General features: G+C 35.8%; 36 protein-coding genes, 2 tRNA genes and 1 pseudogene. 27 read left to right on the top strand and 12 right to left on the bottom strand.

Going from position 1 to position 49,813, the window contains the following annotated elements; all coding sequences use genetic code 11:
* A partial coding sequence (locus I6U49_RS14410) for a T9SS type A sorting domain-containing protein (RefSeq protein ID WP_198629354.1) occupies positions 1 to 1,860 on the top strand: 1,860 nt, incomplete at its 5' end.
* Positions 1,861 to 1,906: 46 nt separating this feature from the next.
* Positions 1,907 to 2,785, top strand: coding sequence for a hypothetical protein (locus I6U49_RS14415; protein ID WP_198629355.1), 879 nt, complete (start codon positions 1,907 to 1,909; stop codon positions 2,783 to 2,785).
* Between the two features lie 45 nt (positions 2,786 to 2,830).
* On the opposite strand, the gene I6U49_RS14420 is transcribed toward I6U49_RS14415, so the two are convergent.
* Positions 2,831 to 4,345 carry a GH3 auxin-responsive promoter family protein gene (locus I6U49_RS14420; protein ID WP_198629356.1) on the bottom strand — a complete coding sequence of 505 codons (1,515 nt, stop codon included), beginning with the start codon at positions 4,343 to 4,345 and terminating at the stop codon, positions 2,831 to 2,833.
* Between the two features lie 110 nt (positions 4,346 to 4,455).
* On the opposite strand from I6U49_RS14420, the gene I6U49_RS14425 reads away from it, so the two are divergent.
* A complete protein-coding gene (locus tag I6U49_RS14425) occupies positions 4,456 to 5,250 on the top strand; it encodes a DUF2797 domain-containing protein (RefSeq protein ID WP_198629385.1) in 795 nt (264 codons plus the stop codon).
* Positions 5,251 to 5,446: 196 nt separating this feature from the next.
* Here the strand turns inward: I6U49_RS14425 and I6U49_RS14430 are convergent, their stop codons facing one another.
* Both I6U49_RS14430 and I6U49_RS14435 read right to left on the bottom strand, forming a co-directional pair.
* A complete protein-coding gene (locus I6U49_RS14430) occupies positions 5,447 to 8,119 on the bottom strand; it encodes an AsmA-like C-terminal region-containing protein (protein ID WP_198629357.1) in 2,673 nt (890 codons plus the stop codon).
* 90 nt (positions 8,120 to 8,209) lie between these two features.
* Positions 8,210 to 8,908: a queuosine precursor transporter gene (locus I6U49_RS14435; RefSeq protein WP_198629358.1), complete on the bottom strand. Its 699-nt coding sequence runs from the start codon at positions 8,906 to 8,908 to the stop codon at positions 8,210 to 8,212.
* A 106-nt stretch (positions 8,909 to 9,014) separates the two neighbouring features.
* On the opposite strand from I6U49_RS14435, the gene folK reads away from it, so the two are divergent.
* The gene (gene folK, locus I6U49_RS14440; RefSeq protein WP_198629359.1) at positions 9,015 to 10,142 is read left to right on the top strand and encodes a 2-amino-4-hydroxy-6-hydroxymethyldihydropteridine diphosphokinase; all 1,128 of its coding nucleotides are present in this window, start codon (positions 9,015 to 9,017) and stop codon (positions 10,140 to 10,142) included.
* A gap of 11 nt (positions 10,143 to 10,153) precedes the next feature.
* On the opposite strand, the gene I6U49_RS14445 is transcribed toward folK, so the two are convergent.
* Positions 10,154 to 10,720: an RNA methyltransferase gene (locus I6U49_RS14445; protein WP_198629360.1), complete on the bottom strand. Its 567-nt coding sequence runs from the start codon at positions 10,718 to 10,720 to the stop codon at positions 10,154 to 10,156.
* Between the two features lie 141 nt (positions 10,721 to 10,861).
* On the opposite strand from I6U49_RS14445, the gene I6U49_RS14450 reads away from it, so the two are divergent.
* The 6 genes from I6U49_RS14450 (at position 10,862) to I6U49_RS14475 (ending at position 17,862) form a co-directional block, all read left to right on the top strand.
* The gene (locus I6U49_RS14450) at positions 10,862 to 12,694 is read left to right on the top strand and encodes an ABC transporter ATP-binding protein (protein ID WP_198629361.1); all 1,833 of its coding nucleotides are present in this window, start codon (positions 10,862 to 10,864) and stop codon (positions 12,692 to 12,694) included.
* 86 nt (positions 12,695 to 12,780) lie between these two features.
* Entirely contained in the window at positions 12,781 to 13,230 is a 450-nt protein-coding gene (gene tnpA, locus I6U49_RS14455) for an IS200/IS605 family transposase (protein WP_193711699.1), read from the top strand.
* Positions 13,231 to 13,484: 254 nt separating this feature from the next.
* Positions 13,485 to 14,732 (top strand): ATP-binding cassette domain-containing protein, encoded by a 1,248-nt coding sequence (locus tag I6U49_RS14460; RefSeq protein ID WP_198629362.1) that lies wholly within the window; start codon positions 13,485 to 13,487, stop codon positions 14,730 to 14,732.
* A 125-nt stretch (positions 14,733 to 14,857) separates the two neighbouring features.
* Entirely contained in the window at positions 14,858 to 17,449 is a 2,592-nt protein-coding gene (gene mutS / locus I6U49_RS14465; RefSeq protein ID WP_198629386.1) for a DNA mismatch repair protein MutS, read from the top strand.
* Between the two features lie 238 nt (positions 17,450 to 17,687).
* A tRNA-Gly gene (locus I6U49_RS14470) sits at positions 17,688 to 17,760 on the top strand.
* Positions 17,761 to 17,777: 17 nt separating this feature from the next.
* Positions 17,778 to 17,862 (top strand) — tRNA-Leu (locus I6U49_RS14475).
* Between the two features lie 382 nt (positions 17,863 to 18,244).
* On the opposite strand, the gene I6U49_RS14480 is transcribed toward I6U49_RS14475, so the two are convergent.
* Entirely contained in the window at positions 18,245 to 19,381 is a 1,137-nt protein-coding gene (locus I6U49_RS14480) for a hypothetical protein (protein ID WP_198629363.1), read from the bottom strand.
* A gap of 175 nt (positions 19,382 to 19,556) precedes the next feature.
* Between I6U49_RS14480 and I6U49_RS14485 the strand changes: the two genes are divergently transcribed.
* From I6U49_RS14485 to I6U49_RS14550, 14 genes are all read left to right on the top strand, one after another.
* Entirely contained in the window at positions 19,557 to 21,038 is a 1,482-nt protein-coding gene (locus I6U49_RS14485) for a type I restriction-modification system subunit M (RefSeq protein WP_198629364.1), read from the top strand.
* The gene (locus tag I6U49_RS14490; protein WP_198629365.1) at positions 21,038 to 22,819 is read left to right on the top strand and encodes a DUF262 domain-containing protein; all 1,782 of its coding nucleotides are present in this window, start codon (positions 21,038 to 21,040) and stop codon (positions 22,817 to 22,819) included. The genes I6U49_RS14485 and I6U49_RS14490 overlap by 1 nt, the downstream gene beginning before the upstream one ends.
* Positions 22,820 to 24,286, top strand: coding sequence for a type I restriction-modification system subunit M (locus I6U49_RS14495; protein WP_198629366.1), 1,467 nt, complete (start codon positions 22,820 to 22,822; stop codon positions 24,284 to 24,286).
* Positions 24,286 to 25,455, top strand: a complete 1,170-nt coding sequence (locus tag I6U49_RS14500; RefSeq protein WP_198629367.1) for a restriction endonuclease subunit S — start codon at positions 24,286 to 24,288, stop codon at positions 25,453 to 25,455. Before I6U49_RS14495 ends, I6U49_RS14500 begins: the two co-directional genes overlap by 1 nt.
* Before the next feature lies 1 nt (position 25,456).
* Positions 25,457 to 25,822, top strand: coding sequence for a hypothetical protein (locus tag I6U49_RS14505; RefSeq protein ID WP_198629368.1), 366 nt, complete (start codon positions 25,457 to 25,459; stop codon positions 25,820 to 25,822).
* A gap of 6 nt (positions 25,823 to 25,828) precedes the next feature.
* Positions 25,829 to 26,341, top strand: coding sequence for a hypothetical protein (locus tag I6U49_RS14510; protein ID WP_198629369.1), 513 nt, complete (start codon positions 25,829 to 25,831; stop codon positions 26,339 to 26,341).
* Positions 26,338 to 27,024 carry a hypothetical protein gene (locus I6U49_RS14515; protein ID WP_198629370.1) on the top strand — a complete coding sequence of 229 codons (687 nt, stop codon included), beginning with the start codon at positions 26,338 to 26,340 and terminating at the stop codon, positions 27,022 to 27,024. Before I6U49_RS14510 ends, I6U49_RS14515 begins: the two co-directional genes overlap by 4 nt.
* Entirely contained in the window at positions 27,012 to 27,638 is a 627-nt protein-coding gene (locus tag I6U49_RS14520; RefSeq protein ID WP_198629371.1) for a hypothetical protein, read from the top strand. Before I6U49_RS14515 ends, I6U49_RS14520 begins: the two co-directional genes overlap by 13 nt.
* A gap of 16 nt (positions 27,639 to 27,654) precedes the next feature.
* A complete protein-coding gene (locus tag I6U49_RS14525; RefSeq protein WP_198629372.1) occupies positions 27,655 to 28,467 on the top strand; it encodes a GIY-YIG nuclease family protein in 813 nt (270 codons plus the stop codon).
* A gap of 14 nt (positions 28,468 to 28,481) precedes the next feature.
* Positions 28,482 to 32,696, top strand: a complete 4,215-nt coding sequence (locus tag I6U49_RS14530; RefSeq protein ID WP_198629373.1) for a DEAD/DEAH box helicase — start codon at positions 28,482 to 28,484, stop codon at positions 32,694 to 32,696.
* Positions 32,671 to 36,519, top strand: coding sequence for a UvrD-helicase domain-containing protein (locus tag I6U49_RS14535; RefSeq protein ID WP_198629374.1), 3,849 nt, complete (start codon positions 32,671 to 32,673; stop codon positions 36,517 to 36,519). The genes I6U49_RS14530 and I6U49_RS14535 overlap by 26 nt, the downstream gene beginning before the upstream one ends.
* Before the next feature lie 171 nt (positions 36,520 to 36,690).
* Positions 36,691 to 37,203, top strand: coding sequence for a hypothetical protein (locus I6U49_RS14540; RefSeq protein ID WP_232804738.1), 513 nt, complete (start codon positions 36,691 to 36,693; stop codon positions 37,201 to 37,203).
* Positions 37,204 to 37,890, top strand: a complete 687-nt coding sequence (locus I6U49_RS14545) for a nucleotidyl transferase AbiEii/AbiGii toxin family protein (RefSeq protein WP_198629375.1) — start codon at positions 37,204 to 37,206, stop codon at positions 37,888 to 37,890.
* 3 nt (positions 37,891 to 37,893) lie between these two features.
* On the top strand, positions 37,894 to 40,866 hold the full coding sequence (locus I6U49_RS14550; RefSeq protein ID WP_198629376.1) for a type I restriction endonuclease subunit R: 2,973 nt from the start codon (positions 37,894 to 37,896) through the stop codon (positions 40,864 to 40,866).
* A gap of 180 nt (positions 40,867 to 41,046) precedes the next feature.
* Here the strand turns inward: I6U49_RS14550 and I6U49_RS14555 are convergent, their stop codons facing one another.
* The 6 genes and pseudogenes from I6U49_RS14555 to I6U49_RS14580 all read right to left on the bottom strand — a co-directional run bounded on the left by I6U49_RS14555 (position 41,047) and on the right by I6U49_RS14580 (position 46,182).
* Complete coding sequence (locus I6U49_RS14555) at positions 41,047 to 41,526, bottom strand: hypothetical protein (protein WP_198629377.1); 480 nt, start codon at positions 41,524 to 41,526, stop codon at positions 41,047 to 41,049.
* A 183-nt stretch (positions 41,527 to 41,709) separates the two neighbouring features.
* Positions 41,710 to 42,339, bottom strand: coding sequence for a hypothetical protein (locus tag I6U49_RS14560; protein ID WP_198629378.1), 630 nt, complete (start codon positions 42,337 to 42,339; stop codon positions 41,710 to 41,712).
* 101 nt (positions 42,340 to 42,440) lie between these two features.
* Positions 42,441 to 43,486 (bottom strand): annotated as a pseudogene (locus I6U49_RS14565) (IS256 family transposase).
* A gap of 105 nt (positions 43,487 to 43,591) precedes the next feature.
* Positions 43,592 to 44,776, bottom strand: coding sequence for a Shedu immune nuclease family protein (locus I6U49_RS14570; RefSeq protein WP_198629379.1), 1,185 nt, complete (start codon positions 44,774 to 44,776; stop codon positions 43,592 to 43,594).
* 143 nt (positions 44,777 to 44,919) lie between these two features.
* A complete protein-coding gene (locus I6U49_RS14575; RefSeq protein ID WP_198629380.1) occupies positions 44,920 to 45,669 on the bottom strand; it encodes a hypothetical protein in 750 nt (249 codons plus the stop codon).
* 6 nt (positions 45,670 to 45,675) lie between these two features.
* Positions 45,676 to 46,182, bottom strand: coding sequence for a sigma-70 family RNA polymerase sigma factor (locus tag I6U49_RS14580; RefSeq protein WP_198629381.1), 507 nt, complete (start codon positions 46,180 to 46,182; stop codon positions 45,676 to 45,678).
* 337 nt (positions 46,183 to 46,519) lie between these two features.
* Here I6U49_RS14580 and I6U49_RS14585 point away from each other — a divergent pair, with 337 nt between their 5' ends.
* Genes I6U49_RS14585 through I6U49_RS14595 form a run of 3 tightly spaced genes read left to right on the top strand, consistent with a single transcriptional unit; the run spans position 46,520 to position 48,490 of the window.
* A complete protein-coding gene (locus tag I6U49_RS14585; protein ID WP_198629382.1) occupies positions 46,520 to 46,753 on the top strand; it encodes a hypothetical protein in 234 nt (77 codons plus the stop codon).
* Positions 46,753 to 47,130, top strand: coding sequence for an E2/UBC family protein (locus tag I6U49_RS14590; protein ID WP_198629383.1), 378 nt, complete (start codon positions 46,753 to 46,755; stop codon positions 47,128 to 47,130). Before I6U49_RS14585 ends, I6U49_RS14590 begins: the two co-directional genes overlap by 1 nt.
* Positions 47,108 to 48,490 carry a HesA/MoeB/ThiF family protein gene (locus tag I6U49_RS14595; RefSeq protein WP_198629384.1) on the top strand — a complete coding sequence of 461 codons (1,383 nt, stop codon included), beginning with the start codon at positions 47,108 to 47,110 and terminating at the stop codon, positions 48,488 to 48,490. The genes I6U49_RS14590 and I6U49_RS14595 overlap by 23 nt, the downstream gene beginning before the upstream one ends.
* Here the strand turns inward: I6U49_RS14595 and I6U49_RS14600 are convergent.
* The gene (locus tag I6U49_RS14600) at positions 48,487 to 49,752 is read right to left on the bottom strand and encodes an IS256 family transposase (RefSeq protein ID WP_262894938.1); all 1,266 of its coding nucleotides are present in this window, start codon (positions 49,750 to 49,752) and stop codon (positions 48,487 to 48,489) included. The genes I6U49_RS14595 and I6U49_RS14600 overlap by 4 nt on opposite strands.
* Positions 49,753 to 49,813 lie beyond the last annotated feature (61 nt).

Raw genomic sequence — 49,813 nt, forward strand, 5'->3', positions numbered from 1 at the left:
GCTCCAACAGCTAAAGATAATTGTTCAGAATTAACTGCGACAACGTCAGATCCGCTAACATACAACGAAATAGGATCTTATGTTATTACCTGGAGTTTTGATGACGGGAACGGAAATACAACTATACAAAAGCAAAAAGTAATTGTAGAACCTTCACCATTAAACGCGGTGACATTTCATGATGCAAGTTTTGAATATAATGGAGACGCCCATAGCCTGGAAGTTAAAAATCTTCCTGAAACTGCTTCTGTAGAATATTCTATTGTTCCGGAAACAGGAATTCAAAACGGAGCTATAAAAGCAGGGGTGTATACTGTAACGGCAAATCTTTTTTCAGGAATTGAAACTTGTCCTGATGCTCAGTTGACTGCTACACTCACGATTGATAAAGCTGAGGCAGAAATAAGCGCAGATGCTGTTCAGACTTTTGTTTATGATGGAACGGTTAAGAATATCGTAGCAAACCTAAATCATTCAGAAACTGAGTTGACCTATACTCCTCAAAAAGGATTTATAGAACCCGGAACTTATGAAATTACGGTGAATTCAGTTGAAACTGAAAATTACTTTGCGACCTCAAAAGAGGTGACTTTAGTGATTGAAAAAGCAGAATTTACCGGAGTGAGTTTTGCTGATAACACTGAGGCTTTTGTTTATAACGGCACAGAACACAGTATATTTGTATCTGGCCTTCCAGAGGGTGCTACGGTAGAATATACCAATAATGGGCAAACAAATGCCGGGACTTACCTTGTTACGGCAAAAGTTAGCAAACCAGGGTATAAAGACTTGGTGCTAACCGCTAATATGGTAATTAATAAAGCATCACAAAGCATCACTTTCGATGAACTTGAAGATAGAAATCAATTATCAGATGAACATTTTCAGCTAAATGCAGTTGCTACATCAGGTTTACCGGTAATGTATTCTTACACTTATGAATCAGAAAACCCGGCAGCTACAGTTGGCCCTAGAGGTTTTGTGAGAATTCTAGGTGGTGGGCAAATTACCATTACGGCCAGGCAGGAAGGAAACCAAAACTACGAGGCAGCCACTCCTGTGGTAAGAACCCTAACTATAAATGGTAGTGAAGCCCGATTGGTTAGCGCGAGTATTAATGGTACAACTTATAACGATCCTAATATTGATATTTACTACCTAATTGGTTGTGGAAGTTCAGAAAATGAGATTCAAATTGAACTTGAACCAAATCAAGGTTCATCCATAGATAGTCAAAATATCTTTACTGTAAACACGCCAACTCCCGGGATTTATAGAAGAACGCTTGTAGTTACTTCAGGGGATGGAAATGTGAGTACTACTTACAATATAATAATAGAAAAGAATTTCAATTTTGAGGATATTGTAATTCAGAAATTTAATAATGTACTACTGGTTAACAACAACCCTGAAACCAACGGCGGATACAAATTTGTGAGTTTCCGTTGGTACAAAAATGGTTCTGTAATTGGTAATGACCAATACTACTCTGTAGGGAATAATACCGGTGATCAGTTAGATGCTGATGCTTCCTACTACGTGGTTTTGGAAACGGAAGATGGCGAAGTTTTAAGAACTTGTATTTCTTCAGTTCAGTTAAAAAGCTCTTTAAATGTTTCATTAGCACCAAACCCGGTTAATTCTGGAGGAACTATGGAACTATTAACCGATTTCCCGGAAGAGGAGCTTGAGACCATGCACCTATCAATACATACCCTTAACGGGGGGCTTATCCAACAAATGAAATCAAATAGTAAAAGTACAAACATAACATTGCCTTATAATCTTGAAATAGGAGTATATATTCTTAAAATTGAAACTAAGAGCATTTATAAATCACTCAAATTCATAGTAAAATAAGATAGTTTTATGCTTATTGAAATTTACTTTAATGATTAAAACAAATATGAAAAATAGCAATATAAACAACGTAACTAGTAGAGTTACTTTAGGTCTTATATTAGCACTAAGTTTACTTAGTGCTAATATGGCGACATTTGCCCAGTCTAATAACGAAGTTTCCTTTTACCTACAGGGCTCTTTTTCTAAGCTTAATTATGAAGCTTTAGGAGCGAGTAGTGAATTGGAAAATGGTTTTGGTCTTGGGGCCAAATATTCCTATTACCTAACTGAAAATTGGAGCCTTGGGACAGGTGCCGAATTGCAGTATATGGAAGGGGCCATTTTTGTACCTACTGCCCAAGGGGCGTATATGACTCAGGATTCTGAGGCAGAATCTTTTGAATTTAGATATGCAGCTTCAAATTTTTCAGAGAACCAGGAGGTTTACTTTTTAAATATACCTCTTCAGGTTCAATACGAATCGCTTGGTACGACCAGGTTTTATGCAGCTGCCGGAGTTAAAGCAGGTTTAGTTTTAAATTCAGAATACCAAAGTTCGGCCGGTTCACTAGAAACCAGCGGATATTATTCACAGTATGACGTGGAACTTACCAGTCCTACATTTGCAGGTTTTGGCGAATTTAAAGCTGTAAATAATTCTAAATCTGAGCTCGACCTAAAAACAAATTTTGTAGCTCATTTGGAAAGCGGTGTGAAATTAATGTTGGAGAATAATAGGTCGCTTTATATGGGGCTTTTTCTAGATTACGGATTAAATGATATTAAGCCAGACACCTCAGGGGAGAGGTTTGTTCATTATAATGCCCAGGCCCCTACAGACTTTACTTTTAGCAGCTTATTGTCAGCCCGTGAAATACAGGATTTAGATGAAGTTAAAACCCTGGCATTTGGCTTGAAAATTCAGTATGCATTTCAGTTTTAAAATTAAAATATATTGAATGAAAAGGCCGCCATTTTAGGCGGTTTTTTATTGGTTCATTCCCAATAATTCTTCTACATAAGTTCTGGAATTAGAAAGCCTGGGAATTTTATGCTGTCCGCCAAGTTTGTCATTTTTCTTAAGCCAATCGTAGAATAATTTTTCTCGTGCCTGGTGTATTTTCGGCATATTTAGCGTCATATTATTATAGCGTTTTGCTTCATAATCGCTATTTACCTGTTGTAAGGCTAAATCCAACTCATGCCTAAATTTATCAAAGTCCTTCGGCGGATTTTTAAACTCTATAATCCATTCATGCGCACCTTTTTCTTTGCCTTTCATAAAAATTGGTGCAGCGGTATAATCTACTATTTCACAGTTGGTAACAAGGGAAGTCTTTTTTAAGGCTTCTTCGGCATTCTCGATAATTAACTCTTCTCCAAAAGCATTGATATGATGCTTGGTCCTGCCGGTTACTTTGATGCGATAAGGATTTGTAGAAGTAAATTTAACTGTATCACCAATCTTATATCTCCATAGGCCCGCGTTGGTAGTGATTACCACCGCATAATTTTTTCCTGTTTTTACTTCGGCTAGCGGAATAGCTTTTTCCTGTTCGCTTCCATAGCTATCCATAGGAATAAACTCATAATAAATTCCGTAGTCCAGCATTAATAAAAGCTCTTTGGAATCGTTCTGGTCCTGGCAGGCAAAAAATCCTTCCGAAGCATTATAGATTTCATAAAACCTAAAATCTTCTTTGGGTAAAATCTTTTGATATTGCGGTGCATAAGGATCAAAACTTACCCCACCGTGAAAATAAACTTCAAGGTTTGGCCAAACTTCAAACAGGTTTTCTTTACCGCTGGTCTCCAAAATATTGTTGAGTAGCACCAACATCCAACTGGGTACACCGGCCAGGCTGGTTACATTTTCTTTAATTGTTTCATTTACAATTGCCTGCATCTTTACTTCCCAATCGTTCATAAGGGAAACCTCGTTGCTTGGCGTGCTGCTAAATTCTGCCCAAAAAGGCATGTTTGCAATTAAAATAGCCGAAAGATCTCCGTATGCCGTACCGTTGTTTTTGTAAATTTCCTTACTGCCTCCCAATCGTAAGCTTTTCCCTGTAAAAAGTTGTGACTGCGGATTGTTGTTTAAGTACATACAAAGCAGGTCTTTTCCTGCATTGTAGTGGCAATCTTCCAGGGAGTCTTCACTTACCGGTATAAACTTACTTTTTGCACTGGTAGTTCCACTAGATTTGGCAAACCATTTTATAGGGGTAGGCCAAAAAATATTATTTTCTCCCCGCCTGCTGCGTTCAATACAGGCCTCATAATCTTCATATTTTTGAATTGGAACACGCTCTGCAAACTGAAGGGGATTTTTGATTTCCGCAAAGTTGTACTTCTTGCCAATTTCTGTGTTTCTCGCCTTAGAAAGTAAATCCTTTAGCAACTCGTGTTGCACTTCGTGAGGGTATTTTATAAACAACTCCATTTGGTGAATTCGCTTCTTTAGGAACCAGGAGGCCACGGAGTTTACTAGTGGAATTGGCATTATTCTTTATATCTTTATACGCTGAGAATGCTTCAGCTGGTTGGCTGGATAAAAATAATTTAAACTTCGAAGCTTGCAAATCAACTTCGGTTAAAAATAGGGAAAAAATGATGAGATACGAAGGCGTTTTAAAAAAAATGAGAACCGAAATTGTAGATAAAGTACAATATTACCTGGTTTTTGAGGACGATTTTATCAATATAAATCAAATACTCAATAAAAAAATAAGCCTTAATTTCCTTCGTTTTCAATGTTTAAACTGCGGATTGGAAAAGAAAATATTCCGGCAGGGGTATTGTTATGATTGTTTCTCGTCTATTCCCCAGGCAGGTGATTGGATTATGAAACCCGAACTGAGCAAGGCGCATTTAGATGAAGAGGATAGGGATTTAGATTATGAAAAACAAGCCCAATTACAGCCACATATAGTTTATTTGGCTAATTCCAGCAATGTAAAAGTTGGTGTAACCCGAAAAACGCAAATTCCTACCCGGTGGATAGACCAGGGAGCCCACGAAGCTATTGAAATAGTTGAGGTGCCCAATAGGTATCTTGCCGGAGTTACCGAAGTAGCTTTAAAAGATCACGTATCAGACAAAACGAACTGGCGAAAAATGCTAACCAACGAGGTTTTAGATCTTAACCTTGCTGAAGAAAGAGATAAATTAAAAGATTTTATCCCGGAGGAAGCTAAAGAATATTACCTGGGCGATAGAAAAGAACTTGAAATTGATTTTCCGGTGCTGGAATTTCCAAAAAAGGTAAAAAGCCTTAACCTGGGGAAAAGTCCGTTTTATGAAGGAGTATTAAAAGGAATTAAAGGCCAGTATTTAATTTTTGAAGACGGTACCGTGTTTAACGTTCGCGCCCACGAAGGCTTTGTAGTGGAGTTAGGAGTACTTTAATTGAATAAAGCTGAAAGGACGTCATGCTTATTTCAGCATCTAAGATAATGATAGTTAAAACATACTAGAAGTTGAAATAATTTCAGCTGGACAAAATTAGACTTTGTTGGCATCGCCAGGGAATATAATACCCAAGGTGGTTTTAAAAAAGCCTCATAAATTCCCAGGATAATAGGAAATTATGAGGCTTTATTTTTTAATTACTTGTGGTGTCCGTTTGCTTTTTCTTTTTTCCAAAAATGCCGCCTAAAATATCTTTGGCTGCATCCTTAACCTGTTCCTCCTGGCTTTTAGGTTTGTCTTCTGTTTTAGGAGTTTGGGTTTGGGTAGAGTCTTGAGAGGCAATGCTATCGGTTTGCTGTTGTTGATTTCCACCCATTTGTTTGTTAATTATATCTTTAATCGCATCCTTGCCACGGTCTTTAAGGTCTTCTTTTTGTTTTTCCACAATTCTTTGGGTAAGATTGCTTACTGCTTGTTGCATATTTATATTGATTTGTGGATTTTGAAAAGTTCCTTTTAGGCCAATGGGCAATGCTACCATCATATTTTGTAGTTCGTCCCCGCTTAACTTGCTTAGTGCATTTCCTACCTGGCTGCCCAATAATTTGGCCGGAACATCCAGGGCCAGGGTATAGTCCATATTCATATCAAATCCGTGGCTACCCGAAACCTTAACGTCTACCCCTTTTACATTAAAACTAAAGGGTTCAATTTGTACCATCCCATCATTAAAGGTTAGTTTTGTTTTTAGCTTATCCAGGTCCAGGTCACTTAAATTAATAAAATCTAATTGCTGGTCTAATCGGGAAAGCAAAGCTAATTTTTCGGGATTTACCTCTGCCGTAAGAATTTCGGCCAGGGCGTTCCCGGCAAGTGTTGAGAGCTGTGGGGTAAGGTCTTCATTTAAGTTTCCATTTAATTTTAAATTGGTTTGCAATTTTCCTTGCAAGGCCTGGGCTACCGGGGCCAATCCCTGTAGCATTTCCAATCCGTTAAACGATTCAGCTATATTTAATGCGTTTAGCGCCAGGTCCATGTTAAATGTAGGGGTTGTACCTTTTGTAGAAACATTTCCTGTTAGGGCTATATTTCCGCCAAAAATGTTTGTGGAAATATTTTGTAAAGTGGCGGTTTCGTCACGTAAAATAATACTTCCTTTAGCATCTTTAAGTTTAAGGTTGTCGTAAATTACCGTATTTACCGCAAAAACCAGTTCTGTATCCAGGAATGAAGGAATTTTAACCGCTTCTTTTGTAGCCTGTGCAGAAATTTGAGCTCCGGTTTCAGCTTTAGTCTCAGTTTCTGCAATCATAAAGTCGTTGATTGCAAAAACATCTGAATTCACTTTAAAGTTCCCTTTTAGATTTTGATCGGTAAATAGAAAACCCATAAGGTTTTCAATATTTCCGGTAGCCGAAATATCGGTTTGCCCGGTACTTAGTTTTAATTCAGGAACACGCACATTACCCTGGTTAAAATTCATAGTAGCGTTAGCGATCTTTAACTCATTGGGAATTTCGGGCGATTTATAACTGAAATTCCTAATACTGGCGGTTCCGTTACTTTTTACATTCTGATATTGTTCTTCTTCTATAGAATTCATATCAAATTGCGTGGTAACATCGGCTGTCAATATTCCATTTAGTTCCTGTTCCAGTTCTAAGGGGTAAGCTTTGTTAAGGTTCGCTAAGTTTAGGGTTCCCTGTAACGACATATCTATAAGCATATTTCCCATTAGGTTTTTTACGCTTCCGTTGGTCGCAAACTTATCCTGGTCTATTCTAAAAGTCACATCATTGAAAGTAAGATAGGTGTCTTCCAGGATTCCGGTTTCGTTTAGAACCTGTAGGTCTATGTTGATATCCTGTACACTCTTTGGTAACTCGGGATATTTAAAAGAGGCATTGTCTGAACTTACTTTTATATCCATTTTAGGGATATAGGTCTCGTCTACAATACCCTGTATTTTTCCATTCACAATGAAATTTCCGCTGGTTTCTACATTTTCAATGTTTTTTGCATAGGTTTCAGGAATTACCGCCAGGAAGTTTTTAAAGTCTGAAGAAGGCGTCTGGAAACTTAGGTCTATTTCATTATTGTTTTCATTTACCTGAACAAAACCTTCAAAAGTAAGTGGTAATTGGTTGATGGTAGCTTTGTTCTCCAGGAAGGTGTAACGCATATTCTCCAAATCCATTTGGATTACTGCATCAAGGGCGACTTTGTTTCGGTTTAAATAGTTTACGCCATCAAAATCTAAAGAAACCAGGGCATTAGATTTAGTATCGAGTTCACTTGTGGCAAGGGAGAAATCACCGGTTCCCTGGTGGTTTAATTCTTCTACATCCAATAATAGATTTTGGCCTTCATCTAAATATTTTACGCGCGAATTATTTATTTCATAATGCTTTAAATCAAGGCTAAATCCGGTTGAAGTAGAATCACCGGTAGTTGTGGTAGTATCTTCAATTGCAATATCGTAGTTGGCATTGCCAAGCGAATCTACCTTAATATTCAAGTAGGTATTGTTAATTTTTATATTGTCTAAAATTTTAGGTTCATCAGCTCCCTTAAATAATTCTTTAATAGACATTTCTAACTGCGCTTCTTCACCAATAGCAAGGGTGTCTCCTTTAAAAGGCTCATTATTAATCACGCTAAAATTTTCAATTACCACCGTAGCTTGAGGAAAATTTTTAAATAGGCTTAGACCAATATCGCTAAATTCAATTTGGGCATCTACACTGTTATTGGCGGTTTTACGCACATAGTCTTTTATTTGAGATTCGAATAAAAAAGGTGCTGCAACAAGTATAATAACAATTGCCAATAATGCAATACCAATTATTTTAAATGCTTTTTTCATTTTTTTATTATTTAATTCAATCTTGTCTATCAATATGAGCGTGAGTAAAACACAGCTCGTTTTAAAAACTTTTTAAACAGCTTTATTTTATTAATTATATTCTATTTCTTCTCCCTGTTTCAGATTAAAACGCTTTCTAAAAGCATAAACCGAGGCATAGAGGAGTGGGGTATCCAGGGCGGCCACAATTACTTTAAACAAAAATCCGCTAAGTAACAACCCACCAAATAGTTCCCATTCAATTTTATTAAAACTACAGAGCAAAAACAAGACCGAAAACGTATCTACAAACTGTGATAGGAAGGTAGAAAAGTTATTTCTAAGCCATAAATGTTTTCCTTTGGTTAGTCTTTTCCAAAAATGAAACAACTGGATATCTATATACTGTGCCAGTAAATAAGCAACCATAGAGGCAAAGACCGCTATAGTGGTAGCACCAAAAACCTGGGTAAACAAGGCATTGCTTATAGGTGACCATTCGGTTGCCGGTACGGCATCTGCAGTATAAACGATCAATAAGGAAAAGAGCGAGGCAAAAATACCCGTGGTCACAACCTGGTTTGCTTTTTTCTTACCGTAGATCTCACTAATTATATCGGTGATTAAAAAAGTAACCGGATAGGGGAGAATTCCTACAGAAATTTCAAAGGTATACAGTCCAAAAAAATCCCAGCTAAAAAACTTCTGAAAAATTAAGTTTGAAGCTACTAACGAAGCTATAAAAAGCCCGGCCAGGATTAAGTAGATGCGTTGCGCTGTAAGTTGGTCTTTTAGTAAAAGTTTATCCAATTTTATTTTTTAAGTCTTCCTGCAAAATTAGGGGTATGTGATTTTGTTTTACTTAATTTGCTGTGAAATTTACAGTCCAGCTTTAAAAAACTTTTCCTTACGTAGTTTGAATTCCCCAAAAATAGTACATATAGCCCTGGGAAGCAATGTGGGCAACCGCTTTGAGCTTCTGCAAAATGCACTGCATACAATATATTTAGAAATTGGCGAGATAAATAAGGTTTCTAAGGTTTATGAAACTCCTGCCTGGGGTTTTAGTGGAAATGCTTTTTTGAATGCCTGTATTACCGTTTCTACAAGATTTTCGGCTGAAGAGGTACTTCGCAAGTTGTTAAAGATAGAGGCCGATGCTGGCCGGGTACGTTCTGATGCTAAGACTTACCAAAACCGAAGCCTGGACCTGGATATTCTACTTTTTGAAAATGAAGTTTTAGAAACCAAAGATTTAGTGCTGCCGCACCCATCTATGCAAAACAGGAAGTTTGTTCTGCTGCCACTTGTCGATATCGCCGCTGATGAAATTCATCCTGTTTTTAAAGTTTCTATAGGAAAACTCTTGCAAGAAGTACAGGATAATTCGCAAATAAGTGCGATTTCTGAAAAACTTGAAATCCCCAAAAATAGTTTTCATTTAAATAAACTTAATTATATCGCCGTAGAAGGTAATATTGGAGCCGGGAAAACCAGTTTTTCGACTATGGTTTCTGAAGATTTTAATGCCAAACTTATATTAGAAAGATTTAAAGACAACCCGTTCCTTCCAAAATTTTATGAAAATAAAGAGCGGTATGCGTTTCCTTTAGAAATGTCTTTTTTAGCCGATAGATACCAGCAGCTCTCCGATGATTTGGCGCAGTACGATCTTTTTAAAGATTTTGTGATATCAGATTATGATGTTTTTAAGTCGCTTATTTTTGCTAAAATCACCTTGCATGAAGATGAATATGCCCTGTACTACAAGCTTTTTCATTTAATGTACAAAGAACTGGTAAAACCAGACTTGTATATTTACCTCTATCAAAACACCGATAGGTTACTCGAGAATATCAAGGTTCGAGGTCGCGATTATGAGCAAAATATCCAGCCCGATTATTTAGTGGAAATTAATAAAAGCTATCTGAATTTTATAAAAACCCAAACCAATATGAAGGTGCAGATTATAGATATTTCAGGGAAAGATTTTGTAAATAACCGTGCCGATTATCTTTCTATTTTAGAAGAGATAAAAGCTTAATTGAAATAATACTAGTGGGCCATATAGGCTTGCTCCCTGTTATCTTGTGAGATTTTAGAAAATAAATCCCAAAGCACAACACCTACACTTACCGAGATATTTAAAGAATGCTTGGTGCCAAGTTGTGGAATTTCAATAATTCCATCACTGGCCGAAACTACCTTTTGCTGTACACCTTTTACTTCGTTACCAAAAATAACTGCTAACTTTTCACCGGCCTGGGCTTTAAAATTGTTTAGCAATACCGAGCCTTCAGCTTGTTCAATAGCAAAAACTTTGGTCTGTTCTTTTTGTAGTTTTTCCACAACCTCTAGCGTATCTTCAATATATTCCCAGGCAACCGTATCGGTGGCACCCAAAGCGGTTTTTTGAATGTCTTTATGCGGTGGTTTTGCAGTAATTCCGCACAGGTAGATTTTCTCGATTAAAAAAGCATCGGCACTTCTAAAAACCGAACCAATATTGTTTAAACTTCTAATATTGTCTAGCACCACAATAATAGGGGTTTTCTTAGCCTCTTTAAATTCTGAGACAGATTTACGATCTAATTCGCTGTTTTTTAACTTTCGATTTTCCATAGCACAAAAATAGGTTTTCCATCTTTTCTTCGGAAGACTTTTTACGATGCTTTTAATTGGCACCGCCAAAGGGTGTAATCCCCCGAGGTAGATTACTTAAATTTTTAAAAATTACACTTAACTTGCAAAGAAAAATTCTCCTTGCCAAGACCCAAAAAATCATTAGAAGCCAATAAAGTTTCGTTTAAGGGAAGTTTCGACTCCCTAAAATTTGTTCCCCGGTTTTTTAAAGAAATCAGGAAGGTGAATCCGTGGCTTTTTTATGCTAATCTATTGTCGAGAACTGTAAATGCTGTACTTCCGGTAATTATCCTTATTGTGGGAAAATTGATTATCGATGAGGTGGTTTTACAAATTTCTGCTGAAACCAAAGACCTGGAAAGACTGTGGTGGTTGGTAGCCGCTGAATTTGGATTGGCTATTTTGTCTGATCTAATGAGTAGGGCCATTAGCTTAACCGATGCGCTTCTTGGCGATCAATATTCAATAGATACTTCGGTTCGTATCATTAAAAAAACTTCAGAATTAAATTTAGATCAATTAGAAGACGCTGAATTCTATGATAAATTAGAACGTGCCCGCCAACAAACTACGGGTAGGGTTGGGCTAATGTCTAATATTCTTACCCAGGCCGAAGATTTGGTGGTGATCTTTACCTTACTTGCCGGGGTAGTAGCTTTTGAGCCCTGGCTTATTATATTATTGGTAGTTTCGGTAGTTCCTACAATAATTAATGAAATTAAATTTAGCGGCACCAGTTATTCCCTGGCGCGAAGCTGGACACAGGAGCGTCGCGAACTCGATTATTTGCGTTATGCCGGTGCCAGCGATGTCACCGCGAAAGAGGTGAAGCTCTTTGGCCTTTCTAATTACCTGGCAGACCGATTTAAAAATCTTTCTGATACTTATTATTTAATGAGTAAGAAACTTGCGAAACAGCGTGCCGGCTGGGGCTCGCTATTTAATGTGATAGGTACGGGAGCTTATTACGGTGCTTATCTCTTGATTGTTTTTAGAACCGTAGCAGGAATCTTTAGCCTGGGCGATCTTACGTTTCTTTCCGGGTCTTTTAACAGGTTGAGGTCTAAATTACAGGGGTTTTTCACCCGTTTTACGGCTATTACTGAAAGCGCACTTTATCTTCAGGATTATTTTGAATTCCTGGATCTGAAATATTCCGAAGAATTGGAAAAAGAAAAATTATCCCTTCCGAAGAAAATAAAAAAAGGCTTCGAGTTTAAAAACGTAGGCTTTAAATATCCGAAATCTGAAGCCTGGGTGGTGCGCAATATAAACTTTGAATTAAAAGCTGGCGAAAAGCTGGCCTTTGTAGGCGAAAATGGTGCTGGAAAAACCACGCTTATCAAATTATTACTTCGGTTTTATGAACCTACAGAAGGGGAAATTCTACTAGATGGCATCCCTGTAACACAATATAATCAAACCCAATATCAGCAATACTTCGGAGTGATTTTTCAGGATTTTGTAAAGTTTGAGCTTACGCTTCGGGAAAATATTGCCATGGGTGAAATTGAAGAAATTCAAAACCAGGAAAGAATAGACAGTGCCGCCGAGAAGAGTTTGGCCAATGAGGTGATCTCCGATTTGCCTAGAGGCTACGACCAGCAGTTGGGTAAACGCTTTAAGCAGGGAAAGGATCTTTCGGGAGGGCAGTGGCAAAAAATAGCAATTGCACGTGCTTATATGAAAGATGCTGAGGTCTTAATTTTAGACGAACCCACTTCGGCCTTAGATGCAAGGGCCGAAACTGAAGCTTTTGACCGGTTTATTAAATTAACCGAAGGAAAAACTGCGGTTATTATTTCGCACCGCTTTAGTACGGTAAGAATTGCCGATAGAATTATGGTCTTAAAGAATGGTGCGGTATTGGAAATTGGAACCCACAGAGAACTTATGGAAAACGATAAACTTTATGCCGAATTGTTCAATTTACAGGCGCAGGGATATCAATAAAGTTAATTTCACTGTACTTTAATTTTTATTAAAAAAAAATCTAACTTAGTACCTAGCCTCAAATTCAAATCTCTAAAAAAGAAAAAATGGGGCAATCACTATCGCAGATGTATATCCATCTGGTTTTTGGAACTAAATTCAGATATCCTTATATCAATGAAAATGTATCGGATTCTTTGCACGCTTACATCGCTGGCATATTAAAGAATTTGGAAAGTCCGGCGTTAAAGATCAATTCTGTGCCAGATCATATTCATATTCTCTTTCGGCTTTCTAAAAATTATTCACTGGCAAAAGTGGTTGAAGAGGTGAAGAAACAATCTTCAAAATGGATGAAGGAGCAGGGAGTTACAGGTTTTACCTGGCAAGGTGGTTATGGTGCGTTTTCGATAAGTAGTTACAAAGTTGAAATTGTAAAGAATTATATAATAAGACAACAAGAACATCATAAAATTGTGAGTTATAAAGATGAAGTCGAGAAGTTTATAAAAGATTATAAACTAAACAATTATGATACGAAGTATTTTTGGAGATAAGTAGCGAGGTGTTTCAGGCCTTCAGCCTGAGGATTTATGTGGTTGAGATGTGAGTTGCGTGTAGCGGCTATTTCTCAAGAAGCGAAGCTACTCGTTGTGCTGTGTAAGGCCTGCAGCCTTACTTTTAGTTATGCTGCTCTAAATAAACTATATGTTAGTAGTTTTAGAAAAGCCTGAAAGGCTAATACACTTTAACCATACACGCCGTCTCGGTTACATCTCAGCCTGAAGGGCTGAAACAGAAAAGTATATACATGAAAATTAAACACTACGGCATACCTGGAACTGATGTTTCATTGAAAGGAAGATGGATGCAAGAACTTTTAATAGGCAATGCTCCGGCCGAATTACAGGAACTGCAAGGAAAAAAAGGATTACTCTTTTCGAAAGTAGTTTTAGATAAATTTATTGAAGAAGATGCTAAACACGGAAATTCTGTTTTAGTTACGTGTGAGAATCGTTCGTTGAGGACTTTTTCCAGTGGTGAAAAGCGAAAAGCTTTACTGAATTATTTATTGTTGCAAGAACCAGATTTTCTGGTTTTGGACAATGCATTTGATAGTTTAGATAAAACCTCAGTTAAGGCGTTAAGATCAAGCCTGGAAAGAGTTTCAGTTGAAACCGCTATAATACAATTATTCAATAGGCAGGAAGATTTATTGCCATTTATATGTTCAATTTTAAGAGTGGAGAACCAAGATATCACAAATTTAATGTCTGTTTCTGAATTCCTGGAAGCCCGGGGCCAAACAGCGTTTTCAGCTATATCAACAATTCCACCGGCACCCAATGTTTTTTCTGAAATTCCGGAGGTTTTAGTAAAAATGAATGAGGTTTCTGTTTCGTATAAGGAAAAACCTATTTTAAAAAATATTAACTGGGAAATTAAGAAAGCTGACTTTTGGCAACTTATTGGGCCCAATGGATCTGGAAAAACCACCTTGCTTTCTATGATTTATGGTGATAATCCAAAGGCTTATGGTGTAGATTTATATCTTTTTGGTAGTAAAAAAGGTAGCGGCGAAAGTGTGTGGGAAATAAAGAAAAAAATCGGTTATTTCTCGCCTTCCCTTACCGAGCTTTTTACCCGAAGGAACAGCGTTCTGGAAATGTTAATTTCAGGGTTGCGAGATAGCATAGGCCTGTATCAAAAACCCAGCGATAAAGAAGTTAGAACTGCAAAAGCCTGGATAAAGGTATTGGGAATAGAATCATTCTCCGGCGCTATTTTTACCGGTTTATCTGAACTTCAGCAAAGAATTGTTTTAATTGGGCGGGCTATGATTAAGCATCCGGCCTTGCTTATTTTAGATGAGCCCACCAATGCGCTAGACGATAAGAGTGCCCTGGAAATTATATCGCTTATTAAACTGATTGCTCGAGAAAGTGAAACTGCAATAATTTTTGTTTCACATAGGAAAGAAAAGGGCCTGGAGCCAAAAAAGATTTATCAATTAATTCCCACAGAAAATGGATCGATTGGGGAAATACTACCGGCATAATTGTGGAAAAAAATAAATAACTTATATGGGATATTTTCCTTTGAAAAAGTGGGATTCTGTACTTTAGCAAGAAATTAAAATTAAGCATTTTGGCAGCAAAAAAACCTCAGAAAGTTACCCCATTGATGAAGCAATACAATGCTATAAAGGCAAAGTATCCAGATGCCTTATTATTATTTAGGGTGGGCGATTTCTATGAGACTTTTGGTGAAGATGCGGTAAAAGCCGCCAGAATCCTTAATATTATTTGCACCAATAGGAATAATGGTGGCGAGCGCACCGAGCTGGCCGGGTTTCCCCATCATTCTTTAAATACCTATTTACCAAAACTGGTAAAGGCCGGGGAGCGGGTAGCAATTTGCGACCAGCTGGAAGACCCTAAAATGACCAAGAAAATAGTGAAACGCGGGGTGACCGAGTTGGTGACCCCGGGTGTGGCTTTAAGCGATGAGGTGCTTCAGAGTAAATCAAATAATTTTTTATGCGCCATTCACTTCGGAAAGAAAATCTTTGGAGTTTCGTTTTTAGATGTTTCCACCGGCGAGTTTCTCACTGCACAGGGCAATTCAGAATATATAGATAAATTACTTCAGAATTTTAGCCCTAGTGAGGTCTTGATTCCGAAGAAAAACAAGAAAGATTTTGCGCAAATTTTTGGGGAAGACTTTCATACGTTCTACCTCGAAGATTGGATTTTTAAACAGGATTTTGCTTACGAGACCTTAAACGGGCATTTTCAAACAAAATCTTTAAAAGGTTTTGGGGTAGAGCACCTGGAAGAAGGCATTATTGCCTCGGGGGCTATTTTGCATTACCTGGCCGAAACCCAGCATCGCAAACTGCAGCATATTACCGCCATAAATCGTATTGCCGAAGAGGAATATGTTTGGATGGACCGCTTCACTATTAGAAACCTGGAACTATACCATTCTACTGCTGCCAATGCCGTAACCCTGTTGGATGTTATTGACAAAACAATCTCGCCAATGGGTGGTAGGTTGTTAAAACGTTGGCTTGCCCTTCCTTTAAAGAATGCCGATAAAGTGAAAAAACGCCATGAAGTGGTAGGATTTTTACTTGAAAATCCTTTGGTATTGGAAGAGATTCAGCAAAACATTAAAAAAATAAGCGACCTGGAGCGGTTAATTTCTAAGGTTGCTACGGGAAAAGTGACCCCGCGGGAGGTACTTCAGCTTAATCATTCATTACAGGCAATTATTCCTATTAAGGAATTAGCCCTAAAAAGCAAAAATGAAGCGATAAAAATAATTGGCGATAATTTGCATGCCTGTGAGGTGCTTCGGGGCAAAATTACCGAAAGTTTGCACGAAGATGCGCCGGTAAATATTTTAAAAGGAAATTGTATAGCCGAAGGTTTTTCGGAAGAATTGGATGAATTGCGAAAAATAGCTTTTTCGGGTAAAGATTACCTGGATAATATGCTGAAGCGCGAAACCGAAACCACCGGGATTTCTTCGCTTAAAATAGGTAGTAATAATGTTTATGGGTTTTATATTGAAGTGCGCAACACCCATAAAGATAAAGTTCCCGAAAACTGGATTAGAAAACAAACCCTGGTGAATGCCGAGCGGTATATCACTGAAGAATTAAAGGAATATGAAGCCAAGATTTTAGGGGCAGAGGAGAAGATACTGCAGTTGGAGCAGCAGCTTTTTAGCAAGCTGGTAACTTGGATGAACGATTATATTCAACCGGTACAACAAAACGCCCAACTTATTGCTCAATTAGACTGTTTGTGTTCTTTTGCTGAACAGGCCAAAGCCGAAAATTATTGTAAGCCTGAGATTGAGGAAAATCACGATCTAAATATTGAGGAAGGCAGGCACCCGGTTATTGAAAAGCAATTGCCAATAGGAGAAGCTTATGTAACCAACAATGTTGTTTTAGATCGGGAAAACCAGCAGGTGATTATGATTACCGGCCCTAACATGAGTGGTAAGTCGGCGATATTGAGGCAAACCGCGCTTATTGTATTAATGGCGCAAATGGGAAGTTTTGTACCGGCAAAAGCTGCTAATATTGGCCTGGTAGATAAGATTTTTACCCGGGTTGGGGCCAGCGATAATATTTCTATGGGCGAGTCTACTTTTATGGTAGAAATGAACGAGACTGCCAGTATCTTGAATAATATTTCAGACAGGAGTTTGGTGCTTCTAGACGAGATTGGCCGTGGGACCAGTACCTACGATGGTATTTCTATTGCCTGGGCTATAAGTGAATATTTACATGAACACCCTGCCAAACCTAAAACTCTTTTCGCAACGCATTATCATGAACTCAATGAAATGTGCGATACTTTTGAGCGGATCAAGAATTTTAATGTTTCGGTAAAAGAACTAAAAGACAATGTGCTTTTCCTTAGAAAGCTGGTACCTGGAGGTAGTGAGCATAGTTTTGGGATTCACGTGGCCAAAATGGCCGGAATGCCGCAACAGGTATTGCACCGAGCCAATAAAATTTTAAAAAAGCTTGAAAAGTCACATAAAATGGAAGACTCAGGGGAGCTTTTAAAGAAATCGGCCGAAGAAGAGATGCAGCTAAGTTTTTTTAATCTAGATGATCCTATTCTGCAAGAATTAAAAGAAGAGGTTTTACATATAGATATAGATACACTTACACCGGTAGAGGCTTTAATGAAGTTAAACGAGATTAAAAGAACCCTTGTAGGTAAAGAAAAGTCTAAAGAGAAGGCTTAGATGGTTTTCTGTTGGCGGTTGTGGGGTTTTTAGTAAAAAATAGTGAGGAAGAGTATTAAGTATTGGTAAACAATGAGTTGTAAATTTTCAATTTAGGCTATGAATTACTGAAGGAATTTTTTCTTTAAGTTTTTCTTTATTTTTTTAAAAAAGCCTTTGACATTATAAGATTTATATTAAATTTGCATCCGCAATACGCTATTGCAGCCACTAAAAATGTGGAAGTTCTTTTAAACACGCGAAAATAGCTCAGTTGGTAGAGCGCCACCTTGCCAAGGTGGAGGTCGCGGGTTCGAATCCCGTTTTTCGCTCATATAAAATATACCACGCTCGGGTGGTGGAATTGGTAGACACGTTGGACTTAAAATCCAATGGCCATTATGGCCGTACGGGTTCAAGTCCCGTCCCGAGTACTTAAAGCCTTGTTAATCGACTGATTTTCAAGGCTTTTTTGTTTTTAGATATTAGATTTGTACGCTGAATTGTACGCAAAATGTTAAAAAATATCAGATTCACTATTTTAACATTCTTCTGTAAGATTTTTCCGATCTTATTATTGAATCACACTAACATAATTTGCTTTATATTTCTACTTACAAAAACTCACAAATAACATTAGATAACATCACATTACAACAAATAGTGAAAAATAACATTAAATATTATGACTCCTCGGGAATCTATTTTATAAAGGCTAAATTTTAAAAAGATAGGAAGTAATCTACCTCTTTTTGGGAACTTAAATTCTTGTTGTCAATTGGTTTCTAAGGCCTGTTTATTCATTTTCTGAAGATCTCAAAATTCAGATTTTCTTTTGTTTAAAGTTTCCCGGTCTATTTCACTTAATAAATCAACCTCTTTTTCTATAAAAGGATCGTACCAGTCCGCTTTTTCTTTAGCCCAGGCAATCCAGTCTCTTTTATGACTATCAAGGGAGTTAGATTCAACAGCATGTCGCTCAAATTCATTGATATAATTCCTTAAATATTGAGAGCGATGCCAGCGGCCCGCAGTATCGAAAAGATGTTTAAAATTATTAAGTTCAGTGGTGACTTTTTCCTCCCTGGCCTTCTTAATAGCCTCTTCCTCTTCAATTTTTTCCCAAATTTCCTGCCTTTCAATCCTTTTTGTTCTTTCTTTGTAAGCCAAGTGTTCCAGTTTGGCTATAATATTCAGAATTTGAACTTCCAGTTTTTTATCTTTTTGATCTCTCCACTCCTTAGCTCCATAACCGTGACCAATTTTGATAGACATTATACCAGAACCCACCATTTCAAACCTTTCCCAGCGTGAATCCTCTACTTTTACTCTTTTTAATATTTCCCTCACTCTAAGTGTAAATTTCTCTTCATCAATAAGAAACTCAGAATTTTTATTTTCCGAAATCTTGTGTCCTCGTTGCAGTATAATTTTGATTAAAGTGTTCCATAGCCTTAAAGCCCTGGGAATATTGGGTTTTGTAACTTCAGTCGCTAGGCATTCTCCTTGCGAATAAATAATGTCTCTTCCTTTACCAAACCATCCAATTTTTCGGTTCTTTAGAATCTCTTTTGCCTTTTTTACCAGTGGATGTGGGGCTGAAATACGATCTGGAACTGTGAAGTTTAATCCTGAATGCTGCAATTCATTTTTAATTTTTGCAAGTTCACTATTGGAATGAACAAAAGTGTTTTCATCATCTTTTCTCAAAATTAATTCGATATTAATATTCTCTGATTTTGGCAAAGGAACTTTAGGTGATCTTTTACCATGTTTTAGTTTCGCCCAATGTCCCAGTTTTGGAGTTGGAATATTGTGCTTCTTGCAGATTTTACGCAAACCATTATCCGAATAAGCATAATCCTTAATTAGTGAAGTTAAAGGTTTGCCCCATACAAGGTTGTAAAGCTCTTTTCGAGTAACTACAATCTTACCTGATTCTTTGTCGTTCATGTTATTTTTTACTAGGTAGAGGTACTAATTAATTTATTAACTCACCAATTATACAAATTTTTAATTCCTGTTTTTTTAACATTACTCTAAGATTTTCTATATTTACCACTAGCGCAGAAAACACTTCCCTACAGAGTTTCTAGCTATTTTTTATTTTAATTCCCACAGCTACTTAATGCAAAAAGAAAAAATCACCCTATCTCAACTCGAGCAATATTTATCTAAAGCGGCCTGGATTTTAAAAGGTCCAGTAGACGCCTCTGATTTTAAAGCCTATATATTTCCGATCTTATTTTTCAAAAGAATATCAGATGTATATGATGAAGAATATCAAAAGGCCTTAGAAGAATCTGAAGGAGATGAAGATTATGCAGCTTTACCAGAATTTCACCGATTTGAAATCCCCAAAAATTGCCACTGGCAAGATGTTCGGGAAACAACTGTTAATATCGGACAGAAGATAGAAGAAGCTTTGCGATGTATAGAACAGGCAAATCAAACCTATTTGTATGGTATTTTTGGAGATGCACAATGGAGCAATAAAAACAAACTCTCAGATAGGCTCCTAACTGATTTAATAGAGCATTTTTCGCAATATAAATTGTCTAATGACCGGGTAGATGCCGATATGTTAGGTCAGGCTTATGAATATTTGATAAAGCACTTTGCCGATCTCACCAATAAAAAGGCAGGAGAATTTTATACTCCGCGGTCGGTAGTTCATTTGCTTGGGTTAATCCTTGATCCTCACGAAGGACAAAGTGTTTATGATCCAGCTTGTGGAACCGGCGGAATGTTACTCGAATGCGTAGATCATCTAATAGATAATAATGAGGATTACCGAACCTTAAAACTTTACGGGCAGGAAAAGAACCTTACTTCCAGTTCTATTGCCAGAATGAATATGTTTCTTCACGGAATTGAAGATTTCCAGATAGTGAGAGGAGATACACTTAGGCAGCCCGCTTTCTTTGAAGCCGATGGTTTAAGAACATTTGACTGTGTGATTGCAAATCCTCCATTTTCCTTAAAAAACTGGGGTGCTGAGAATTGGGCTAATGATCCTTATGGAAGGAACATAGCCGGAGTGCCGCCAAAAGGAAATGGTGATATGGCCTGGGTGCAACATATGCTAAAATCTATGAATAGCACTGGACGAATGACGGTTGTTCTACCCCATGGAGCTTTATTTAGGAAAAACGCAGAGGGTAAAATTCGTAAAAGACTACTTGAGGAAGACCTTTTAGAAGCAGTTATAGGAATAGGGCCAAATATTTTCTATGGGACGCAACTCGCTGCCTGTGTTTTAGTCTTTAAACAAGTTAAAGAAGAACAAAAGAAAAATAAAGTGCTATTTATTGATGCATCAGATCAAATAAGAGTAGGTCGTGCTCAGAATTTTCTGGAAGCGGAACATGTAAATCAGATTTTCACCTGGTATAAGGATTATAAAGATGTAGAAAATTATGTGAAGCTTGCTGATTTTGAAGACATTCAAGAAAATGATTTCAACCTGAACATTCCGCTTTATGTAGAAAAAATTATTGAAGATAACCTGCCTTCTGTTGAAGAGGCTTTATCTGATTTAAAAACGGCTTGGAATGAAAGTTTGAAAGCTGAGGAAAAGTTTAAAAAGATTTTAAAGACATTTATGTAATGGCATACGAAACCCCAATAACCGTAAAAAAAGCAATTGAAAATATTCGTAAAAGAAAATATGTTCTGCCTTCTATTCAGCGTGAATTTGTTTGGCAACCGGAACAAATCGAAAAACTTTTTGATTCTTTAATGCGAGATTATCCTATAAGCACATTTCTGTTCTGGAAAGTAGAAAAGGATAAGATTAAAGATTTTCAGTTCTACGAATTTTTAAAACATTATCACGAAAAAACTTCTAAACACAATACAAAAGCCGATCTCGGAAACGAAGAAAACATAATAGCAATTTTAGATGGACAGCAGAGAATGACATCTCTATTTATAGCTTTAACAGGTAGCTATACTAAAAAACTACCTTACTACAGCTGGGATAACCCCAACGGATTTCCGAAGAAAAAGCTCTATTTAAATTTATTAAGTAAGGCCGAGGATATTGAAATGGAATATGATTTCCAGTTTTTAACTTCTGCTGAAGCAAAAAATGAAGAAGGATATTTTTGGTTTGAATGTTCACAAATTCTTCAAATCGAGGATCCTGGTGATATAAATATTTTCCTCATGGAGAATGATTTAATGAATACATCTATTTATTCTAAAGAACAGTCCAAGTTTGCTATAAATACGCTTAGTAAACTTTATAACAACATACATCAAAAGGGGGTTATTAGTTACTACCTGGAAGAGGATGAAGAGCTAGATAAAGTACTTCAAATTTTTATAAGGATAAATAGCGGCGGTACTAAATTGAGTTATTCAGATTTATTACTGTCAATTGCAACCGCTCAATGGAAAGAGAAAGATGCCCGGGAGGTAATACATGAATTTGTAGACGACATTAACTCAATTGGTGATGGTTTCGCTTTTAATAAAGATTTTGTCCTTAAGTCTTGTCTGGTTTTGGCAGATTTTAATGATGTTAAGTTTAAAGTGGACAATTTTACCAAAGAAAATATGGCTGTCATTGAATCCAACTGGGAAAAAGCATCAGCTTGTATTCGAAAAGCAGTTGAATTAATTTCTAAATATGGCTACAACAGAGACAATTTGCTCGCAACCACTTCTGTTATTCCTGTAGCTTATTTTATATATACCAATAATTATGAGGATGCAATTCTACATTCATCAAGTAGAGAGGTAGACAGAAAAAAAATAAAGGAATGGTTGGCCCGTGTTTCTCTTAAAGGAACTTTTGGAGGAACTCCTGATGCTATTTATCCGGTAATGAGAAATTTGATGAATGAAAACCCTGGAAGGTTTCCATTAGAAGAAATTATAGATTATTATAGAGGTAAGCGAAAATCTATTTCCTTCAACAGTGATGATATTGAGAATATTTTAGAAATGGATTATGGTAAAGCAAGAACTTACTGTGCGCTTTCTCTCCTTTATCCTTCTTTAAATCATAATTTTAAATATCACCAGGATCATATTCATCCTAAATCTTTTTTCCGAAAAAGGAAGTTAAGCGAATTAGGAATTGAAGAGGATGATATGAAGCAGCAATTCATTAGCAGATATAACAAACTATCTAATCTTCAACTATTACAGGCAAATCAAAATACTGAAAAGAGCGATATTCATTTTTCAGAATGGTTGTATAAAACCTTCCCTAGTGATTTGGATGCAAAAGCCTTTTTGATGCAAAATCATATTAAAACAGATCAGTCATTAGGATTTGAGGACTTTATTGATTTTTACGAAACAAGAAAATTAGCCTTAAAAAGATTATTGGAATCAATCCTTAATGTTAAGGAAACCGAGCAAATTGAAAACTTATAAATGACCCAACAACAACTTGAAAAATATCTTTGGGGTGCAGCAACTACCTTGCGTGGTACCATAGATCCTGGTGACTATAAACAATTTATTTTTCCGCTGCTTTTTTATAAACGTATTTGCGATGTTTATGATGAAGAGTTTGAGAATGCCTTAAAAGAAAGTGACGGAGATTTAGAATATGCCGGTTTTGAAGAGAATCACCGTTTTCAGATTCCTAAAGGAGCTCATTGGAACGAGGTTAGAGAAACTACAACAAACGTAGGAATGGAAATTCAGGAGGCGATGCGTGAGATTGAAAAAGCTAATCCCGATACCCTTTACGGCATTTTTGGGGATGCCACCTGGACCAATAAAGACCGACTGACTGATGAAACCCTAACGGACCTTATTGAGCATTTTTCTCAACATAAATTAAATCTTGCCAATGTACCCGATGATCAACTGGGGAACGCTTATGAATATTTAATAAAAGAGTTTGCTGATGATAGCGGCCATACCGCAGCAGAGTTTTACACTAACCGAACGGTGGTAAAACTTATGACTATGATTATGGACCCGCAACCGGGAGAAAGTGTTTACGATCCTACCTGTGGTTCTGGCGGACTTCTTTTAAATTGTGCCTTACATTTAAAAGATGAAGGTAAAGAATATAGAACACTAAAATTATACGGTCAGGAAATTAACTTGATTACTTCGGCTATTGCCCGTATGAATATGTTCTTGCACGGGATTGAAGAATTTAGAATTGTAAGAGGTGATACCCTGGCCAGACCGGCATTTTTGGAATATGATGAATTAAAGAAATTTAATGTAATTCTAGCAAACCCGCCATACTCCATTAAATCCTGGGATAAAAAGAGTTTTGACAATGATCCCTACGGAAGAAATTTATGGGGTACCCCACCACAAGGCTGTGCCGATTATGCTTTCCAGCAACACATACAAAAAAGTTTAGATATTGAAAACGGCCGCTCTATTTCACTATGGCCTCACGGGATTTTATTTCGCGATTCTGAAGCGGCAATGCGCAAAAAAATGATTGAAGAAGATCTGGTAGAATGCGTTATTGGTTTAGGACCTAATCTTTTTTATAATTCCCCAATGGAAGCTTGTCTTTTAATTACACGGACAAAAAAGACAGAACATAAAAAAGGACAAATTCTTTTTATTAATGCTGTGAATGAAGTTAGACAGGAGAAAACTATGGGCTTTCTTGAGCAGACTCATATCGATAAAATCTTTAATGCTTATTCTAATTTCGAAAACAAAGAAGATTTTGCTGCTCTAGTAGATAAAGAAAAAATTCTTCAAAATGGAGGAAATCTATCTGTTAGTTTATATGTGAGAGCCGATAAATATGATGCAAGCCAAAATGAAGATTTTTCTGAGGTCTATGAAAAATGGGAGAGATCTTCCCACGAGTTAAAACATTCTATGGAAACACTTTTTCAAACCCTGGAGAATTAATGGAAACAATATTGGAACAAGAATTAAATGTTAATAAATCTACCTGGCAAAAGATAAAATTTGGCGATGTAGTAAATGAGCCAAAAGAATCGATTAAAGATCCCGAAGCTGCTGGAATCAGAAATGTAGTAGGCCTTGAACATATAGTATCTGAAGATATACATTTAAGAAATTCCGCCAGTATTGAAGAAGCTACCACTTTCACAAAAAACTTCAAGAAAGGAGATGTGCTTTTTGGAAGAAGAAGAGCATATCTTAAAAAAGCTGCACAGGCACCATTTAACGGAATTTGTTCAGGAGATATTACAGTTTTTAGAGCGAAGGAAAATCTGTTGCCAGAATTACTTCCATTTATAGTTAATAACGATAAGTTCTTTGACTATGCGGTAAAGCATTCTGCCGGCGGACTTTCTCCAAGGGTGAAATTTAAAGATTTAGCCAATTACGAATTTCTCCTCCCACCCAAAGACCAACAAGCCCAACTGGCCGAATTGCTTTGGGCAATGGATGAAGTAATTGAGAGGGGTTTAATAACTAAGGATAAACTTCAAATAAATAAAGAAGTTTTAAGAAAGGAGTATTTTCAAATTAAAGAAAATTCTAAAACTGTAAAGATTGGAAATATAGCAAAGCTCACTGCTGGAGGTACACCAAGTACTTCAAAAACTGAGTATTGGGAGAATGGTGAAATACCTTGGCTTTCTTCTGGTGAAGTTCATAAAAAAAGGGTTTATAACACAGAAAAACTGATCTCTAGAAAAGGATTACAAGAGTCTAGTGCTAAATTACTTCCTGTAAAAACTTGTTTAATAGCCTTAGCTGGTCAAGGAAAAACAAAAGGAACTGTGGCTATTTCAGAAATCGAATTGACAACTAATCAATCCGTAGCAGCAATAATCCCTAATAAAGATATGATTGAGGCTGACTATCTTTATCACAATTTAGATAGCAGATATCTTGATTTTAGACATATTACGGGTAAAGAAAATTCAAGAACAGGTCTCAATCTTAGAATTTTAAAAGGTTTCGAAATTGTATACCACCTACCCAATTTGCGAAAGAGTATTATAGAAAAGTTTAATAATATAGATAAACTGATTGAATTAAGTGATGATAAAATTTTGGCATCCAAATCTCTTCAAAAAAGTCTAATCAACCAAATATTTTAGGATGAGTGAAAAGAGCCAGGTTATTGAGTATGTGCAATCCAATTTTAGATCTACTTCAGTAAAAAGTAGTAATACTAGCTTTTCCAGCATTAATAAATCAAAACAGGTTTGGTGGTTTAATGTGTCGGTTGAAAAATTTGAGGGAGAAGTAAATCTATTGCTCAAAGGGACTGATGAAATAATCTGGATTCACTTACCCACAAACTTTGTTAATAATCTGGCTTCAAAATTTAAAATCAGGGAAGACAAAAATGCGGTAGATCTGGAAATCTCAGCAGATAAATCATATCTCTATTTAAAAGATATAAAATCAGGCGGGACGCATTTTGATTTTAAGCCTTATGTAGAAGAGAGTTTTAAATTTTAAAAAAATATGAAATACACCGGCCCATACTGTTATACCTTATTTCTTTCCGGCGAGAATGGAAAGAGAGTCATTTCTAAAAAGGAATGTAATGGAGTAACATCAAACTTCCAGAAGCCAGTAACCTTATCTAAAACTCCAAAGATTTATATACTTAAACACGAGGGTGAAATTGTTTATGTTGGTTATGCCAGCCAGGCAATAGGAACAAGACTATCCCAGGGGATTAAAGCAAAAGGGCTAAATGGATATCACGGTTATAAATGGAAGCAGGTAGATCAACTGGAATTATTTGTTTATGTTTTTGATAAAGAAATTAAGGGCGGTAAACATTTAGATGATAAGCCTTTCACTTTATTGGCTGAGGCTGTTGAAGCTGAGCTGGTGTATAAGGTTAGAGAGAAAACAGGACAATGGCCGGAGTTTCAGAATGAGATTCATTTTAATAATGAGGATTTAGAATTGACAAAAAGAATTGCCGGAAAAATGTTTGAGGAAATAATGCTTGAACTCACCCAATGATATATGCAGTAAAACACAATAAGGTTGACCGTAACCAATTTAAATTAAATGAAGATTCATTAACCTCTTCGGTTTTTGAAAGGTTGATGTATCTACCCAAAGAAATGTTTCAGCATATTTTGGAAAAGGCTTTATATGATAACATACCGGGACTGGATTTAGCCAGCATCGAAAGTGTGGAGTACTGGCCGAACTGGAGTGCAGAGGAGACTTCTAACTCCAATCATGTTCAACCGGATGTTTTTATCCGTACCCCGAAGTCAGATGTTATTATAGAAACCAAACGCTATGATATCAAACAGCAGGATCCTAATCAGTGGAGAAACCAGATAATTGCTTATCACACGGAATACAGGGAAGACCAAAGGGAATTAATTTATATAGCCTTGGGTGGACTCAATAATAATAAGACCGAACCTGTTCATCATGATTATTATACCACAAAAATTTACAAATGTAAATGGCAGAGGATATTAGATGTGGTAAAAGAGGTTTTATACAGGCTTGAATCTTCTTATGATTTGACCAATAATCATACTGCCATTCATAATATTCTAAGCGATATTATTTTAGTTTTTGGGATGTATGGCTATTCAACAGCCGAATGGTTTGAAAAATTTGTAAAGCCTTTGAAAATATCTCAATCAGGAATTAATTTACTATCACAAGAATGGAAAAATTAAACTCAGCAGAATTTCATGATGTTTTAAAAGATATAAGATCCTCTTATAGACTTTTGGCATTATATCAAAGAAGAGTTCTAGATGTCGTAAAATATATTGGAAATCAGTACAACTTCAATTTTACCAGTGGCTGGTCAAAATTTAGCAATGCAAGTTTAAATGGGACAAGAGCAAGCATTGAGAAATGGAGTTGGGATTGGTTATCAATGTACCTCTATGAATTCAACATGGGGAAACGTGAAATTAATGGAGGCACTTATTTTTTCAGAATTATTCATCAAGCTGATACCGGATTTTTTGATGAAAATGAAAAAACTGATATTTCAAAACTGGATATTTCAAAATTTGGGAATGTTGAAGTTGCTTCAACCCGACTCTTCCTTGTACTTACAAAAGACAGGGATGGTTGGCCTTTTCAAAAAAATTTGTTAGATAATAATTTATCTAAGAATTCTGAAGGATTAATTTGTAATGAAAATTGGATGGGTGTTCCTTATGAAATGGAAAGATTCTATAATCGTAGCACTACTGATAAAGTTTTAGCTGACTTTAATCAAAAAGTAAAATTATACTTCAATATTGAAATATTGCAGACAATAGAGGCGGAAGATTAACTACAAGAAACTGAATATGACTTTACACGCAGCCATAGAACAAGTACTTACTCAGGAAAAAAGAAAAATGACTCCTGTCGAAATTGCTGATGCGTTGAATAGGAATAGCTGGTATTCAAAAAAAGATGGTTCAGTGATTAAAAGCAGTCAGATTGGTGCAAGGGTCAAAAATTATCCGCATTTATTCAGAAAAGAAGGTTCGCTTATTTCTTTAAAAAGTAATACGGGTATTAAAAAAGCTATTATTCCAAAGCCTAAAGTAAAAGCAGGTTTAAGTGGAGTAAATTTAAATCCTGAACTAGCTTTAAAAGTTTTGATGAATGATAAAAATTTTAAATCGGCAGGAGAGTTAGAAGGTAATTCACCCGATAAGGCCGGTTTGTATTGTATTCGAATTAAAAAGCCGGAAACTCTACCTACTTCTTTTTCGGCAGTTTTAAAATCACGCGAGCATAATATTATTTACTTAGGGATTGCTTCCCAAAGTTTGCGCAAACGGCTTAATCAGGAATTAAGAGCCAAAGGTCATGGTACTTTTTTCAGAAGCATAGGGGCGGTCCTTGGTTATACTCCTGAGGCTGGTTCACTCTCAGGAATGAAGAATCAGAATAATTACAGGTTTGCAAAAGAGGATGAAGAGAAAATCATAACCTGGATCAACAAAAATCTATTGGTTAACTGGGTGCAGTTGGAAGAGGATTTAAACAGTTTTGAATCTGTGCTTTTAGGCGAATATCTGCCTTTGCTGAATATTGCAGGAAATCCTGGAGCTCTAAAGGAGGTAAGAAAATTAAGAGAGCATTGTAAAAAAATAGCTAGACAAATCTAAAATCACATTATTAAATGAGCTTGGCTGTCTTCTATAAGTACTATAAAATTTCACCTCGAGAACTTAAAGAGATCCTAAAAAAGGAAAATATTATTCCAGACCTTAGGTTTGTAAAAGAAGTACCTGAAGAGTGGAATGAAATAGTAAGTGAAGAACTTAACATACCTCCATTAAAACAGGCCGAAGGGAAGGCACAAACTGTAAGTTCTACCACTGGGAGTGACGACCTTGTTGAGAAAAGGTTAAAGTCTTTTGATGAACTGGAAAAATTAAAGGAAAATGATGTTCCAACTTCCAAAAAAAGTAGGTCAGGAGCTAAAAAAAATAAAAAGAAAAGGGATCGTTTTTTTGCTTACGTAAAATATATTGCTCCTGACAAAAGTCACGCATTTGTAAAGAAAATAGAAGATTTAAATGCAATAGGATCTGTTAATCTTAGAACTCACGATAATAGTTTTAAAATTCAAAAGGGAGTAGAAGATCTGGAGGAGAATCAGATTTTACTGGTAGAGGAAGGTTTTCATAATCTCGCTTATATAAAAGAACTTTATTTTACAGGCCTTGCTCTCAAATCCGTTAATCATTTTAAAATTACGGGAGGAAAAAGAGATGCTTTTTCGGTAAATTCCAGAGTGCGATTTCCAAAGGAATTTACAGATGCAATTTTAAGTACAGTCAAATTTACTTTTAATGGTCATTATTTGGATTGTGAACCTGTAAATGTCAATTCCAAAATAGATCCTATTTCACACTTGCAGAAACAAGTAGAAAGAATTCTTCCTAAAAAGGAATTGAATGAAGAAGACCAGGAGATTTTTAAACTTTATACGAAGCTTTCAGAAACCCCAGATCTTGAAGAAAAACTTCGGATACAGTTTGAGGTTGAAATAGAAAACCCTATCAAACTGGATCCTGAACAGCAGTTCGATGTCTTTCTTTCCAAATGGTTGTTTCTTAAACCGGAGTGGGTCAATATAAACACCTTTAAACACCTGGAAAAAGCAGATTTATACTTTGTTTCCTGGCTGGATTTCAAATTACCTGTTTCATTCTGGAATGAACATCTGCTCGATGCCTGTATACAGTATGAACAGTCAGTAAATTCTGAAGCTAAGGAAGCAAGGCTTTCATTTGTCGCTTCCTTAAATGATAAACATCTGGAGGCAATTAGTGAGGCAATTATTGAAGATGAGAAAAAGGAGCTGCTAATTGAGAGTCTTGATGTTTATATGATATATCAGGCATTAATTGATATTGCTCCAATAGAAGATAAAGAATCCTTCTACAATAAAATTAGAAATAGCATAAAGGCTGAATTAAAATTTGATCTCTGGCTAACAGATGAAAATGCCTATTTGCCCAAAAAGGAAGCAATTAAAAGGTTTGATTCTCAAACAGCCGAAGTTCAGGAAAGGATTTTAAAAGGGTTGCCAATGGATGACATTGTTCCTTTGGTTCCCAAGCTTAGGCAAGTAGAAAATACTAAAATTAAATCTGATCTAATTCTATGGGCAGGAAATGTTATTCAGAAAAATTTTTCAGTTATTAGTTTTGATCTTGAAAGTGATAAAAAAAGCATTTTTGAAATTGCATGGAATGCTGGGGATACCTGGCGTAACCATAAAGGAGAGAAAGATGTAAAAGAAGCGCTACCTGATTTCAAAGAGCTGACGACAAAAACCAATTATCTTTTTACAGGTCATAATATAATAGATTTCGATTGTCCCATTCTGGAAGCCCAGGGTGTCATTTGCCATCGAGAACGGCTTTGGGACACCTTATTAATGGAAATGCTGTTACGCCCCTACCTTAAGAGTTATGCTTTGATAACGGGCCACAGAGCAGAGCAGGATGCTAAACTTACCTTAGATCTTTTTAAAAATCAAGTGCTTAGAATTCTCAAATTTTCAGTTGAAGAATTTGAAAAATTCAGCGAGGTTCTGTCCTCTCCGGTAATTAATAATTTATGGAAATTAAGAGAAGAGTTGCCGCTGCAATGGCTTGAAGAAGATGAGTTGGAAGAAACGGATAAGTTTTTTCGACCTCAGGCTAAAAGGAATTCAATATATACTTCAGTTGCAGAAGCAATATCCAAATCAAAGGTTTCCAGTAAAATAATTGTAGGACCAGAAATAGCTCAGAGGGAGTTCCTGGATTTCCCTGAAATTGAGTTTTTAAATAAGGAACAGGAACAAGAATTTTTACTACTTGACACTGAAAAAATCTCGGCGCTGGGACGTGATAAAGGTTGGTTAAAACAGGTATTAGCTAATTTTATTCAGCATTCCGTAGAGAATGACCTTAAACCTTATTGGGGTCGGTTATCTACTGCCATTCAGTTAAAAATCACCGAACAAATTGATTATTTAGAATTGTTAAGACCACTTCCATCGCTGGATTGGAATAAAGAAAATATTTTATTTGTAACGGTAGATGAATTAAATGACCTAAGACCTCATACTGCAGAAATACCTAAATCTGACTTCTTTTTAATCTATCCGGATCTTATATCAGTATCTAATAAGACAATGCTTAGAGAAATTGATATGGATTATATAATTTCCTTAAACCTAGATAGCCACTTCTGGATGAAATTTTCCGGCGGTCAAAGTTTTGTTAGTATTTCTAAGGAGGAATGTGAATCGCTGCAGGCTGAGGTGCCAAATCATTTCACGAATTTCTGGATAGAAAAATATCAGTATTCAAAATTCAGAATCTGGGGGAACTATAACTGGGAAAAATTAGTGGAAGATTTTTCAGTCAATGATAAAATTCTAATAACATCGGATACTTCATCTTCAGGTAAAGAACAGAAATATTTCGCTAAAATAAATATTTCACCAAACCAAAATAAGGCGATTATAAGGTTCAATCCTGAGTCGATTTATAGGTCCAGGTACTGGGTTTTTCAGAGGGAACTAATAGATCAGGTAATTGATCCCGGGGATTCTGCAGTTCTACTTATCCAACAACATAAAGAGGTTGAAAGTCTGGAAACATATTTCCGTAGCCTTGGGTATTATATTCCCTCGAGAGATGCCAGTATGGGGAGAAGGCTTGAGCTCCTGCACTCCGGTCATTCAGGTAAAAATATTATAATTGACACTCCGGAGAAAATAAATACTATACTAAATGCTAATCATTCCGGTAGCTTAACTGTAATTCTTGACAGCTTCAATCTTGCTGAAAAACTTCATATTGCGAAGGAATCTGAATATTTTAAAAACCTGGTTCGGAATCATTCACTTGCCTCAACAGAAGATGTTTCAGAAGAAACCAATGAAGAGGAATCAGATGAAGAGTTTAGTGATACCGGGAAATTAGGGAAACCTCTTAACAAGGATACTTTCTTTAAGCTAAAGCTGGAAAAGCCACTTATTTCTTATTATTCAGATTTGGTATTCTCAAATAATCCCGGCAATAAATTCTGGATTCTTGATCCCAGGGTTTCTGATTTTCCCGATTATGGTAAAAGTTGGGGGGCTAAGAGCAGGAGTATTAATTTGTGGAAAGATAATGACTTGTATGAGGAAGATGTGAAACATGCAGATAAGAACATCATTAGCCCAAAGCCTTTAGAAGAATTACCATTTTCTTTGGAAGATACTAAGAAGATTCTCAGTAGTATTTTTCTAGGAGGAGGAGAATGGTATGATTATCAGCACCCATGTTTAGATGAAATTCTTCCGGGGAGAGAAGATGTAATGGTAAGTCTTCCAACAGGTGGGGGCAAGTCTCTTTTATTTCAAGCGCCGGCACTGTTTAGGAGTGCCTTTACCAATAAGATGACAATTGTAATAACACCATTAAAGGCCTTAATGGAAGATCAGGTATACAATCTGTGGGAACAGGGTTTTTATGGAAGTGTAGAATACCTGAATTCCGATCGCAGTACAGACACCCCTTTAATCTACAGAGCATTAGCCGGAGGTGAAATAAGTCTACTATTTATTACTCCTGAAAGATTTAGAAGCAGAGCCTTTTTTAATGCATTGGAAGTGAGAATGCAATCTGATGGGGGGTTGGAATATGCTGTATTTGATGAAGCTCATTGTTTATCTCAGTGGGGACATGAATTCAGGCCGGACTATTTTAATGCAGCTAAAACCATACATAAGTTCAGAATGTCATCTCGAATACCTTTGCTTTTATTTTCTGCAACGGTATCCGAGAAAATTTTCAATGATTTTAAATCTATTTTTGATGTTAAAGAGACCGTATCCAGATAGGGTAGATAATCCCGTAAGTGACCATATCAAGCCAGTTTTTAAGATGGTTGGAGATTTTGAAGGAATGATCTCTGAAATTGCCGATGATTTAATTAAAAGTCTGGATCCGGAAAAAAGCAGGGTTTTAATTTTTGTGCCATCCCGAAAAGGAACTGAACAGGTCGTTGAAGATTTGAATGAAAAATTTGAGGCGGAAAACTCCCCACTATATAATAAAGTAGATTTTTATCATGCAGGCCTGGATGGTGCCTCCCGTGATGAAAAATATCATGATTATAAAGAAGGGAAAACCCTTATTCTGGCAGCAACAAAAGCCTTTGGGATGGGTATGGATATACCTAATATTCATTTTCTGTTTCATATGGGACCATCTTCCACCTTTGAAGATTTTTTACAGGAAGTGGGACGGGCAGGACGTAATAAAAAGACAAGAGAGGCAGCAGGTTTTTCTGAAAGTAATCCCATAGTAGCCAAATGTTTGGTGACCAATAAATCTTTTAAAGATCAAAAAGACCGGCAACACGATTCCCAAATAACCTGGACCCATATCAATGAGGTAAGAAAAACGGTTTTTGAATATTTAAGCAGGTTCAGACCAATGGAACCCAATAAAGAAAAAGCTTTTCCCTTACCATTAGATTTACTGGAGCAATTTGTCCAGTTTGAAGATGTCAGGAATAGGGAGACTTTTTTCAGGGTGGCATTGTACTGGTTGGAAAAGCTGAAACGAATAAGGCTTGGAGTATTTACCCCTACTCATTTACCTATAAGTCTTTTGGAAGGAAATGGAAATTTCAGGAATATAAAGAATTCTGAAGACAGAGCGCAATTGGAAAAATTGGTGAAGTCATTAATAAGCTACCAGAAAAAAATTCCTGAGGCAGAGACCTTAATGGTGGAAACCTCCAGACTTAGAGAATTCTGTAACGTACGAACAGTATATGACATCTATAAAATCCTTTTTCGGGCACAAAAGGCTGAATTAATAAGGATAGAAAGAGAGATAAAGTTAGCTCCAACCCAACTCAGAATGCACGAACTTAATTCTTGGAGAAGAAATGTTTTTTCACCTACTCTTGAATGTGCCTTCGGATTGTCAGAACGACTTTTAGAAGAATCTAAAACGGGGGACCAGGTGAGTCTCGAAGGGAAATATATAGATGAATTAATTCAAGCTTTAATCCCTGATTATATAAACCCCAGTGAGGTCTTTTGGAAACAATCAAAAAATGATAAAGAAGAATTTTCCAAAGAAGATATTGCGCTTAAATTAAAAGATGACTTCACAACTAAACGCTATAAATCTGCATTTAAGATCCTTGGATTTGCTCCAAAAATAAAATCTAAATCTGTTATAGAGATTGATAAGGGAGAAAAAAAACCAAGGATAATCCAGTTAATCTATAATGGAAACAAAATTAAAAAGACGTCCAAAGAGTATCTGCAGGAATTCAAAAAAGATCTTATTACTCTAATCTACCTGGTTTCTCAAAAATATATTAAGGAAAATAGTTCCACCTTTAATATAGTTGATTTATTAATTGAATTAGGTATTGAAGATAAGGGGGAAGAATACTTTCAACAACTGATTTTTATAGCAAAAGGACTCGGTTATATTAAGGGAGGGGGAAGCCTCTTACCTATGGGGGTAGAATTATTTATTGATGATATTTCAGATTTTAAGGATGAGGAACTAAATTCAGAAGATGCCAAAGTTAAGGAAGAGTTCATGGAGAGCAATAAAATGAGGGAATTGCGTCTACTTGCCCTTGAATGTCTTTCTGAAATTTCTCCTGCTGCTCATGATAGATTTATAAGAAAATATTTTGAATGTGAAGACTTAAAGAGCTTAGTGTCCTTGCTGGAGGAGAATCTATCTGAAAATCATTCTGGTTTGGTGGCCTTTAGAACTGAAGCTTTGGAAAAAGAAGAAACAAAACTCAACGAGGATCAAAGGAATGTTTATTTCGCGCCGATAGATCAGAACTTACAAGTTATTGCCGGACCAGGAAGTGGTAAGACTCATACCTTGATTTTAAGAGTTGCCAGGTTAATCCAGGTAGAAAAGGTTCAACCCGAAAATATTCTTGTCTTAGCATATAACAGGGCAGTTGTTGTTGAACTTAAAGATCGTCTTGGAAGACTCTTCAAAGATTTGGGTTATTCCAAACTTATAAAAAGATTAAAGGTTTTTACTTTTCATGGTTTTATAAAGTACTGTCTTGGGAATAAACTGGAGGATCTGGGTTTTAAAGATTGGACTCCTAAATTTCTAGAAATTGCTCAAAATTCACCCGGTTTAATATCTCAAAAACTAGGTTACATAAAACATGTGTTTGTAGATGAATTTCAGGATATTACCGAGGAAAGGATGGATTTGCTTAAGCATATAGCAAATCCAAGTACGAGCAATATCTGTGTAATTGGAGATCCTGATCAAAGTATTTATGGTTACGAGAAGGCAAATGCTGGTGGACCTATGAATCCTCAACCGTATTATGAAACATTTGCTTCCATATATAAGCCTGTGGAACTTAATCTTTCAATCAACTATCGTTCTTATTCCGAAATAATAACCGAAGCCAAAAATTTCTTAAGCAGGAATGAAACAAGATTTGACATTCCTGATCTTACCGCATTTAAAACATCCGGCAAGGAAGAAAATATAGTTGAAGTAATTGACAGCACCCAAAGGAGAGGGATTAGATGGGAAGATTATGTACAGAATCTTGTTACGTCGACGGATAATAATATTAAAAAATATCAGCAAATTGCTGTTATGTTTCGCTCAAATGATGAAGTCTTCAGAGCTTTTAATATTGTAAAGAGGATGAATTTGGGGTGCAGGTTAAGAATACAAGGTTCAAAAGGAGCCTTATACAAAACCAGGGAATTCTACTTTTTTTTATCGTATTTGAAACAACAAGAAAATAATCCTCTTCCTAAAAATTTTGTTCAGTTGATAAATCAGGAAAAAGAGGCTGTTTTACGAAAACATCCAAACTGGGATGAATACCTTTTAAATATCTTTCATTGCCTGGCCTTTGAATTCCAAAAAGAAGCTGATGATGATTCTACCTTTGAAGATTTTGCGGACTTTGTAAAAGATATTGCAGGTAAGGATGATGGGCAATTTGGCAAAATATATCAGCAGAACATTGGTGAAATCAGAGAAGGTGACCCCGAGCAGGAAATCATCGTGACCACTATGCACAAAGTAAAAGGTATAGAATATGATGCAGTGATAATTCCTCCATCCATTGCAAATTTAGCAATAAATGTTGGTGACAATGTTCAAGATTATATTGAAGAGGAGAGAAGACTATATTATGTGGCTTATACCCGGGCTAAACATAAGCTCGTAGTATTAAAATATCATAGAGAAATTGCTTTAGATAACGGAGAGCCATATCAGTATCCTAACCTTAGGAATTTCAGAATTAAAGTAGATGAAGGTGCTGATAAATTTACTATGTACTGGAGTGCCAGTAATTATGGAAGAGGGGTTTTTGAGTTCATAAGAGATACTGTGAAAATTGGAGATGAAGTTATCCTTAAATCATTCAGGAGAGGGAATTATAAATTCTGGGAAGCAGTAGTTAGAGGTAGAAGTGTGGCCTCAGTTTCCAAAGCATTATCCCAAAAAATAGATCATTTACCTGAGGTCACCGGCTTTGTAGTTTCTTCAATATATGTAAATACCTATGAGGAAACCGTTTACTCAGACACTAAAAATGGGACAACTTATGCTGAAAACTGGACTTCGGAATCCAGAGATAGAGGATTTATTTATTTAATCGATTTTTCAGGTTATGCCAGTTAAATTAAAATAGCAAAAAATGTGATTTCACGAAATTAACGGCGTGAATCAGAAAATGTAAAAAAGAGAAGATGATAAATATCGCGTATCGCGATACGCGATAAAAATGAATATAATACTGCTTTTTTAAATTTTAAATCCTAATATTGCATATCGCGATATGCAATAAACGTTATGAAAGCATTAAATACTCAAATGAAACCCCAGGATATCTTATTGCTGCTAAAGCTTATAAGTATCAATGATAACTCCTGGAAACAAAAAGATGTAGCTGAGGCTTTAGGGATGAGTCAATCTGAAGTGAGTGAATCGGTAGCCCGTTCTAAATATTCAGGACTATTAGATCCTAAAGGAAAAAAAGTAATGAAACTGGCTTTTATGGATTTTTTACAATTCGGATTAAAATATGTTTTTCCACAAAGACCGGGACCGGTAGTACGCGGTGTACCTACTTCTCACTCAGCCGCTCCTTTGAAGGAACAGATAGAAAGTAGTGAAAATTATGTTTGGCCGTCCGGTAAAGGAATGTTGAGAGGGCATAGTATAATACCTTTATATTCCTCTGCTCCCGAAGCTGCGTTAAAAGATAATGTTCTACATGAATTATTGGCATTGGTAGATGCGCTTCGAGTAGGAAGAGCCCGAGAGCGGGAAATAGCTGTAACTGAGCTTAAAAAACGTATATAATTGGAAAATAGAACTATAAATATCGCTACGGTTGAAGAAGTTGCAAAGGGTTTAAAACAGTTTAAAAAAGAGATCGTTTTTGTAGGTGGTGCAGTAGTTAGTTTATATACTGATGACCCAGCTGCAGATGAAATTAGACCAACTAAGGATATTGACTTAACCCTAAACGTAGTAAATCTTGGCCAATGGGAAAAATTACAGGAAGAACTGGCGCAACTTGGTTTCTATCCTGATCCATTCGGTCAATCTATTTGTAGTTATAAGTTTAATAAAATTCCGGTAGATATTATGTCTACTGAAGATGGACCACTGGGCCCATCCAATCCCTGGTATAAAATCGGGTTCAAAAATCTAAGGACCGTAAAAGCAAAAACTGAAGAAATAAAAATTCTATCAGCACCGTGTTTTTTAGCTACCAAGTTTGAAGCTTTTAATAATCGGGGCGGGGATTATAGATGGAGTCATGACCTGGAAGATATTATTTATGTCTTAGATAACCGGACCGGTATTGTAGAAGAAATCTTACAAGATGACACCGAAATTCGAATTTTTTTGCGCTCAGAATTTCAGAAATTTATAGATAAAGGCCTATTGGAGGAAATTCTTACTTCTTATATCCATCCCCTTATGGTGGAAGAAAGAATGCCCTTAGTAACAAATAAAATTAATCAAATAATCGCAGATTAAATTATGGCATTTAACGAGCTTAATAGCGTAGAACATTATATAATCCATCAACTTAGCGGTGTAAACTTGAATAAAGACGGGGCTGCAGAACCAGAAGAAGCTTATGGTAAATTCTGGAAATATAAATTGGCTAAAGAACTTACCCGGTCAGTAAACGAAGTTTTGCTTGAAAGAGATTTAAAAGATGCTCTTCAAAGATTAAATCCTGAAATTAAAGCCAGACCGGAATTTGCCGATGAAGTAATTTACAAATTAAGAGCTATTATTATTGCGGTTAATGAAACAGGTCTGGTAAGGGCTAATGAAGAATTTTTTAAGTGGCTTCGGGGGGATAAAACAATGCCATTTGGAGAAAATAATCGTCACGTTCCCGTTAAATTAATCGAATTTGAAAAGGATAAGTTGGAGCTGAATAGCTATACTATTACTAATCAGTACAGAATACATCACCGGGAAACGAAAATTCCCGATGTGGTTTTATTTATAAATGGGATTCCGGTGGTAGTTGGAGAAGCTAAAACGCCAATAAGACCTTCTATAAGTTGGCTAGATGGTGCTCACGAAGTTCATAATATTTATGAAAATGCGGTACCTCAATTATTTGTTCCAAATATTTTATCCTTTGCTAGCGAAGGTAAAGAACTTTATTATGGAGCAGTTAGAACACCCCTGGAGTTTTGGTCTCCCTGGCGTTTAGAAGATGATGAAGATGCTCTGGCGAAACGTTTAGGTTTGGGGGAAATAGCAAAAGAATTAAGCGATTTACTCCATCCAAAACGCCTTCTGGATATACTTCAAAACTTTTCTTTGTTTTCAAATGATAAGAAAAGTAGGCGAATAAAAATTATTTGCAGATTCCAGCAATATGAAGGAGCAAACAGAATTGTAGCCCGCGTAAAAGAAGGCAAAATAAAGAAAGGCTTAATCTGGCATTTTCAGGGATCGGGAAAATCATTATTAATGATGTTTGCCGCTCAAAAGCTAAGAAAATCACCGGAATTAAAAAGTCCTACAGTTATTGTATTGGTAGATCGCACGGATCTGGATGCTCAGATTTCAGGTGATTTCAATGCAGCAGATATTCCAAATGTAGAATCTACAGAGAGCATTCAAGGCTTACAAAAATTGCTGGAACAAGATACCAGAAAAATAATAGTATCGATGATTCATAAATTTAGGGATGCCCGTCCTAATATGAATTCCAGAGAAAATATTATAGTTTTAGTCGATGAAGCTCACCGTACTCAGGAAGGTGACCTCGGAATGCAAATGAGAGCTGCTTTACCCAATGCCTTTTTGTTTGGATTAACGGGCACCCCCGTGAACAAAGCCGAAAAGAATACCTTCTGGGCTTTTGGATCAGAAGAAGATAAGGGAGGTTATTTATCACGATATACCTTTCAAGATTCGCTAAGGGATGATGCTACCAGGCCGCTTCATTTTGAGCCTAGATTGGTGGATGTTCACGTAGATAAAGAAACTTTAGATAAAGCTTTTGAAGAATTTAAAGCCAATGCCGCAATTAGTGATGAAGAAGCCGATGCCTTGAACCAACGTTCAGCAAAAATGGCAATCTTTTTAAAATCCCCGGAGCGTATTGCAAAGATCGTTGGAGACATCGCAGTACATTTCAAAGAAAAAGTAGAACCTCACGGATTTAAGGCTATGATTGTCACACCAGACCGGTATGCTTGTGTGCAATATAAAGAGGAACTTGATAAATATTTTCCAGAAGAAGCTAGTAGGGTAGTAATCTCAACCACAGCCAATGACCCGCAAGAATTTAAGCAAAAATGGGGAATCGATAAAAGCGAACAATCTCGTATTGTAGATAAATTTAAAGATTCTAATACCGAGCTTAAATTTCTGATAGTAACAGCTAAACTGCTTACCGGTTTTGATGCCCCAGTATTACAGACTATGTACCTTGATAAATCTCTAAAAGATCATACGTTGCTGCAGGCTATATGTAGAACCAATAGAGTTTATCCAGGGAAAAATTATGGGCGAATTGTAGATTATTTCGGAGTTTTCGATGATGCCGCGAAAGCTTTAGAATTTGATGAAAACACGGTTAAGCAAATTATCACTAATCTTTCTCTTTTAAGGGAAAAGTTACCTGGTGCAATAGCGGAAACTCTGGCGCATTTTGAAGGTGTAGACAGAAATATAGACGGTTTTGAAGGGCTGGAAGCAGCTCAGAATGCCATTAATACTGATGAGAAAAAAGATAAGTTTGCTGCAGATTATAAGCATCTTTCCAAAATATGGGAATCTCTTTCTCCCGATAGAATTTTAGACCTATATGCTAAAGACTATAAGTGGCTCACTCAGGTTTATGAATCGGTACGTCCGGCCTCAGATAATACTGGGAAATTACTTTGGTTCGCTTTAGGAGCTCAAACCACAAAATTGATTCACGATAATGTTCACGTGGGCGAAGTTCACCCTCTGGAAGAATTTTTAATGGATGCCGATGTTATTGAAGATATTTTCAATAATCCAGATCCTAAAAATGCCAAAAAATTAGAAAAGATTCTGATTAAGCGTTTTAAAAAACACGCTGGAGACCCAAAATTTAAAAAACTTAGTGAAAGGCTTGAAGAACTTAGAGATAGAGCGGAACAAGGTTTAATAACCTCTATTGAATTTGTAAAAGAGCTTTGCAAAATTGCAAAAGAAACCCTCCAGGCTGAAAAAGAGGTTGAAACCCTGATTCAGGAAAAAACTCCTCAAGCCGCATTAACTGAAATTTTTCTGGAGTTGAAATCGGAACAAACACCTGCCGTAGTAGAAAGAATTGTAGATGATATTGATTCAATAGTTAGAATTGTACGATTTCCAGGATGGCAGGATACTGCCGCCGGAGAACGTGAAGTACAGCAGTCTTTAAGAAAAAGCCTTTTAAAATATAAACTCCATAAAGACCAGGTGCTATTTGATAGGGCCTATGGGTATATCAAAGAATATTATTAGTCGTTGTAATGGTTATCCGGTGGCCCGTTGCAGTTTTCGCCTTTTACCGTTGCTATGGCATTTAATCTCGCCGTTTGCAAACGCCGTATAATTTATATTATTTTAAGGTATGAGGTATATACTTGAATTACACTTATCTATCAGATTTTTAAAAGTGTTTTTTGTCATTTTATTTAAACTTTAGGGTCTTATTGGACAAAATAAACAAGGAGTACCTAGAATATTATCTATTACTTGATTTACATTTAATGGATATATAATTGATAAAAGAGTTTCACTAGAGGATGAAAACAGTAATACGTTTACCGTAAAAATAACAATAGCCAAAATAAGAGAAGAATTGTTGCTGCTTTCTAATTTTTCTTTTTCTGAATTTAAATTTTCTTCACTAATATCTATCTTTTTGAAATACCAATAAACATTTTTAATAATCGCCAAATCGATAAAGAAGAAAATCATTACGTAAACAATAAAAAACGGTACGAATAGAAAGAAAAGATGTAATAAAATTGAGAAGACCACGATAATTATATTTCGATTATCGTAAATAATACTAAATTCATTAGTGAAATCTTGAACATTATAAATTATCAAACTGAAAAAAGACAATATAAAAAATATAATGTATAAATTGAATTTGATGTTGTTTTCTTTATCCATTGTTAATGTTTACATATTTTTAAAAAAATACAGCTAATGATCGCGGTTATCCCCAGTTGGCGGAGCAGGGTACGCGGCGTTGTCGGTTTAGATCTATTTTGTTGGTCAAGTTAATTATTTTCTTTCTAACGGTGCTGGCTATTGGCGATGAACCGTTGTTAGCAATAGTTTAAATTATAAATTTTAGTTGAGATAATCTTTTTCATTTTTTGAAATAAAATCACAAGCACCTTTAGTTTTTCCATTTCGATATGCCTTATGAAGTAAGCTAAGTTTCTTCATATTTTTTTCTATAATTTTAATCTCGGAATCAATAATATTCATTGCGTGAATTAGTGATATTACGAATGGAAGTAATATAACTATTAGAAGGCAAGTAAATATAATTCTATGAATTTCAAACTGACTATTAAAGCAGGCACTGAAAATTAAGTATCCAAGGCAGGTTAGAACAATTAAGAGATGGAAATAAATGTACTTTTTCCAGAGATTATTTAATTTTTCTTCTACCAAAATTATGTTTACATCAACATTCGAAAGTAGATTAGAAAAAGTGGATTGTAAAACTTGTTTTTTTTCATTTACCTCCTCCTCAACTTGATTTACTAAATATTGAATGATAGAATAGGAGTGTTTTTGAATTTTTGATGCGCCAACTAAACTGCTTACTTTAAAGTATTTTACAAAATCAGGAATAAAAGTCAGAATCAGATACAGGGATAAAACAATGGTAAATAAAGTGTCAAAACTTTTTGGTTCTATCCAATTATTTGAATTCTCCCAAAAAGAAAGAGAGTGATGAATTAAGATCATTAAATATTATTGTTTATTTAAAAAGTGGTTAAGTTTTTAGTTTAAATGACACTATCCCGTAAAGTGTGTAAGTTTTAAATAAAGGGGTTTGGCTTTATTACTTAAAGTCGAACCCTTTCTTCATATATGGTTAAGAACTGATTGAGGATAATTCCCCAATTTCTAACCGGCATAGTCCACTTTTTTGTGGCTTCCCTTAAAGCCAAATATACAGATTTCATAACAGCATCATCGGTAGGGAAGGATAATTTATTCTTGGTGTACTTCCTGATCTTACCGTTTAAATTCTCAATAAGGTTGGTTGTATAAATAATACGCCTAATCTCCAGTGGAAACTCATAGAAAACTGTAAGGTCCTCCCAGTTGTCTCTCCAGCTTTTAATAGCATAGGAATACTTGTCATTCCACTTTTCTGCAAAATCCTCCAGGGCAGCTTCTGCGGCCTGTTTGGTCGGAGCATCATAGATGAGCTTCATATCTTTTGTAAAGGCTTTTTTGTCTTTCCAGACCACATACCTGCAGGCATTCCTGATCTGGTGAACTACACATATTTGAGTTCTGGACTGCGGGAATACGTTTCTGATGGTATCGGTAAATCCGTTTAGATTATCTGTGGCGGTGATAAGAATATCCTCCACCCCACGGGCTTTCATATCCGTGAGTACACTATAAGATAAACAGACTCTAAAGGACGGTTCTGCCAAGCAACAATATCGTTACTAATTCGATCAGTAATTCGGGATATAGTGGAAGTAGAAACATCAAAACCATAAACCTCAGAGATCTGTTCTTCAATATCACTATTGCTCATTCCTTTGGCATAGAGCGATACAATAACATTCTCAATACCATCGACCATATTCTGCCGCTTGGGAACAATCATGGGATTAAAGGACCCGTCCCTGTCCCTTGGAACTTTTATAGTGTCCTGGCCAAAAGAACTGCGAACCTTCTTCTGGGAATAACCATTGCGGGTATTGGCATCCTTGGAACGCTGGTTTTTTACGTAATCCAGGTGACCATCGAGTTCACCTTCCAGCATCTTTTCCAGCCCACGCTTTTGCAACTGTTTTAAAAAACTACTGAGTTCTTCACCTGATTTGAACTGCTTTAAAAAATCATCGCCAAATAAATCTTCTTTTTTCATTACTGTGTAAATATTAGAGGCCTGAAATTACAGGCAAGATTAAAAAATATCGGGGTTTGCAAACCCCGATATTTTCTACTTACACAGTTTTTGAGATAGTCCCGTTTAAATTTTCTTCAGTTGTTTTATTGTTACTTCCAATCTTCTTAACAAGTCATCATAGGTAAAAATATCTACAAGATTTTTATATTTTCTTTTTATGATTTCAAAATCCGCGAGTTGTGATGGTTCCATAGAAATATCTCTGCCCATAATTATTATTCCATTTGGGTTGACAATTTTAATCTCCATCCCCTCTGGCAACTCATCTTTGTACTTTTTAGTCATCTTATTTTCGCCTTGTTTACCAAGTTTATTAAGATAATAGATATACTTTTCTATTTGCATTATTGCACCTGATAAATCTCTATTAGGAACGTGATTATCTCGATATTGAATCTTTGAAACTATATTTTTTTCAAATGGAATCTTTATTTCAATTAGATCTAAATTTCCATTAAAGTCAATCAAGCCATAGTCTAAACGTCGGTTTTTACCGCTGTAAATATCTTTAAATTTGACTTCTTTAAAGACTGCAATATATTTGGGAAATAATAGTAGAATAATTTGAAGAATTTCTTCTTGCCACTGGTTTTCTGAATATTGAATTTCATTACCCAGCATATATTTTAATTTCTCTAGAAGGGTTTCATATTTGATTATTTCAACTTCCTTAAAAGTTTTTCGTAAAACATTCTTTTTTACATCAATTTTTTTGTTCAGATACTTATTGTATTTCTTTTCATTATCTGGTACCTGGCTAAAATAGTTTCCTAAAATAGAAGTTATTTTTGCATCTCGGTATAGATTAACTTCATAGGAATTAGGGAAGTTTTGTAATAATTTATTAAAATCCTCAAGTGGTAAGATATCCTCTTTTTCTCCACCAATATAAACTGATTGATTAATATTATTGTCGATTTTCTTTAGAATTGAAATTTGGCTTGGTATGATGAAATAATCAACTGGAAATTCAAGACTTTCTTCGAAATAGAAATCGTTTTTTAAATCAAAGACATTCTTATCAATCTTATAATAGTTATTCTCTAAAATTCCAATTGTGAAATAGAACTCTGGATTTTCCATTTCATCAACGTCCTTCTTTATTAGTAGATTCTTGTTTAAGTTGAAAACAGTTTTAAATTTAAAATCGTAACCTCTTTCTAAGTTTTGTTCTAACCAATGGGAAGGGGCGTAATCAGCAGCATATTTTAGAACAAGCTTATCTTTGATTTTTTCAATAGTAGTCAAATTTTCTTATTTAAATTATTGCCAAGGGCCACGGTTCGCAAGTTGGCGGAGCAGGGTACGCGGCGTTGTCGGTTTAGACCTGGTTTGTTGGTGAATTTAATTATTTTCTTATAACGGTGCCGTCTATTTGCGATGAATCGTTGTTAGGCACTGGGCGAAGGAACTAAATTTGTGTTTTTCAACCATTGAATTCCATTTTCAACATCTCGGATATCAAATTTCCTTTTTTCTTTTGACCAATCATAGAAGGTTTTAATCAATAAATCTTCAGAAAATTCTTTTGGACCAATCAGTATTTCTTTCCAACAAGAGAACAATGTAGCAATTAGTTCAACCTTGTTTGTTTTTGATTTTTTAAAGGTTTTGATCAACCAATCTATTCTTTGAGAGTCATTTGAAAAATAGGAGTGATAATATCTATTATATTTCTCTAAGTTTTCCAAGGGTACATAATGGTATCTTGTGTATTTACCACTTTCCCTTTTGACCTCAAACCAATTTTGTTTTTTTAGAGCTTTATCAATACTGTGCATAAACCTTCTATCATAAGGTCCTGCAGCCTGTTTGGCATACCTTTTTTCAGTATCTATAGAACATAATTGTTCACTCAAATAAACCAGTTTTTGAAACTTAACGTGTCCAAATGTAGGTTCACCGTGCAATTCATCAGCTATTTTTGCAGCTAATACAACTCGCTTAAAAAATAGTTTACTTTTATTCTCTGTTTTAGATTTTGGCTTTTTTGTTTTAGAAAGATTTTTAATCTCTTTCAATCCTTTTTTTACAAATGCATCAATATCTACCCCTTCATTTTTCAAAAATGTTTCAGCGGTTAACTCATTTTTACTAACTGAATCCGCTAATTCATGAATTTGATCTTTCTTTGATTTCATGCAAGTTTAATTAGTTTTATCATTCAAGTCCTGTTGAACTTTCTTTACCAGCCTTTTCAACCTTTTCAATCTATTATCATATTCTTTTAAGGAAATATCTAAATCATCACAAATTTCGGATCTCTTGGATTCTTCATAATATCTTCCTTTAAAAATTTGAAATAAATCTACATCGTCGGTAAGTCTTTCTTCAACGATACTTACAATTTTCTTCATATCTATCTTTTCATCTAATTTAAACTCAGATTTTAAAGTATAGTAATAATCTTCCTCTGGTGTTGATGGTGTTTTATCATAATGATAAAACCCTGTATTCTTAGCATTAGAAATTAATTGTCGAACAAGGTTATATTTCAAATATTTTATAAGATCAGGATTTCTTGAAGGATCGAACTTATTAGGTTCATTTAGGTAGCGGGTAATAGCTTCCATAGAAAAATCATATGCTAATTCTTTTCTAGATTTAGCCATAGATAAATTTTCGTCCCCTATCAAAACATACGAGTATGCCATCAATACTTTGATAACTTTTTCCCAGTCCACATTTTCATAATCTGATGTGATCTTAAACTCTTCCAATTGACTTTCTACTTATAGATGCTAATTAATTAAAAAAAATTGCCATTACGATGGCAATTTTTAAAAAGCCATCAGCATATATAGTTGTAAAGCTATAAATATTAATTCAAATCGTGAAAAATGGCTAAAGATTCTGAAGGTAGAAAGTATAATAGAATACCCGGGTATTCCAAAAAAGTTAATGGGAAAACTATAAAAGTTAAGCCCCATGTTAGGAGTAACAGAAAAGACTCAAAATGTAAATAATTATTAATCATTAAAATTTTTAAGAATGCACAAGAAATTTGAATTTTTTATCGATAAAGAAAATTTCGATACTGAAGAACCCCAATTAACCGTAAAACAAATACTTGTTGATTATGGTAAGTTTAATCCAGCAGAGAATGTTTTAGTTTTAAAAGATAAGAACGATCTCAAGGAGTTAAATGATCTTGAAGAGATTATAGAAATGAAAAATGGTATGCATTTTACCGTTTTTAGTAAAAAACCTAATCCAGTTTCTTGATGAAATATGGAACAGAACGCTTAATTGATGATTTACAAGCTCTTGGTTATAAAGTTGTTCCAGTAGTAGCGAATAATGGTAAAAAGTTTGTTCAAATCGACAAATATGAGGTAAAGGTTGGGCAATTTAAAGGGCGGGTTATTGATCTTGCAATTCCTGCCCCTAACCAATATCCTAGAAGCGTTGGCCCTAGTATCCATGTCAAATCTGACCCAATGCTTTTGGATAAAAAAGATACAATTAAGGGCACAAGAAACATTATAAACAGTCCACTGGGCGAACCATGGAGATATTGGAGTTTTAGATTTAATCTAAATGCTCAAGATCCTACAAAAGATTTAATATCACAAATAAATGGAATATTCAAAAATATTTGATCGCAAATCATTCAGTACGGTTATCCCGGAATCAGTAAATGATGATTTGAAGAAAGTTTTAATAAGAGAAGATGGTCAGGAAGATTTATTATTTGCTTTATGGGCACCATCTATAGGTGAAAATAGATATACTGCTGTAATTAATGAGATTATCTTTCCAGAAGATGGCGATAGAAATATTCACGGAAATGCAAGTTATAATTACCAATATCTTCTTCGTGTATGCAAAATAGCCTTGAAGAAGGGGATGGGAATAGCACTTTTGCATAGTCATCCTTATCCAGGATGGCAAAACATGAGTTTTGATGATATAAACACGGAAAATAAGACCTTTATCAATGCTTTTTCTACAACAGAATTACCTTTCGTGGGGTTGACTGTTGGAAATGATGGATACTGGAGTTCTAGAGTTTGGTATTATCATAAGGAAGAAATCCAAATGAAGTGGTCTAATTCTGTTCGAATTAGTGGAGACAGATTGCAGGTATATTTTAATGATAATTTAATCCCTCCAGATAAACCTAGCAAGAAAACTATTAGAACTGTAAATGTTTGGGGAGAAGAAACACACAAGAATATTTCGAGATTAAGAATTGGAATAGTTGGTCTTGGAAGTGTAGGGTCAGTTGTCGCTGAAATGCTTGCCCGAATGGGGATTTCTAGCTTTACTTTAATCGATTATGATACAATTAAAGAACATAATTTAGATAGATTAGCTGGGGCTTTTAAGACTGATATTGGTAGCTTGAAAGTTGACGTAATTAGAGAGCATATTCTTAAAGCCGGAACTTCTAATAAAATTACTGTAGACATATCTGACAAAAAACTGAATGAAGAGGAAGCTTATAGAAAGGCTTTGGATTGTGATATAGTTTTTTCGTGTGTTGATAAGCCTTGGGGGAGATACATTTTAAACCACATTGCCTTTTCTCATTTAATACCAATTATTGATGGTGGCATTTTAATTGAATTTGGAGACAAAAGGAAACTGAATTTCGCAGATTGGACGGTTCATACAATTTCACCCGGGAAACCTTGCTTACAATGTTTAAATGCTTTCAACATTTCCGACGTTGAATTAGAAAAAGATGGATTATTAGAAGATCCTGAATATTTATCTGGTTTACCGGATAACCACTATTTGAAGAGTAGGGAAAACATTTCTCCGTTTAGTTACAATCTTGCTTCCTTAGAAGTTTTACACTTTATGGCTCTAGTAGCAAATGTTGTTGATCCTAGTAATTATGGAGAGCAGAAATTTAGATTCAAACACGGATTTTTAAGCAGGAACTTTGATATAAATTGTGATTCAAATTGTGATTATTTACTAAATATTGGAATGGCAGGGTCTGTAAATTAAACTCTGTCTGATGTTTCAATTCCTCTGGGGCTAGCCCCAGAGGAATTGGCGTTTATGTCCAGCGGTATCCGGTCTCCAAATTTAATATAAAATTGCTGAATCGTAAGGCTCCAATTATGCAAAGGAGCGGTCCATTTCTTCTCAATGTTTCGTGTGGCCAGGTAGACTAGCTTTAGCAGCGACATATCAGTGGTGAAAGCACCCTTGGTTTTGGTAACTTTCCGGATTTGCCGATGGAAGCCCTCTACGGCATTAGTGGTGTAAATAATCTTCCTAATGGGTTCTGTATACTCAAAATACTGGGATAGCTGTTCCCAGTTACGCTGCCAACTTTCAATAACTACAGGATATTTATTACCCCATTTCCCTTCCAGGTTCAATAGCTCATCTTCGGCTACATCTTTAGTGACAGCCCTATAGACCTTTTTCAGGTCTTTCATAAACTCTTTTTGATCTTTAGAGGCAATATACTTCAATGAATTACGGATTTGGTGTACAATACAAAGCTGAACCTGAGCCTTTGGATAAACGCTTAAGATGGCTTGTGTAAAGCCTTTGAGATTATCTGTACAGGCTATTAAGATATCCTGTAATCCACGGTTATGAAGGTCGGTTAAAACCTGTAGCCAGAAATTAGCACCTTCGCTCTCAGAGATATACATCCCCAGGATTTCCTTTTTCCCTTCTTTGGTAATACCCAGGATGTTATAAAGTGCTTTGTGGGCAATCTTTCCATCCACTTTAACTTTATAATGCATGGCATCAAGCCAAACAATACAGTAAAGGGGTTCTAAAGGACGACTTTGCCAGGCTTTGATATCAGGAATGATCTGATCGGTGATCTGGCTTAAAACCGTATGGGAAATATCGGTATCGTACATTTCTTTGATATGACCCGAGATGTCACGGTAGCTCATTCCAAGTCCATAAAGACCGATAATTTTTTCTGAAAGATTATCAGCCAGAATCGTCTGTCGCTTTTTAACCAGTTCCGGTTGGAAGCTACTTTGACGGTCTTCAGGGGTTTCAATGTCAAAAGAGCCAAAGCCACTTTTAAGCTTTTTCTTTCCCTTGCCATTGCGTTTATTCCCTTTGGAGCGTTCATCACTACTTAGATGAGAGTCCATCTCTGCCTGAAGGGCCTTCTCAATAACGTTCTTGAGCATCGGTGCAAAAGCACCGTCTGCACCAAAAAGGCTTTTGCCTGACATGAACTGGTCAAGCACCTTTTTCTCGAATTCTTGTTGTTCTTTTGTTGCCATAATTCTGTATGAATGAAATTAATAAATAATTCAATTCAGACAGAGTTTATTTTACACTCTC

Origin of the sequence: Salegentibacter maritimus (assembly GCF_016236915.1) — a bacterium.
Taxonomy (GTDB): domain Bacteria; phylum Bacteroidota; class Bacteroidia; order Flavobacteriales; family Flavobacteriaceae; genus Salegentibacter; species Salegentibacter maritimus.

Coding starts and splice junctions, on each gene's coding strand:
- I6U49_RS14445 (WP_198629360.1), bottom strand. CDS start 10,720: ATGGAAAATCGAAAGTTAAAAAACAGCGAATTAGATCGTAAATCTGTC.
- I6U49_RS14555 (WP_198629377.1), bottom strand. CDS start 41,526: ATGGATAAAGAAAACAACATCAAATTCAATTTATACATTATATTTTTT.
- I6U49_RS14580 (WP_198629381.1), bottom strand. CDS start 46,182: ATGGCATACTCGTATGTTTTGATAGGGGACGAAAATTTATCTATGGCT.
- I6U49_RS14425 (WP_198629385.1), top strand. CDS start 4,456: ATGAGATACGAAGGCGTTTTAAAAAAAATGAGAACCGAAATTGTAGAT.
- I6U49_RS14520 (WP_198629371.1), top strand. CDS start 27,012: ATGGAAAAATTAAACTCAGCAGAATTTCATGATGTTTTAAAAGATATA.
- I6U49_RS14500 (WP_198629367.1), top strand. CDS start 24,286: ATGGAAACAATATTGGAACAAGAATTAAATGTTAATAAATCTACCTGG.
- I6U49_RS14575 (WP_198629380.1), bottom strand. CDS start 45,669: ATGAAATCAAAGAAAGATCAAATTCATGAATTAGCGGATTCAGTTAGT.
- I6U49_RS14490 (WP_198629365.1), top strand. CDS start 21,038: ATGGCATACGAAACCCCAATAACCGTAAAAAAAGCAATTGAAAATATT.
- I6U49_RS14480 (WP_198629363.1), bottom strand. CDS start 19,381: ATGAACGACAAAGAATCAGGTAAGATTGTAGTTACTCGAAAAGAGCTT.
- I6U49_RS14420 (WP_198629356.1), bottom strand. CDS start 4,345: ATGCCAATTCCACTAGTAAACTCCGTGGCCTCCTGGTTCCTAAAGAAG.
- I6U49_RS14595 (WP_198629384.1), top strand. CDS start 47,108: ATGGAATATTCAAAAATATTTGATCGCAAATCATTCAGTACGGTTATC.
- I6U49_RS14530 (WP_198629373.1), top strand. CDS start 28,482: ATGAGCTTGGCTGTCTTCTATAAGTACTATAAAATTTCACCTCGAGAA.
- I6U49_RS14515 (WP_198629370.1), top strand. CDS start 26,338: ATGATATATGCAGTAAAACACAATAAGGTTGACCGTAACCAATTTAAA.
- I6U49_RS14560 (WP_198629378.1), bottom strand. CDS start 42,339: ATGATCTTAATTCATCACTCTCTTTCTTTTTGGGAGAATTCAAATAAT.
- I6U49_RS14535 (WP_198629374.1), top strand. CDS start 32,671: ATGTTAAAGAGACCGTATCCAGATAGGGTAGATAATCCCGTAAGTGAC.
- I6U49_RS14510 (WP_198629369.1), top strand. CDS start 25,829: ATGAAATACACCGGCCCATACTGTTATACCTTATTTCTTTCCGGCGAG.
- I6U49_RS14590 (WP_198629383.1), top strand. CDS start 46,753: ATGAAATATGGAACAGAACGCTTAATTGATGATTTACAAGCTCTTGGT.
- I6U49_RS14495 (WP_198629366.1), top strand. CDS start 22,820: ATGACCCAACAACAACTTGAAAAATATCTTTGGGGTGCAGCAACTACC.
- I6U49_RS14505 (WP_198629368.1), top strand. CDS start 25,457: ATGAGTGAAAAGAGCCAGGTTATTGAGTATGTGCAATCCAATTTTAGA.
- tnpA (WP_193711699.1), top strand. CDS start 12,781: ATGGGGCAATCACTATCGCAGATGTATATCCATCTGGTTTTTGGAACT.
- I6U49_RS14600 (WP_262894938.1), bottom strand. CDS start 49,752: ATGGCAACAAAAGAACAACAAGAATTCGAGAAAAAGGTGCTTGACCAG.
- I6U49_RS14430 (WP_198629357.1), bottom strand. CDS start 8,119: ATGAAAAAAGCATTTAAAATAATTGGTATTGCATTATTGGCAATTGTT.
- I6U49_RS14460 (WP_198629362.1), top strand. CDS start 13,485: ATGAAAATTAAACACTACGGCATACCTGGAACTGATGTTTCATTGAAA.
- mutS (WP_198629386.1), top strand. CDS start 14,858: ATGAAGCAATACAATGCTATAAAGGCAAAGTATCCAGATGCCTTATTA.
- I6U49_RS14525 (WP_198629372.1), top strand. CDS start 27,655: ATGACTTTACACGCAGCCATAGAACAAGTACTTACTCAGGAAAAAAGA.
- I6U49_RS14550 (WP_198629376.1), top strand. CDS start 37,894: ATGGCATTTAACGAGCTTAATAGCGTAGAACATTATATAATCCATCAA.
- I6U49_RS14585 (WP_198629382.1), top strand. CDS start 46,520: ATGCACAAGAAATTTGAATTTTTTATCGATAAAGAAAATTTCGATACT.
- I6U49_RS14485 (WP_198629364.1), top strand. CDS start 19,557: ATGCAAAAAGAAAAAATCACCCTATCTCAACTCGAGCAATATTTATCT.
- I6U49_RS14415 (WP_198629355.1), top strand. CDS start 1,907: ATGAAAAATAGCAATATAAACAACGTAACTAGTAGAGTTACTTTAGGT.
- I6U49_RS14540 (WP_232804738.1), top strand. CDS start 36,691: ATGAAAGCATTAAATACTCAAATGAAACCCCAGGATATCTTATTGCTG.